The organism is Hymenobacter rubripertinctus, from assembly GCF_003583925.1.
GTDB lineage: Bacteria > Bacteroidota > Bacteroidia > Cytophagales > Hymenobacteraceae > Hymenobacter > Hymenobacter rubripertinctus.
This window is the reverse complement of sequence record NZ_QYCN01000005.1, coordinates 1-57,671: the sequence shown is the minus strand read 5'-3', so window position 1 is coordinate 57,671 and position 57,671 is coordinate 1. Positions and strand designations below refer to the sequence as shown.

Here is a 57,671-nt window from a genome sequence, read left to right as displayed (position 1 = left end):
ACCGGTCCCGGTCGGCCTCGTTCACGTTCTGAATGATGAGCAGCAGCTTGTTGCCCGTCAGCACGCCCGGGGTGTGGTCCTGGCCCTCGGCGTCGAAGATGGAGAAGTCGGTGATGACGGGGCGGCTGGCCTCGGGGTTGAGCACTTCCATGCTCTTGTACTTCCAGGTGGAGTCGGTGGGGTAGTCGGCGAAGGTTTTGCTCTCGCCGTTGCGCTCCATCACGTACTGGTAGCGGGCCTGCTCGCGGGGTTTCATCAGCTGGCCAATGTCGTTGCCGACTTTGTAGGGCAGGAAATCGAAGTAGGGCAGGTGGCCCAGCGCCCGCACCCCGATGCCGATGGCCACGGCCGAGGCAAACGTGATGTACATCACGCCCACCGTGCCGCGGGCAAACACCCGGCGCAGGTAGCGCTGGTTGAAAAACACCACGGCCCAGAGGCCCAGCAGCACCATATCTTTGGCAAACGAGGTCCAGGGCGTGAGCTTGATGAAGTCGCCGAAGCAGCCGCAGTCGGTTACCTTATTGAAAGCGGCCGAGTAGAAGGTGAGAAAGCCGAAGAACACGAGCAGGCCCAGCAGCACCCACAGCGTTTGGCGCAGCATCCAGCGCAGCAGCACGGCCACGCCCAGCACCACCTCCAAAGAGCTCAGAAACAGGCTGATGAAGCGGGAATACGGAACGAAAAACCGAAAAAACGAGCCGAAGTCCCGGGAAAAGACCTCGAAATATTCCTCCAGCTTGAGCGCCGTCCCGATGGGGTCGTTCAGCTTGACGAGGCCCGAGAAAATGAATACCACGCCCAGCAGCAGCCAGCAGATTCGGGTGAATTGTTTCATGTGAGGGTTCGGGGGCTTAGGGTCCTGGGGCTTGGATGCAGCCTTGTACGCAAAGATGCGGCTTTGGCTGGGAACGACGTAGGGGCGGGGCTTGCCCCCGCCCGCCGCCAGAACGGAGTCCCCGTCCGTAGCCGGCCGAAATTATTCAATAGGACGTGGGGTACGCTCGTTTAATGGCGGGCGGGGACAAGCCCCGCCCCTACGTCGTTCACTCCAACTCCTGCGGTGCGCCAAACCCCATCTTAATCAGCACGAAGGCGGCGTAGTTGAGCATGTCGCGGTAATTGGCTTCCACGCCTTCCGATACCTTGGTCAGGCCGCCGAGGTCCTCAATCTGCTTGGTGCGGTGCAGCTTCATGAGGATGATGTCGGTGATGCTCTCGATGCGCATCTGCCGCCAGGCCTCGCCGTAATCGTGGTTTTTGGCAAACAGCAGCTTTCGGTTTTCCGCCACCTGCTCGTCGTAGGCGCGGGCCACGGCAGCGGGCTCCAGGTCCAGGGGCGCATCGGCGGGCAGGCGCTGCTGCATGAGGGCGATAACGCAGTAGTTGATGATGGCCACGAACTCCTCCTCCACCCCATCGGCCACCAGCTGCACGCCCTTCTCCTGAATGCTGCGGATGCGCTGGGCCTTGATGTAAAGCTGGTCGGTGATGCTGGGCAGGCGCAGGATGCGCCAGGCCGTGCCGTAGTCGTGGGTTTTGGCCAGAAACAGCGTCCGGCACCGCGCTACCACCCGGTCGTATTCATGCTGGGTTTGATTCTCCAAGTTTTTGAGGCTATTTTGTTGGGGGCTGAGCGTTTTACCCGACCAGTGCCCGGCGCCCCGAAGCAGAGGCCAGACACTGCTTTTGCTTCCCCCAAGACCTTATGAAAACGCAAGATACGTGCTTTTCCCCGACGCAAACCCTGCGCTGCCCCGGGGGGCGGGTGCTCGATTTACGCCGGCCCCGGGTGATGGGCATCCTCAACCTGACGCCCGATTCGTTCTACGAAGGCAGCCGCGTAGCCGCCGCCGATGACCTGCTGCGCCGGGCCGACCAGATGCTGCGCGACGGGGCCGCCGTACTCGACCTGGGCGGCTACTCCACTAGGCCCGGGGCCGGACACATCAGCGCCGACGAGGAGAAGCGCCGCCTGCTGCCCGCCGTGGAAGCCCTGCGCCGGGAGTTTCCGGCGGCCTTCCTGTCGGTGGATACGTTTCGGGGCGCGGTGGCCGCCGAGGCCGTGGCCGCCGGGGCCGACATCCTCAACGACATCAGCGGCGGCACCCTGGATGCCGATATGCTGCCCACCGCCGGCCGCCTGGGCGTACCCTACATCCTGATGCACCTACGCGGCACGCCCCAGACCATGACCCAGCACACCCACTACGAGCACGATTTGGTGCTGGAGCTGGTGCGCTACTTCCGCGAGAAGCTCACCGCGCTGCGCCGCCTGGGCGTGACTGATGTGGTGCTCGACCCCGGCTTCGGGTTTGCCAAAACGCCGGCCCAGAGCCACGAGCTGCTGCGGCGCCTGCCCGAGCTGCACGTGCTGGGCCTGCCGGTGCTGGCCGGCCTCTCGCGCAAAAGCATGGTGTATAAGCCCCTGGGCCTCACCCCCGACGCGGCCCTGGCCGGTACCATCAGCCTCAACGCCCTGGCCGTACTCAACGGCGCCCGCTTACTGCGCGTACACGACGTGGCCGAAGCCGTTCAAACTATCCAACTCGTATCGAACACTTACTCTCCGATTTCCCCGTGATTGGCTCCTTCTCCATCGGCTTCCTGCGCATTGGCTGGATCGACGTCGTGGACGTGCTGCTGGTCACGGCCCTGTTCTACCAGCTCTACAAGCTGCTGACGGGCAGCGTGGCGCTCAAGGTGTTCCTGGGCTTCATGTCGCTCTACCTGTTTTACCTGGTGGTGAAGGCGGCCGGCATGGAGCTGCTCACCAGCATTCTGGGGCAGTTTATGAGCGTGGGCGTGCTGGCCGGCATCATCCTGTTTCAGCAGGAAATCCGGCGGTTTCTGCTCAACGTGGGCAAGGCCACCAGCTTCGGCAGCCGCCTGCGGGTGTTTCCGTGGCGGCGCGAAGCCGGGGCCGACCGCATGAACGTGACGCCCTTTATTGAGGCGGCCAAAAGCCTGGCCGGCAAGCAAACCGGGGCCCTGATTGCCTTCAGCCTGGCCTCCGACCTCAAGTTTTTCGCCGACTCCGGCGACCTAATTGACGCCGCCGTGAGCAAGCGCCTGCTCATGAGCATCTTCAACAAAACCAGCCCCCTGCACGACGGCGCGGTTATCATCACCAACGGCCGCATCAAGGCCGCGCGCTGCATTCTGCCGGTGAGCGAAAACCCCGACGTGCCCGCCTCCATGGGCCTGCGCCACCGCGCCGCCATCGGCCTGACGGAAGTAACCGACGCCGTGGTGCTGGTGGTGAGCGAGGAAACCGGCCAGATTTCATTGGTGCGCGGGGGCGAAGTGTTCCGCAACCTGGCCCCCGCCGACCTGCGCGCCCGCCTCAACGAGTTTCTGTTCGACGCCGAGCCCAAACCGGCGGCGGCGGGCACCAAGGCGGCGGAAGTAGCGGTTTAGCGAGCCGCCTACCCGCTGCCCAACCGCAGGGGATGGTGCCGGCGTTCAGGCCCGGCAGCAGGTTGCCCACGCAGCCCGGGGCCAGTCACTGGGCCAGAACAACCGATACCCCCGCCCGCGCGCCCTGCGCCGGATTCTGGCGGGCGGTACTATCAGAACATGCCGTTGCCGCTCTTATCGTCGGTGGGCACCACTTGCAGCACGTCCCAGTGCTCCACTATTTTGCCTTCGTCATCGAAACGGAAAATGTCGATGCCGGCGTAGTCATGGTCGTGGGGCCAGTGCTGGTGGCAGTGCAACACTACCTGGTTGTCCTCGGCCAGGGCACGCTTCACCGTCACGTGCTTGCCGGGGTACTCCCGCTGCATCCGTTCGAAGTACTCGATGAAGCCCTGCTTGCCGCTGGCCACGTGGGGGTTGTGCTGGATGTACTCGGCCCCCACGTAGCGCCGGATGGCCTCGGTGGGCCGGCAGTCGTTGAACATTAGCTCGTAGAAGGCAATGGCGGTTTGTTTGTTTTGGGCGGGCGTGGTCATGGGCGCAGGGAGTTTGGTGTGGTGTTGGCGCAGGGCCAAAGGCTGTTGGGAAATATAAGCAGACTCTGCCGGGAAACACGCGGTTGCAGGGGATGGCCCGGGGCCGGCCGGCGGGCAGGCCCCGCCCAATACGCTGGCCCGCCCGCACCCGCCAACCCGCCGCGCGGGACTATCTTCGGGCCATGACAACGCATTTTTTTGCCCGGCAGATTAGCGGGCTGGTTCGCGCCCTGCTCGTGGTTGGTTTGCTGGCGGCCCGGCTGGCCCCGGCTCAGGCCCAGAGCCTCCACATAAAGGACCCGCAGTGGGGGTCGTGGCTGATTACCACTGCCGTGCTGCCCGGCGGCCCCCGGGGCTGGGGGGGCTACGCCGAGGTGCAGACCCGCACCAACGGAGTACTGCGCCAGTTCTTCTACACCGAGCTCAAGGCCGGCGTGAGCTACGGGGTAGCCAAAAACTTCAACCTGCTGCTGGGCGGCGGGCGCTACTCCACAGCCAACTACCGCGACCTGAAGGCCGGCGCCCTCAATGTGGAGCGGCGGCTGTGGCAGCAGCTGGTCCTCACGCAGTTCACGGCCCGCCTCAAGCTCGAACACCGCTACCGCATTGAGCAGCGCTGGTTCCGCTTCCGCGATGATGTGGTACCGGCCGGCGCGTTTGTCTACCGCAACCGGCTGCGCTACCGCTTCAACGCCTTTCTGCCCCTCAACCACCAGACGTTCACCGACAAAACGGTTTTCCTGTCGGCCTACAACGAGGTGTTTTTCAATCCCCGAGGACCCTTTTTCGAGCGCAACCGCCTGTATGCCGGCGCGGGCTACCAGTTCGATCAGCACTGGACGGCCCAGGCCGGCTGGGTGAACCAGGCCAACTACACGGCCGCCCGCAACGGCCCGGCCGGCTTCGTTCCGCAAACCAACGTGGCCAAAAACAACCTCGTGCTATCGGTGCTTTACCGCATCAGCCGGCCCGACAAGCCGGCCCGCCAGCACGTGCCCTCCCAGCAGGACTAACGCTTTGTAAGCTGTCAGCCAGTAGTTGTTGGCTGATAGCTGATAGCTTCTGTTCGGGTGGCTATTGAGTAGTTGCACTTACTGGGCGGCAATGGCGACAATATTACCCTTTCCCCAGGCCCACCCAGCCGCGCTGCATGGCGTAGTAGAGGGCCGTGCCCACGGTGAGACCCACGAGGTAGCCGTAGGGCAGACCGGCGCAGAGGATGCCGGTGAGCAGGGCCAGCAGCAGGTGAGCCCTGGCGTTGCTGATGTCGCGCAGCAGGGCGGCCAGGCTGAGGGCCTCGAAGAAGAGCAGCACGCCCAGGATGGGCAGCGGGAAGATCTGAACGATTTGCTGGAAGCCTTGGCTGAAGAACAACCCCAGCCCCAGAAACAGCCCGCCGTAAATGACCACCGAGCCGCCCGTGCGGCCCCCAAACGTGTAGTGGCCCACCATGCCGCCCGAGCCGTGGCAGACCGGAAAGCCGCCCAGAAACGGGTTCACGAGATTCATGAGGGCGTAGGTGAAGCTGATTTTGCGCACCGTGAGGGGCCGTTCGGGAAAATAGTCCTGCACTACCTGCCGGGTGGCCAGCACCGAGTTGCCGAGCGAGAGCGGAATCTGGGGCAGCGCCAGCAGCACGGCCCCGGTCAGGATGTCGGGCCACTGCGGGATGCGTGGGGTGGGCAGGTGCAGGCCGATGGCGCGCTGGGCAGTGGCGAAGTCGAGCTTGAAGAGCAGGCCGTAGCTCACGCCCAACGCCAGCACGACCAGCGCGGCGGGCCAGCGCCGGTTGCCCAGCAGCACCACCGTTACCAGGAACGCCGCCGCCGCCAGCGCGTAGCCGGGCAGGCCGTCGGCGGGCACGTACTGCTTGAGGGCCAGGGTGGAGAGCTGCAGGGCCAGCCCGAACTGAATGCCCCGGATAACGGGCTTGGGCACCAGGCGGGCCAGCCCATCGATGAGGCCCGTTACGGAGAGCAGCAGCATGCCCACGCCCACCGCCAGCCCGCCCCCGAAAATGATGCGGCCCGGAATTTTCTGGGCGATAACCAGGGCCGCGAAGGCCTTGAGAGGCTGCACCGGCATGGGCATGCCGTACCAGAGGCCCGAAAAGAGCTGCATCAGCCCGAACATAATCAGCACCCCGGCACTATCCAGCCCCGAAGCGGCAATGACGCCGATGAGCAAAGGCAGATCGGTGCCCAAATCCCCAAAGGCCCCGGCCAACTCGTTGCGGTCGAAACGAAGACGGGGACGGGCGGCAGGCGGAGCGGTAAGGGGCATGGTGGGAGTGAGGGGGTGAGGGGGGGATAGGGTGATGAGGGAAGGAGGTGACAGGGGAAAATACCCTGTCATCCTGAGCGGAGCGAAGGACCTTATCACGTTAGGACGACCATCGTATCAACGACTCGTTCCAGCGTAATTAGGTCCTTCGCTCCGCTCAGGATGACAGTACCTCCCTCACGCCGCGTCCTCCCAGGCGACCATACCGCCCGTCAGGTTCAGCAGGTTCACCAGCCCGAACTCGGTTTGCAGGCGCTCCACGGCCTGGGCACTGCGGCGGCCCGAGTGGCAGTACACCACCATCGGGTGCTGGTGGGGCAGGCCGGCCACGCCTTTGGCCAGTTCGCCCAGGGGCAGCAGCACGGCCCCCGGCAGGTGGCCGTTGGCGTACTCGTGGGCCTCACGCACATCGAGCAAAAAAGGCGGGTGGGCCGAGTTGAGCAGCGCCGCCAACTCGGCAGCTGTCACCGATGCCACATCCGCCCCGCAGGCCTCAGCATAGTCGGCCGCGGGGGCCGTGCCCAAGTGCAGGGCGGCCTGCTCGGGGCGGCGGGCAAATTTGAGGGTGCGGGTGGCGAAGGTGAGGGCATCGAAGAGCCAGAGCCGGCCCGAAAGTACCTCCCCGATGCCCAGCAGCACCTTGAGCGTTTCGGTGGCCTGGGCCGTGCCCACGAGGCCGGGCAGCACGCCCAGCACCCCGGTAGCGTCGCAGTTGGGGGCCTCGGCGGCAGTGGGCGGCTGCGGAAACAGGCAGCGGTAGGTGGGGCCGCCCGCGTAATTGAACACCGACACCTGCCCCTCGAACTTGTAAATGGCCCCCGACACGAGGGGCTTGCCCAGCAGCACGCAGGCGTCGTTGAGCAGGTAGCGGGTCGGGAAGTTGTCGGAGCCGTCCACCACCACGTCGTAGTCCTCCACCAGTTCACGTACGTTGGCCGGCACGGCCCGGCAGCGGTGCACCCGCACCTGCACCAGCGGGTTGAGGCGCTGCACGGCCCGGGCGGCAGCCTCGGCCTTGGGCTGGCCCAGGTCGGCGGGGCCGAACAGAATCTGGCGGTGCAGGTTGCTGCGCTCCACCACGTCGGCATCCACGATGCCGAGCGTGCCCACCCCGGCGGCGGCCAGGTATTGCAGCACCGGGCAGCCCAGCCCGCCCGCGCCCACCACCAGCACCCGGGCCGCTTTCAGCCGCTCCTGCCCCGCCTCCCCAATTTCGGGCAGTTGCAGGTGGCGGCGGTAGGTCTGGCGTTCTTCGGGGCTGAGCATGGGGTGGGGAGTTGAAAAGTGCCGGGGAGAAATGAGTGCCGCAACCGGTGAAACTTGCGGGGGCTGGTAAAGTTAAACGGTAGTTAGCCCAAGCTGCGCATCAGGAGCTAGCTTTAGTTCTTGCTTCTAAGACCACGCAACCTGGTCCCCCCCTTTTCCACTGTTACTATTCCACTCCCTTTTGAAAGCCTTCCTGCCGCCGACCAGCTACGAGTACGTGACCGTGCACAAGGTGCAGGGCGACGACGTGCGCGAGGCGTCCGACGTGCTGGCCGCCGAGGAGCCGCTCGAAATCCGGGTGGGCTACGGGCCGGTCGGGCAACGCGAGCACCGCACTATTTCCATCACGATGCGTACGCCGGGCCACGATTTCGAGCTGGTGGCCGGCTTCCTGCTCACCGAGGGAATCATCCGTTCCCGGGCCGATTTGCAGGGGGTTTTGTACTGCCCTGATGTGCAGAAAGAGGAGGAGCGCGAAAACGTGGTGCGGGCCGAGCTCAGCCCTGCCGCAGCCCTCGATTTGCCCCGGCTGGAGCGCCACTTCTACACCAGCAGCAGCTGCGGGGTCTGCGGCAAAACCAGCATCGAGGCCGTGCACGCCGCCGGCTGCCCCCGCCTGCCCCCGGGCGGGGTGCGGGTGCCGGCCAGCGTCATTCATCAGTTGCCCGAACGCCAGCGCGCGGCCCAGGAGCTGTTCGAGCAAACCGGCGGCCTGCACGCGGCAGCCCTGTTCTCACCCACCGGCGAGCTGCGCCTGCTGCGCGAAGACGTGGGCCGCCACAATGCCCTCGATAAAGCCATCGGCGCGGCCCTGTTCCAGGACCTGCTGCCCCTCCACGAGGCGGTGCTGCTGGTTAGCGGCCGGGCCTCGTTCGAGTTGGTGCAGAAGGCGGCCGTAGCCGGCATTCCGGTGATGGCGGCCGTGGGTGCCCCCTCCTCCCTGGCCGTCTCCGCCGCCCGCAACTTCGGCCTCACGCTCTGCGGTTTCGTGCGTCAGCAGCGCTTCAATATTTATTGCCACGAGTGGCGCATCAGCTAACACACCCAAGTTGCGAAGGGCCGCGTAGCGGCTTGCGGTTTGTATGGGTATTTTCAGTTTTTTAAAAATACCCATACAGTTTCGTTTTGATGTTGTATGGGTATTTTTAAAAAACTGAAAATACCCATACAACTTTTTGGCAGCTACGCCGGCAGCGCCTCGGGCCAGGGCAGAGCAGATACCTCATCTGCCAAAACGCTTTTTCTGCCTCTGTCCCCATCCCCCATTACCCTCCCCCTCCCATGAAGCTCCGTCTCGAAGACCATACGCTCCGCCTGCGCCTCGACCCGCCCGAGGTGACAGCTTTCCGGGCCGCCGGGCGGCTCGAAACGGTGGTGCCTTTAGGCCCCACGGCCGCCGAACAGCTCGTGTACTCGCTGGAGCGCGACCCGGCCGCACTGGTCCTGACGGTGCGCGCCACGGCAGGATGCATCCGGGTATTGGTGCCGGCCGCCGTGGCCGATGCCTGGGCTGGCTCGGAAGAGATTAGCCTGCGCGGGCAAATGGAAGTTGCTGAAAACCAATTGCTGCATATCTTGGTAGAGAAGGACCTGGGCTGCAAACACTGACCCCCGACCCCTCTGGTCCGGCTACCCGTTGTTCCACTGCTTTTTTCGCTCGTTTATCCATGGAAAATTCCCCCGCCGCCGACCCCGGCAAAGCCGGCAAGGCCCAGCAGCAGCAGGCCGAAAACGCCCCCCAAAGCGGTGAACGGCCCGACCAGGGCCAGGCGCCCGCCCCCGACCACTACAACCCCACCAACCAGCACCACGTGTCCGACCCGATCGAAGCCCCCGACGTAGCCAACGCCAAGTACAGGCACGACATCCTGGCCCAGCCCCCCGAGGCGCTGACCGGCCTACGCCTGGAACCGCGCCAGACGGTGGCGGCGGGCGTCACGGCCGTGCTCAAGAGTATGGAGTTCAGCTGGGCCGAGGGCGGCGTGAACCGGGGCACCCGGGGCCTGCTGAAGATGAACCAGAAGGACGGCTTCGACTGCTCCAGCTGCGCCTGGCCCGACCCCGACCATCACCGCTCGGTGGCCGAATTCTGCGAGAACGGGGCCAAAGCCACCGCCTCCGACGCCGACGACAAGTCCTGCGGGCCCGAGTTCTTTGCCCGCCACAGCCTGGCCCAACTCTCGCGCATGACCGACCGCGACCAGAACAATGCCGGCCGCCTCACCCACCCCATGGTGGTGCGCCCCGGCAGCAACCACTACCAGCCCATCGAGTGGGCCGAGGCGTTCCAGCTGATTGCCGATGAGCTGAACGCCCTGGATTCGCCCGACGAAGCCACGTTCTACACCTCGGGCAAGGTGCCCAACGAGCCGGCTTTCCTGTTCCAACTCTTCGTGCGCCAGTTCGGCACTAACAACCTGCCCGACTGCTCCAACATGTGCCACGAAAGCAGCGGTGCGGCCCTGAGTTCCACGCTCGGGCTGGGCAAGGGCTCGGTCACGCTCAACGACATCCACGAGGCCGAAGTCATCATGATTATCGGCCAGAACCCGGGCACCAACCACCCGCGGATGCTGAGCGCCTTGCAGGAGGCCAAGCGGAACGGAGCCAAAATCATCAGCGTCAACCCCCTGATTGAGGCCGGCCTCAACCACTTCAAAAACCCCCAGGACTTCATGAACCCATTCAGGGCGCTGGGCGCGTTGATGGGCAACGGCACCGTAATTACCGACGTGTACCTGCAGGTGCGGGTAGATGGCGACATGGCGCTGCTGCGCGGACTGATGAAGCACCTACTGGCCGCCGAGGAACTCAACCCCGGCCAGGTGTTCGACCACGCCTTCATCAACCAGTACACCGAAGGCTACGAGGCTGTGGTGGAAAACGTGCGCAACACGAGCTGGGAGGAGATTGAGGCGGTGAGCGGCATCTCGCGGGCCGACCTGCTGGAAGCGGCCAACCTGCTGGCTACCAAAAAGAAAATTATTGCCTGCTGGGCCATGGGCCTGACCCAGCAGCGTCAGGGCGTGCAAACGATTCAGGAGCTGGTGAACCTGCTGCTGCTCAAGGGCGCCATCGGCAAGCCTGGGGCCGGTACCTGCCCGGTGCGGGGCCACTCCAACGTGCAGGGCGACCGGACGATGGGCATCTGGGAGCAAACCCCCAAGCCTTTCCTCGACGCCCTGGGCAAGGAGTTCAACTTCACTTCGCCCACCGCGCACGGCTACGATACCGTCGACAGCATCAAGGCCATGCACCAGGGCAAGGTAAAGGTGTACTTCGGCCTGGGCGGCAACCTGCTGGCCGCCGGCCCCGACACCGAGTACATTGCCGAGGCCATGCGCAAGCAGAACCTGACCGTGTTCGTGGGCACCAAGCTCAACCGCGGCCACCTCACCACCGGCAAAACGGCCCTGCTCCTGCCCTGCTTCACCCACGCCGACGTGGACATGCAGCGCGGCGGCCACCAGATGACCTCCTGCGAAAACTCGATGGGTGTGGTCAGTCAGAACAAGGGCGTGCTCGTGCCCCTGCCCGGCCAGATGCTGAGCGAAGTGGCCATCCTGAGCGGCATCGCCATTGCCACGCTGGGCGAGAAAACCAACATCGCCGACTGGGTAGCCATGACGGAGAATTACGACGTCATCCGCGACCACATCAGCCGCGTGATTCCGGGCTTCGAAAACTTCAACGAGAAGCTGCGGCGGCCCGGGGGTTTCTACCTGCCCAACGGCCCCCGCGACCGTAACTTTACGACCGAAGACGGCAAGGCCCACTTCACCAAAACGGAGCTGGAGAAGTACGAGGTGGGTGCCGACGAGCTGATCCTGATGACCATCCGGAGCCACGACCAGTTCAACACTACCATCTACGACTACAACGACCGGTACCGCGGCATCCACAACGAGCGGCGCGTGCTGTTCATGAACGCGCTGGACATGGCCGACCGGGGCCTGCAAGCCAAGGACCTCATTGACATCACGAGCCACTTTAACGGCCAGGAGCGCACGGTGGAGAAGTTCGTGGCTGTGCCCTACGACATTCCGCGCGGCAACGTATCGGCCTACTTCCCCGAGGCCAACCCGCTCATCCCCATCGGCAGCGTGGCCAAGGGCAGCAACACGCCCACCTCGAAGTACGTCCGCGTAACGGTGGTACCTACCCGCAAAACCACGGGGGCACCAGTGGAGCTTCGGATGGGCGCGGAAGCGTAATTCTGAGCTGTTAGCTGAAAAACGAATAAGGCCCCGCACTCAGTTGAGTGCGGGGCCTTATTTTGTGTAAGAAAACAGGTCTTGTTGAACGGAAGCTAAAAGCTAACAGCTCTCAGCCAACAGCTTAGAACGGGTAGCCGATGCCGATGTTGAGCCGGTAGGCGCCAATGCCGGTGGGGCTCTCGTCGAAGGTGAACACCTTGCCCGGAGGGGCGGGGATGGTGGGGTCGACGGGGGGCTGAATGGCCGTGTTGGCGTAGGGGTAGCGGATGGGCACAGCCGCGTCGAGGCGGATAACGAAGAACTGCACGTCGATGCGGATGCCGACGCCCGCGCCCACGGCCAGTTCTTTGAAGAAGGAATTGAACTGGAACTGGCCGTTCAGGCCGTCGGGCTTGCCGCTGCTGTCGAAGGTGGCGCGGCTGGCGTCGGCGTTTACCAGCCAGATGTTACCGGCGTCGATGAACACGGCCCCTTTCACATACGGGAACAGGTCGTGGCGGTATTCCAGATTGCCTTCGAGCCGGATATCGCCCACCTGGTCGTAGAAGCCGCCGTTGGAATTTTCGTTGGGCACGCGGTAGGTGCCCGGCCCCACGCCCCGGGCGGCGAAGGCCCGCACGCTGTTGGGCCCGCCGATGCCGTACTGCTTGAAGTAGGGCAGCACCCGCGAGTTGAGGTAGGGCAGGCCGGCCCCGATGAGCAGGCGGCCCGCAATTTTGTTGCCGCTGGTGGGGTTGCTGCTGGTGCGGTAGTAGTTGCGCAGTTCCAGGTTCAGCTTCGAGTACTGCGAGAACTGCTGGTTGGCAATCTTGTACACCTGCTGCCCGTCTTCGGTAGTTTCCTTGGCGTCGCCGCCCAGGTTTTTGAGCAGGTAGGCCAGGTTGCCCGAGAGCTCCACGCCGCCGCTGAAGTAGATCTGGTTGCGGCGCTGCTCCAGCACCTGCTGGTTGTAAGTGTAGGTGTAGGAGGAGCCCAGAATGAACTGCTGACGGAAGCTCTGCCGGAGGAAGGGGCGCTCGTTGAGCAGGTTCTCGAACACCGGCTGAATGTTGCTCAGGCGCACGTATTGCAGGTCGATGGGCTGGAGGCGCTGCTCGTTGGTGAGCTTGGTTTTCCAGGTGTAGCCGTAGCCCGCATTAAACACCTGCTGGGTGAAATACTTGGTGCGGTCCACGTATTTCACGCCCAGCTCGAAGAAGGTGCGGGGCTGGAAGTCGGAGTTGCGCAGCCGGATATCAAAGGGTGGCGTAATCAGGCGCGGCACCAGCAGCTGGGCATCAATGCCGTACTGGGTAGACGTTACGCCCGAAAGAGCATCGCCCTGGCCGGTTTCCACCGAAGCCTTGGCATTGATGAGCAGCTGCTCGGCTCCGCGCAGCGCCGAGCGGTTACGGTACTGCACCACTACGCCCGGCCCCACAAACAGGTTCGACACGTTCATCTGCACCTCGGCCCGCAACGACTTCTTGGGCACCTGGGTCATGCGCACCACCGAGTTGAGGAAGCCGTACTGGAGCGAATCGGGCTTGTTGCGGGCGGGCCGGAACTGGATATCGACGAACCGGAACGTGCCCAGGCTCATCAGGCGGCTCAGGGTCTGGTCGGAGCGGCGGCGGCGGTAGAGGCTGTCGGGGTAGAGGAACGTGGCGTTGGCAATGGCCTTGGCCTTGAACATCGACTCGTCGGGATAGTAGCGGTAGCCCCGATACCGGATCGGGGTTTCGTTCATGGTCGTATCCTGAAGCGTGTAGTCGGTGTCGAGCGTCACGCGGTTGAGCACGTAGGGCTGGGCCGCCTTGGCCGGAATGCTGGCCTTCACTTTCAGGTACACGTTCACCTGATTGTCGAGGGTACTATCGACCTGAAACAGCAGGTAGTCGGGGGCGAAGTAATAGTAGCCCCGGTTCTTGAGAGCCGCATCAATCCGCAACCGCTCGTTCACGAAGGTTTGCAGGTTGTAAGGCTCCCCCACTTTCAGCAACGTACCGGCCTGGGTGGCCCGGATGTCGCGGTCGAGCAGCGTATCGCGCTCGGGGAAGAAGATTTCCTTGATCAGGTAGGGTCGGTTCACCCGGGCCTGATAATCGACGGAGGCCGTGCGCTCTTCCAGCTTAATGTTGCTGCGTACTTCGGGCTTGAAAAAGCCGTCGTTGTTGAGGCGGTTCAGCATCAGGCCGGCTACCCGGGCAGTATCCACGGCGCTGAAAAGCACCGGCGCCTCGCCGTACTTATTAGCCAGCCAATGACCCAGGCCCTTTTTCTTGCCCACGCCCATGTGCCAGAAATACAGCTTGGGCCGCATCCCGAGAATAGACGCATTGGGCTGGGGCGAAATCACATTCGTGAGCTCCGTCTGCACGGCCGCCTCGTTCGGAATCGGCGTATCAGTCGCCGATTTGAGCGTGACCGTGCTGCCGGTGTAGAGGCGGGCGTTGTCGGGGATGAATTTGAGGCCGCTGCACCCAGCCAACCCGGCCAGCAGCAGCCCCGCCGCCAGCCGGCGGCCGGCACGGGGGAAGCGGGAGAGGAAAGCGGGTATCGGTTGAGGTTCTGGCACGGATTGTTCTGTTTTGTTTCTTATAAGAGCGTCAGTGAGGAAGAACGTCATGCAGAGCATAGCTGTGCATGACGTTCTTCTTCACTGACATCTACTTGCTGCCGCTAGTAGGCCGCTGCGCCACCCGCGCCGAGTCGCGGCGGGGTGGTACGGTCGTAGTGGTTTTCACCGAATCATCGGCGGCCTTCTCCTGCTCCTTCTGGCGCTTGCGGATGTCTTTGTTTTCCTGCTTCACGTCCTTGTCGATGCCCTTGAACAGGTCGGCAAAGTTCTTATAGTCGCGCTGGTAGATCAGCGAGGCCCCGTTGCGCACGTACTGCCCGTCGATGTCGCCGTAGGCGTTGTTGCGGTAAGCGCGCAGGCGCAGGCGGCCGTTGGCCAGAATGTCGTACTCGATGCTCACGTCGCCGGCAAAGTTGCTCACGCTCTGCTGGCCGCCACTGGCCTGGTTGCCGCCGGCCAGCGGCACGTCGGTACCCAGGCGTACGGTTACCCGGTCGTTGAAGAGCTGGCGGCGCACGGCCACGTTCAGGTCGGTGCGGGTTTTCTCGGTGCCCGAAGAGTAGTCGGCCTGGGAATTCACGCCCAGCTCCACGCCCAGATTGGAGAGGTAAGAGCCCGTCAGGTTCTGGAGCTGCTGGGTGAGCACCTGGCTGGCACTGCCCCGTAGCTGGTCGGCCACTATGCTGCCCCCGCTGCTCTCGAACGGATTTTCGGCCAGGAAGCGGTTGAGTACCAGCAGCGAGAACACCTGCTTGTTGAGCTCATCGGTCTGGCTGGGCTGGCGCAGCTGGGCCAGGCGGTTCTCGATCTGGGTACGCAAATCGGAGCGCGTGTCCTCGGGCAGCTTGATATCGAAGCTGATTTCGGGCTTGAGCAACTCCCCGTCCACGTTCAGATACACGTTGAAAGGCAGCGTATTGCGGGCCGTCGACTTCAGCGTTTCGTCGCTCACGCCCTGGCCCGAGAGCAACTCGGCCGGCGCGGCCTTGGCCACATAAATGGCCGATACATCGGCAATGCCGTTGTACGGGTCGCCCGACCAGGTAATGGTGCTGCCCTCAGCAATCAGGAAGTCGCGCTCCGTGAGTTCGTAGAGCGACATGTGGTAGCTGCCGCTCTTCACGGCCAGCCGGCCGCTGAGCGTGATGTTGCCCACCGGGTCGATGGCCGTATTAAGCGTGCCGTTGGCCCGCACCTTCAGGTTGTCGCCCGAGGCCTCATCAATGATGATGGTAAACGGCGTGTCGTCGGTGACCGTGATGGTGGCCGCGATGTCGTAGCCGGCCGCCGTTTTGGCCGAATCCTGCTTGGCCAGCTGCCGCAGCAGCATGGTGTCGATAGGCGCACTCTTGTCGATGAACTCCACGATGCCAGCCGAGCTGACCTTATCGGCCTCATCGTTGGGCACGGCCGCGTAGAAGTCGGAGCCATCCACGATGGTAGCCGTCGTACGGACGCGCATCAGGTTCAGGTCGCCGGTAATGCGCGAGTCCGAATCCACGATGAGCTTGCCCCAGAACAGCGCATTGTCGCGGCGGGTGCTCTGCACGGCAATGAAATTGTCGGTCACGGCCCGCAGCTGGAAACCGTAGTCGATGAAGTTCTTGGTCAGCACGTGCCCATTCACCACGCCCTTGTTGCCCAGCGAGTCGAGAATCACGAAGTCATCAAACAGAATGCCTTTGTCATCGAACACCAGATCCTCCTGGGGCAGCCTGAAGGGGGCCCCGAGCTGGGTCAGGGTAAAGCCGGCGTTATTGGTCGTGAGCTTACCGCGCACCTGCGGGGCCGAGGCGGTGCCCCTGATGGCGAGCAACCCGCTCAGGAAGCCGCTGGTTTCCCGGATTTCGCCCAGGGCAAACGGCTCGATGATACCCAGCCCGAAGCGCGTGACGTTGGCCTGCATATCGAGAGCACCGCTGGCCAGATAGTCGCCCGTCAGGCGCACATCATGGTTTTGGGGGCCGCCGGTCAGGCGCAGGTCCAGGTTGTAGCGGTCGGCGGCGGGGTTGCCCGCCTGCAGCGTAATGTCGCCGATGACGGCCTTGTTATAGGCCAGCCCCATCAGGCCGGCGTTGGCCGTAAACGCCATGCGCGGCTGGCCCAGGGCCTTGATGATGGCCTGACCATTGAGCGTGCCGCCCACCAGCGAATCCTGGAGGCCGCCGGCCGTAGCCAACTGGTTGAGGTTGAGGTTGCTGAACTGGGCCTGCAGCGGGTAATCGGCCCCGGCCAGCGTTTGCAGGGCAATGCTCTGGTCGCCCTGACTCAGGCGGACGTTTTCGGCCCGTATGGCCCCGGTGTTGGTATCGTAGCGCAACGAGTTAGCGGGCTGCACGGCCCACTGCTGGTTGTTGAGCACCAGCTTGGGGTCGAAGCTGAACGAGTAGGCCGCGCCCTCGTTGAGTACGTCGAGCGTGCCGGCCAAATCGAGGTTCGTGGTACTGTCGTTTTCGGCAATGCGCAGGTGCGTGCCCACCTTGTTGTTGGCGATACTGCCCGTCAGGCTGGGATTGGGCAGGTTGAGCGTGGTATCCTGCCGAATGTGGTTGAGCTTGAGCGCGTAGTCCAGCGCCTGCGGGTCCGACGATACCTTGAGCCGCAACGAATCGAGCTGGTAGCCCATGTATTTGATGCGGGCAATGCGGGTGCTCAGGCGCAGGTCGGCCTCCCGGCTGTCGAAGCCGCCGGTAAGCCGGAAGGGCGAAATCTGCTGCAGATCGGGCACGAACTGCCGGATAATTTTGGGGTCCTTCACGTTGGCCTCGAACGTGAACTGCTGGTTGGCATTGTTGGGCCGGTAGCGGATACCGGGCAAATCGAAGTACCGGTCGATGTGCTGCTGCAAAGCCGTGGCAATGTCGCCGAGGCGGGTGTTGCCGCGCAGCGTGAGGTCAGCCACCGAGCTGGCAAAGTCCACCTCGGTGCGGCCGGTGCGCTGCACAATCCGCCCGCTCACCGAGTCGAGCACGAACGGCTGGCCGTCGCTGACGATGGCAATGCGGCTGCCCGAGAACGTGCCGTTAATCGTGTTCAGGTCGGAGCCACTCAGGCTGGCCTTCAGGTCGCCCTGAATGCTCAGGTTGCCGCCGGTGTAAAAGCCCAGGGCCGTGAGGTTCACGCCCCGCAGGTTCAGCCGGTCGACGGTATAAGTGGGGTTCGAGGCGTTGCGCAGGTCGATGGTGGCCAGCAGGTCGAGGTTGAGGTTGGGGTCGTCCTTGCTGCTGGCGTCCACTACGTAGCGGTTGCGGTCGATATCCACCTTGGCCGTGATGCCCTTGTAGGTGTAGCCGTTGTAAGTAGCCTGCTGCACCTTGGCGTTCAGTTGGCCGCGCAGCAGATTGGGGTCGAGGCCGCCGCGGCCGTTGAGCGTGCCGCTGGCCGTGACGGTACCAATGGTGGGGTCGCCGATGAGCTTGCCCACGTTGAGCTGCTGGGTACTGAATACAGCCTTTACCGGCTCCTGGCCCACGGGGCCCGCGCCCACGTTTACTTTCGCGGCCAGGTTGCCGTAGGTGGTGCTGGCCTTTAGGTCGGTATCGAATACCAGCGCCGTGGGGCGGCCCTTAAACGTGCCGCGCACCGTCATGAGGGGCGGCAGCGAATAGCCGGCCGGAATCGTGCCCTTCGGGGCCAGGCTCCGGATATCGGCGTTGGTGGTCACGAGCTTCTGAATGTCGAGGTCGACGTAGAGGCGACGGTCGGTTTCGGGTAGGCCCTGAATCCGGCCGCTGGCCAGCAGCTGGGTGTTGCGCAGGCCCACCACTTCCAGGCCCTTGATGCGCAGGTCGCCCACCCGGCCATCAACTTTGCCACTGATGAGCACCGACTGGTTGGGACCGGTGGTGAAGGGCGGTGTGTTGGCCAGATCGGGCGAGAGGTACAGAATGTCGCGGAAGCCGAGGCGGGAATCGCGCAGATCGGCTTCGAGGCGCAGGTTGGCCAGGTCGTCGGCAATGGCGTCGAGGCTCTCGTACTGCATGGCCAGCGTGCGCCGGATGCGGGTGTGAGGCGTTACGAGGTCGAGGTTGTCGAGGCGGGTTTCGGTCGAGTCGAACACCACGTCGGCCTGGGCCCGGGTTACGGCGAACCCGCTCTGCTCCTGCCCCGAAAGCTGCGTAATGCGGCCGGTAGTGCTGTTTTCGGAGTAGCGCAGGTTCTCGGTATTGAGCGTGAGGTTCGTGAACTTGAGGTGGTTGTAATCCATGCCCCGCACCCTGGTTTTCTGGCGCGGCTCGTTGAAGTTATCGAAGGCCACTTCCACCCCGCTGATGTCGGACTCCTTCAGGCTCACCGCCCAGCTCGACTCCTGGCCGGTGGCGTTTTTCACCGAGGCGTCGAGGTCGCGCACCACTTTGGCCGGGTTCACTACCCGCTGCTCCACCGGCACGTCCTCGTTCTGAGCGTAGGCGAAGGTGGTGTTGCGCAGCATGAGCTTATTGAGGGCCACGCGACTATTGATCAGGTCGATGTTGTCGGCCGTCACCTCGCCCTCGCCGATGCGGGTGCTGATGAACTGGGCCGAGGGCTTGTTGCGGTACGTCAGGGCCACATTGTCGAGGCGGACTCTGTTGATGCCGAAGGTCAGGGCCAGGGCCGACGTATCGGTGGGGCTGGGCGGGGGCACTTTGGTCTGGGTGATGCGGATGCTGGCATTCTTAAGTGCCGCCTGATCCACCTTATAGATAGCGGCATCCACGTCTACCTCGTCCATGTTCACGGCCAGGTCGCCCACTTTGGCCCGCACGTTCATGCCGTCCACGGCATCGTTGTACGTGAGCAGGATGTTGGTCAGCCGGGCGTCGCCGATTTCGTAGGTAAAGCCCGCGCCAGTGGTATCGGCCGGGGCGGCGGCCACGGTAGCCGTGTCGCCGCTGGCGAATGCGTTGAGGATAAAATCGTAGTTGGAGATGCTGTCGGGCGCGGTGCGGCTGATGGCGATGCGGCCGTTGTCGAGCTCCAGGCTGCTGACGTTGATTTTCGACTTGAGCAGCGCGAAAATATCAATGTTGATGCCCAGATGGCCCACCGACACGAGCGTGTCGCCTTTCTGGTCTTCCAGGTACACGTCGTCGAAGCTGATGGCGTTGCGGAAATCGGAGCGGAACTTGCCGATGCGCACCTCCGTCTGCAGCTTGTCGCGCAGGTACTTCTGGGCCTGGTTGGCCACAAAGTCCTGGCCCGAAGGCGTCTGAACATAAAAAAACAGCCCGGCCGCCACCAGCAGCACAAGCGCAACCAGCCCCAGCAGGGCGTACAAAATACGACGCAGATAAACCGGCAAAGGAAGGGGAGTAGAAATGAGACTCTTTTCGCCAAACGGGAAAAAGCCCAGGCAGGTTAACTTATTCTGTTTTAGCCGATGGTTCAGTTTAACTCAATGGCGGAAGGCTCCCTTTCACCGATGAGAGTTGACGCATGGGCAAAAGAGAGGTAAATTTCTTCGGTTTTCAATTTAATCCAAGTCCAATCCGGTTGTGGGGGGCGTACCTGTCCGGGCTCTGCCCTTTCCTCGTGTCTTCCCTGCCGGCTGCCAGCACTTCGACCGTTTATGCGCCTGTTTTTTACTGCCGCCCCGCTTACCTGGGGTTGTCGGCGCAACTGGCAGTGACAGCTGTTGGGCGGGCGGCCCAGCCTTTTACCGGAGCCGTGTTCAGCCAGCAGGGGCTGCCGCTGCCGGGGGCTACCGTGACGGTGGCCGGGCCGCGCCAGGTGCCGGTTATTGTCAATGCCGAGGGTTTTTTTCTGCTGCAACTGCCAGCGGGCCTGCCGGTTCAGCTGGTGGTGGCCTACCCGGGCTTCGCGTCCCAGCAAATTACCCTGCGGGCCCCCGAAGCCGAGAAAAACCTGGTGGTAACGCTGGTTCCGGTTGCGCCCGATCCGGGCCAGGCCAGTTGGTCGCGCCGGGGGCGGCAGCGGCGCGGATAGCCGGGGCACCGGCCCGCTTGAAAGCCGGTTGCTGAGGGCTCCCTCCGAGGGAGGCGGGGCTTCATCAATCTAGCATCAAATGCCCGTCAATCAGGCATTAGCGCAGCCTGTGAGCCGAAAATTCTCTTCTGATTCCGGGTGTTAACCCCCGGGGGCGGGCTTCGGTTGAGCACATTAACCGCTATCTTTGGAGCCCAATTTCTATCCGAGCAGCTCCCGATGATTCTACGCTTTACGCTCCCCTTCCGCACGGCCTGGGGTCAGCGGCTGGTGGTATGCGGCTCCCTGCCCAGCCTGGGCCAGTGGAACCTCGACCAGGCCCTGAGCCTGCATTACCACGCCGACTCCGGTTTCTGGACCCAGGAAATCAGCGTGCCCGACGAGCAGCTGGCGGGCGTGGCGTATAAATACGCGCTGCTGGATGAGGGCGACGGCGGCCAGCATTGGGAATGGGGCGCGAACCGCACCCTGGGGCCGGTGGCCGATCTGTTTACCCGCGTGGTGCTGGCCGATTTCTGGCGCGCCCCCGCCCTGGCCGAAAACGAGCTGCACACCGCCGCCTTCACCGAGGCGCTCATGCGCCGCCCCGCCCCGGCCGCTCCCGCCCCCACGTTGCCCACGGCCGCCAGCGGCTTGGTGGTGCGCTTCCAGCTCGCGGCCCCGCGCGTGGATTCCCAGCACCAGCTCTGCGTGCTCGGCTCCGATGCCGCCCTCGGGGCCTGGGACGCCAGTCGGGCCGTGGTGCTCTCCGACGCCGACTTCCCCACCTGGTCGGCCGTCGTGTCCCTGGCGACGCCCGGGCAGGAAACCCGCTACAAGTACGGCATCTGGGACCCGCGTGAGCAGCGTATCCTCCAGCTCGAAACCGGCGACGACCGCCTGATTCCGGCCGCTTCGGCCCCGCGCACCCTGCACGTGCTCGCCGACGACCAGTTCCGGTACGGAACCGGCAACTGGCGCGGGGCCGGTGTGGCCCTGCCCGTATTCGCCCTGCGCAGCCATAAAGGCTTGGGCGTGGGCGAGTTTCCCGACCTGAAGCTACTCGTGGACTGGGCGGTAGCTACCGGCCTCAAACTGGTCCAGATTCTGCCCATTAACGATACTGTGGCCACCCACACCTGGGTCGATAGCTACCCCTACGCGGCTATTTCGGTGTTTGCCCTGCACCCCCAGTACCTCCACCTCGACGGTATTGCCGAGTTGCGGGACCCGGCCGGCCGCCAGGAGCTGGCCCGCCGGCGGGAGGAGCTCAACGCCCGGGATTTCGTGGACTATGAGCCGGTGATGGCCGCCAAGTGGCAGTTCATTCGCCAGCTCTACCATCAGGAGAAGGCCACCCTGCTGGCCAACCCCGATTTCCAGCGGTTCCGTGAGCAGCAGCAGGCGTGGCTGCTGCCCTACGCGGCCTTCTGCGGCCTGCGCGACCGGTTTGGCACCGCCGACTTCAGCCAGTGGCCCGCCGAGTTCCGCACTCCGGCCCGGGTGGCCGAGCTCACCCGCGAGGATACCCCCGACTTCGACGAGTTCGGTCTCCACTTTTTCACCCAGTTTCACCTCGATCAGCAGCTGCGCGAGGCCGTGGCCTATGCCCGCCAGCACGGCGTGGTGGTAAAGGGCGACCTGCCCATCGGTATCTACCGCCATTCCGTGGACGCCTGGACCCAGCCCGAGCTCTACCACCTGCACCAGCAGGCCGGCGCCCCGCCCGACGATTTTTCGGTGACGGGCCAGAACTGGCGCTTCCCGACCTACAACTGGGAGCGGATGGCCGAGGACGGCTACCAGTGGTGGCAGCAGCGCATGGGCCATCTGGCCCGCTACTTCGATGCCTTGCGCATCGACCACATTCTGGGCTTCTTCCGCATCTGGGAAATTCCGGGACACTCGGTAGAGGGCCTGCTGGGCCACTTCTCGCCCGCCCTGCCTTTGCACCGCCACGAGATTGAGCAGCGCATGGGCTGGTTCGACTACGGCCGCCTCTGCGAGCCTTACATCCGCTGGTCCGTACTCGAAACCGTCTTCCACGCCCAGGCCCCGGCCGTGTTCGAGGAGTTCATGGAGGACGCCGGCTACGGGGCCATCCGGCTGAAGGAGCACGTGCGCAGCCAGCGCCAGCTGGAGGCCGTCATCAACGGCAAAATCAGCCAGGACCCGGCCAACGCCGAGCACTACCGCTGGCTGCGCACCGGCTTGTTCGGGCTGGTAAACGAGGTGCTGTTCGTGCCCGACGACCAGCAGCCCGACTGCTACCACCCCCGCATCACGCTGCACCTGAGCCGCTCGTTCCAGGAGCTTGATGAGTACACCCGCCCGCGCCTGCTGGCCCTCTACCACGACTTCTTCTACCAGCGCCACGAGGCGTTCTGGCGGCGGCAGGGCCTCACCAAGCTGCCGGCCGTGCGCTGGGCCACCGATATGCTCATCTGCGGCGAAGACCTGGGCATGGTGCCCGCCTCGGTGCCGGGCGTGATGAAGGCCCTGGGTATCCTGGGCCTCCACATCCAGCGCATGCCCGCCAACCCCGAAAACGAGTTCGGCCACCCCGACCACGCCCCCTACCTGAGCGTAGTGAGCCCCGGCTCCCACGACATGAGCACCTTACGCGGCTGGTGGGAGGAAGACCGCGAGCAGACCCAGCGCTTCTTTGAAACCATCCTGGGCCATTGGCACGAGCAGGCCCCGGCCTTTTGCGAGCCCTGGGTGGCCCGCGAAATCACAGTGCAGCACCTGCACTCGCCCGCCATGTGGGCCATTTTCCCCCTCCAGGACCTGGTGGCCCTGGCCCCGCACCTGCGCCGCGAGGATGCGCTGGCGGAGCAGATCAACGTGCCGGCCAATCCCATCCATTTCTGGAAATACCGCTTCCACATTCCGCTGGAAGACCTGGGTGCGGAGGCCGGCTTTACGGCCGAACTGCGGCAGCTGGTGAACCAGAGCGGGCGGAACCAAGTGTACTAAGTGTTCCGGTTGCGGTGCTATAAGGCAGCTGTTAATGGTGAGGGGGCATTTATCACTTTTTTGTGATAAATGCCCCCTCACCCCTGGAATTCTTGTGCTACCTTTGCGCTCGACAGTATAGTTTGCGCCGTTGTGCCAGAAACTTAAAAAGCTGACTGACACGCAGGATCAAATTGTTGCGCACTCAATCCGCTGCCCTTCCCACTACGTAAAACAACCGCGCTGCTACGTCGGGTAGCAATACAAGGTTCAATTTGAGCCGGCCAAACATTGATTTTGACCGGGTGAATCTTACAGTTGACCGAAAAGAAAATTTCCTCTTCCGTACGCGAAGTAAGTTTGATAGCCCTCAACAGTGAGCCCGTCATCCTTCCTTCTGCTTCATCCTTCCTTCTTCTGCTTTGTCAGGTAACTCTACTCATACAGGTTTCATGAAAACACCCTTACGCCTATTGGGGGAATCAGCCCGCTGGCTAGCGCTTAGCCTGCCCCTGATTTCCGGTAGTGTGCAGGCCCAACAGGTTGCGGTAAGCCGTACTGGCCCCACGTCGTCGCTGGTGAAGCCGGCGGCGGAGCAACAGGCCCGCTCCAACGATGCCGGCAGCTCGTCTCTGCTCATGGTGCCCATGGCCGACGCGCTGCGTCCGGCCAGCTTCCAGGGTTCGACTCCCGCCAAATCTGGTCTAGTAGCCCGCCCAGCGGCCGCCCCGGTTGTAACCAACATCACCGGTACCCGGCTGATTAAAAACAACAATACCCTCCAGCGATTTAATGAGGGTCTTTCAGGTACGGATGCCGATGGCGACCTGAACCGGTTTGTGTTCGTCACGATACCAACCGACGGTACGCTGTACGTGGCGGATGCCAACCTGCAGTTTTTTACGCCCGTTACCGCCGGCCAACCAGTATTTGCCGATCAGGCGCGGTTTCTGGCCTTTCAAACTGCTGGCGCAGTTGGTCCCCGTAGCTTTACCTTCCGTGCAGTTGATGCTCAGGGCTCTCAGTCAAACACAGGAACCTATTCGTTCCAGGTAGTCAACAATTTCTCTCCCGTCGCCTACGACTTTACCAACGCCACCCTGATCAGCAACAACCTGCGGCAGCCGTTGCGGGACCTGGCGGCCTGGGGTTTCACGGATGCCGACGGAACTATCAGCACTTTCCGCTTCACGCAGCTGCCTACGGCCTCCACGGGCACGCTGTTTGTGAACAATGCGCCCGCCGTAGCCAATCAGGATTACGCGGTGGCCAATTCGGCCCTGCTCTCCTTCCAGCCCGCTGCCGGCTACTCCGGCACGTCGGCTATTGCCTCGTTTACGGCCAAAGACAACCTGGGTGCGACGTCCAACGTCGCGCAGCTGGGCATCCCGGTCAACAAAGCGACCTGCGGCCAGGCTTCGGTCTTCGACTTTACGCTTCGCCCCGACGGGGAGAACTGGAAAACTGAGCGTACGGTAACTGTTCCTAACAGCTCGGTTACCATCAACAACGCCAACTACTCGTCTTCGGCCGCCGCCGCCGAAACGTCCTTCATCACGGACCGCCGCGCTGGCAGCCCGGGCTATGCCCTGGACTGGTTCACCGACTACACCAGCACGGCCAATGTCACCAGCACGGCCAACTTCTACTTCAACCGCCCGCTGAAGAACTTCAGCTTCACGATGGGTGACCTGGACAAGGGCACCGTTGCCGATGGCAGTGCGTTCGTGGATGACGTGACGTTCAACGGGTACCGGGCCGATGGGTCCATCGTGCAGCTGGATGCCGGCGACATTTCGCTGGCCCCCAACGGCAACAACTTCTTCAACGGCAACAACCGCATCACCGGCCAGACCAACCCCGCCACGGGCTCGGGCAGCACCGTGGGTCCCGATGGCAACGTGACCATCACCTACACTGATGCCATCGTGCGCCTGGAGCTGGTGTACAAAAACATCCAGACAGAAATAGCAGACCCCGGCACCCAGGCCGTGTACATCTCGGCCTTCACCTGGTGTGAGGAAGCCAACGTGGCCACCACCGTTACCGGCCCGACCTCCGCTAACCCGAACACCAACGTGACCTACACCGTCACGACGACCAACAACAACGGCCTCGATGTAGCCACCAACGTGCGGCCCACCATCCAGCTGGCCACCGGCCTGACGAACGTGACGGTTTCTAATGGTGGTACCTACAGCTCGGGTACCGGCCTGGTTACCTTCGCTACCACCCCCCAGCTCACCAGCGGGCAGTCGGTAACCAACACGGTTACCTTCCGCATGCCAAACGCAACGGTAAACGGCACGGCCCGCAACTCGGCCGATACCTCCGACCCCGCGCCGGGCAACAACAACGGCACCGACCCTTCGGCGCAGATTACGACAGTGGTCAACGCGGCTCCTACGGCCGTTAACGTGACGACAGCGGCTGTACCTAACACGAATACGGCCAATAATATTGAGCCCCTGTTCGCCACCGACCCACAAGGCAATGAGACGGTAGCAAGCTACACGCTCGTCACCCTGCCAACTCGGGGGCGGCTACTGCTGAACGGCGTGGCCATCACGGCAACCAACACCGTCATAACTGCCGCTCAACTCAGCCAGCTCACCTACAATCCTACCCTAAATTCAGCGGTGCCCGCAGCGGGCGGTAATCAGACCTTCACGTTCCGCGCTACTGACAACCTGGGTTTGGTTTCCGCGAACACTGCTACCTACACGATTCCGGTAGCGGCTACCAATGCACCTACTTCCGACCTAAGCGTTACGCAACAGCCGACGCTCGGCCCATACCGTGTAGGGCAAACAGTTACCTACACTGTGGTAGCTTCTGCTTCAGCCACTAGCGCTGGCGTTACCGTAGATTACGCCCTGCCCTCGGGTTTGACATTCGTAAGCGCTAACCCACCTGTTGGAACTACTTACAACAGCGGAACAGGCCTTTGGACCATTGGTGCAATGGCCGCCGGTAGTTCACAGACACTTACGGTAACAGCCCGCGTAGCCCGCACCGGCGACCTGACCACTACCGCCAACATTCGCTCTACAATTACTCCTGACAGCAATACCGGCAATAACACGGCCGTACAAACTATCAACGCGGCGAACAACGATGTTTATACCGAAGACTTCGAGGGCCGGATCATTGATTACTGCGCTACTCCAGGTGGTTTCGACATTGCCGATTCACGCGCTTTGTCTGGCCGGGCGCTGTTTTCCGCAACGCTAAACAATGGAGCTACCGCTTCTTACACCACTCCATTATTGGGCGTGACGGGCGGTACAATTTCGTTTGATATTCAGCAGCCTGTGGTTAACACCGCAAGTAATGCTGGGGCTTTTGACAGGGTTCGTTATCGGGTGCGTTTGCTTGATGATGCTAACGCAACAGTATTCAATACTGGTCAAGTAAATATCATCGGTACCACCGCGCAGACTATCAGTGTTCCATACACGGTAGTGGGCAATGCTAAAATGCAAATTACGGTATACAACCAACTGGCCGGAACCACAATCACGACGTTCTCGCTGGACAACATTCAGGTAACCGGCGCTATTTCAACGGTTACCGCCGCGAAGGATGGTTCGAACTGCTCGGCCAATGTAGCGCCGACGGTAGCTGATGTAACGAACCCACGCCTGTCGGACAAGGCGGGAGCTACCACCATCTCGGGCCTATCGGGTACCGATTCGGATGGCACCATCTTCTCCTACTTGATTACCAGCATCCCGGATGCTGCTACCCAGGGCGTGCTCACGCTCAACAATGTGGCCGTAACGGCGGGCCAGGAAATCACTGCGGCCCAGGGAGCCCAGCTCCAATTCAACCCGGTAGTAGGTAGCAGTGGCAACACGACCTTCACCTACCAGGCCTACGACAACTCCGGGGCCATCAGTTTCAACTCGGCCACCTTCACGATTCCGGTCGTGGTGACCACCGATATTGCGGGTGTCGTGTTTGATGATGTGAACTACGGTGGTGGTGCCGGTCGGCCCTTCGCCGCCGCCAACTCGGCCGCCACAGCTTCGGGCTTTGCCAGCAACGCCATTGGTCGCAGCGGGGTCCGGGTAGAGCTCTACGACGGCAACGGTGCCTTCGTCGCTACTACCACGACCACCACTGGTGGAGCCTACAACTTCGCCCAGCAGTTCCCCGGCGCTTACACGGTGCGGGTAGTGAACAGCACGGTTACTTCCGTGCGGGCACTGAATGGTGCGGCTACCGGCCTGATTCCGGTGCAGACCTACATTACGGAAGACGTAAACCGGGTAGGCGGTGAAAACCCCCGCCTGGTGGATGCCGCCGCCAACACCGGCACCCAGGCGTTGAGCGCCCTGACGACCGGCACGGCTACTCCTCAGTCCATCACGGCGCTGCAAGTGCTCAACCGCCCCGTGGGCACCTCCGCCTACGAGTTCGGCTTCAACTTCGACGCTGTTACGAACACCAACCCCACGGGGCAGGGGTCGCTGCGGCAGTTCATCATCAACGCCAACGGGCTGGCTAATACCAACCTTCAGCAGGAAGGCCTGACGGCCGGCCGCGAGACGAGCATCTTCATGATTGCTGACGGCCGCACGAGCAACGTACCGGCCGGTATGCGCAGCGGGGTAAGCGGCGGGGCCAGCAACGGCCAGGCCACCATTACCCTGACGGCCGCTTCGGGCGCGCTGCCCACCGTAACGGATGCGGGCACGACCATCGACGGCAACCAGCAGACGCTGCGCACCGGCGACACCAACCCGGCCGTAGCCGAGTCGACTACCGGCCCGGAGGTAACGGTTAACTTCAATGGCCAGGGAGCCAACGGGGGCGGCCTGTTCGTAACGGGCGGCAACTTCACGCTCAACGGCATGGGCCTGACGGGCGCTACCGCTGGCACGGATCAGGGCTTGCGTCTGAGTGGTGCCGGTGCAACCGGAGCAGTCATTCAGAACAGCACGATTTACAGCAACGGGGCCAACATCGGGTTGAACAACCTGAGTGGGGTAACCATCTCCAACAACGTGATTCGCAACTCCACCCGCGCTACGGCCGATGGTATTGAGTTCACGGGGGCCTCGAGCGTCACGGTCAGCAACAACCAGATCGTGAACAACGCGGCCATGGGCATCGACTTCATCAGCGGCGCCAACAACAACAATACCATCACGAGCAACCTGATCAAAGGCAACGGTACGCTCAACGGCGTAGAAAAGGCTGGTCTGGCTATCCGTTCGGTTAGCACGGGGAACGTCATCAGCCTGAACACGTTCACCAACAATGCCGGCGACGGGATTGTCGCCACGGCGGGTTCCAACAACACGTTCTCGCAGAACAGCTTCAGCAACAACGGTGACCTGGCCATTGACCTGGCCAACGGTGGCACGGCGGATGGCAACGGCGTAACGAAGAACGCCAGCGGCAAAACAGCGGCCAGCGGCGCGAACGGGTTGCTCAACTTCCCGGTTGTAACGCAGTCGCGCATCAGCGGCGGCATCCTGCGCCTGACGGGCTATGCGCCGGCCGGCGCCCGGGTAGAGTTCTACATCGCGGCCGTTGACCCTACCAAGTTCGGGGAAGGCCAGAGCTACCTCACGTTCCGCACCGAAGGCAGCTCCGATGATACGGACGCCAGAACGGCCTCCTACAACGTGCTCATCAACGGAATTGACCAGGGCACGGAGTCCAACGCCAACCGGTTCCTGTTCACCATCCCATTGTCCTCGCTGACGGCTGCTCAGCAGACGGCCCTGAACGGTGGTAGTGCCTTCGTAACGGCTATTTCTACGGTAACCGGCACGGGTACTTCGGAATTCTCGGGCGTAGCACCGGTAACCAACGGGCCGCTGCCCGTTACGCTGACCAGCTTCGCGGCCAAAGCCGCCGGAGCCGATGCCAAGCTGAACTGGGCTACGGCCCAGGAGCTCAACAACGACCACTTCGTGGTAGAGCGCAGCTTCGATGGCAGCAGCTTCGTAGCGGTGGCGGAAGTGAAAGGTCAGGGCACCACGTCCTCGGCCACGAACTACGCCTTCACCGATGTGCAGGCGGCTGCCAAGGCCCAGGGCCGCGTGGCCTACTACCGCCTGAGCCAGGTAGACACGGATGGCACCAGCACCTTCAGCTCGGTCCAGACGGTCACCTTCAGCACTTCGGCCCGCACCAGCGTTGCCGTGTACCCCAACCCGGCCTCGAACCTGACCGATACGCGGTTGGATCTGTCGGGCACCCCGGAGGGCACCTACCAGGTGAGCATCGTGGACCTGACCGGCCGCGTGCTGCGCAGCTTCCCGCAGGCCGGTGGCCGCAATGAGGCGCTGGACGTAACCAGCCTGCCCGCCGGCACCTACCTGGTGCAGGTGAAAGGCAACGGCGAATCGTTCGTGCAGCGTCTGATTAAGGAATAGCCTTTGGGTTATTTAAACCAGTAACCGAATGCCCCTCGCCGACCGGCGAGGGGCATTCGGCGTTTTGGCCGGTTCTGGTTCAGTGCGGCGGCCAACCAGCCGGCGGCTTTGACGGTATAGGCCTTTTGAACGGCGTTCCGGTGCCGCACCGCCCGATGTGTTTCTCCTCCTTTAACTCTTACACCTCATGCCTGCCTGCCCCCACGTACCCGGCCGCGTTGAAACCGATAGCGATGTGGCCATCATCGGGGCCGGCAGCGCCGGCCTGAGCGCCGCGCTGGTGCTGGGCCGTTGCCTGCGCCGGGTGCTGGTGCTCGATGGCGGTCCGCCCCGCAACGCCCCCTCGCCCGCCGTGCAGGGCTTCCTAACCCGCGACGGCACCCGGCCCGCCCACCTGCTGGAACTGGGCCGCGCGCAGCTGGCGGCCTATGCCTCCGTGGAAATTAAAGAGGCCCGGGTGGTGGCCGTGCAGGTCTGCGGCAAGCACTTCGAGCTGACCCTGGAAGGCCCCACCGGCCGCCGGAGCACGCGCACGGCCCGCAAGGTGCTACTGGCAACCGGCGTGGAGGACGAGCTGCCGCCCCTTGACGGGGTGCGCGAGCTGTGGGGCCGGGGCGTGCTGCACTGCCCCTACTGCCACGGCTGGGAAGTGCGCGACCAGCCGGTGGCCGTGTACGGCCGGGCCAAGCTGGTAACCGGCCTGGCCCTGCTGGTAAGCCGCTGGAGCCCCGATGTGGTGGTGTGCGTGGAAGACCCCGCCAACCTGACCCGGCATGCCCGCCGCCGCCTGCGCCGCCAGGGCATTGCGGTGCGCGAAGAACCCGTGGTGCGGCTGGAAGGTACCCGCGGCGGGGAGTTGCGCCACATCGTGTTCGAGACGGGGGAGAAGCTGGCCCGCACGGCCCTGTTCATTCATGCCCACCAGCATCAGCGCAGCCCCTTGGCTGAGGAGCTAGGGTGCCGCCTCACCAGCAAGGGAGCCATTTGGGTGAGCAAGCAGCAGCAAACCACCGTGCCGGGCCTCTACGCGGCCGGCGACAATACGCCCGGCACCCAGCAGGCCATTCTGGCCGCCGCCGAGGGCAGCCGGGCCGCCATCTGCATCAACGAAACCCTGACCCGGGAAGAATGTCCGAAATAAGCCGCCCGCCCCGGAACTTACCGGAGCCGGCTGGCTTTTTCCCCCGGACGGCGGTATCTTACTGCACGTAGCTTCCCCTCCTCCTGCCCGCGCCTTTTTTTACCCCGTATGCGTCTTGCTTATCCGCTGTGCCTGCTGTTGTTCGTGCTGACTATTCCGGCGGGCTGGGCACAACGCATGACCTTCAGCGGCCGCGTAACGGAAGCCAGCGGTAAGCCCGTGCCCTTCGCCTCGGTGTTTGTGCGCGGCACCAGCCAGGGAGCCACGGCCGACGAAAACGGCCGCTACCAGCTCACCCTCACCGGCCCCGTAGACACGCTTACGGCCTCGGCCATCGGCTTCTCGGCCATCAAAAAGGCCGTTACCACTGCCAAGGCCCAGCAAACCGTCAACTTCGCCCTCGGGGCCGGGGCCGTATCGTTGGGCGAGGTGATTGTGCGACCCTACGAAAACCCGGCTTACCGCATCCTGCGCCGGGTGCAGCAAAACCGCACCCGCAACCAGAAAACTGAGCTGGAAGCCTACGAGTACGACAGCTACGCCCGCAATGAGCTCCTGCTCAATAACCTGCCCGACCAGGTGAGCCGCCGTAAGCTGCTGCGCCAGATTACGGCCGTGGCCGATACCCTGGGCCTGGCCCGCGACGCCAACGGCCGGCCGGTGGTGCCCATTTTCGCCTCCGAAGTCCTCTCCCACTACTACCAGAACAACAACCCGCTGCGCCAGCGCGAGGAAGTCAGCAAAACCCAGATGCACGGCGCCGTGCCCCGCGAAGGCTCGGTGGTGTCCCAGATTATGGGTTCCTCGTTTCAGGACTGGGACTTCTACCGCAACTGGCTGCGCATCGTGGGCAAAGACTTCATTTCGCCCATTGCCGAGGGCTGGAAGTTTTCCTACGAGTATGAGTTGCAGGACTCCCTGATGGTGGGCGACGACTACTGCTACAAACTCAAGGTGACGCCCCGCCGGCCCCAGGACCTGGCCTTTAAGGGCACCATCTGGATTACCACCGACACCTACGCCCTGCGCCAGCTCGATCTGGTGGTGAGCACCCAGGCCAACCTCAACTTCATCGACCAGATTGCCGTGCGCCAGGAGCTGACGCCCACCGCGGCCGGCCCCTGGCTGCCCACCCGCACCGGATTCGTTATCGGCATCAAGCCCAGCAAGGGCAGTACCGGCGTGCTGGCCCGCATCACCACGGTGTACTCCAACTTCGTGGTGAATCAGGTGAAGCCCCTGCCCTTCTACGACAAGCCCCTGGAGGTGGCCGCCGACGCCTACGAGGTGCCCGCCGGCTTCTTCGCGGCCAACCGGCCCGATTCGCTCAGCCGCCAGGAGCAGCTCACCCTCACCGTGCTCGATACCGTGCGCCAGCTGCCGGCCGTGCGCTCGATGCTGGAGCTGGCCGACATTGCGGTGAACGGCTACTATCCGCTGGGTAAAATCGATCTGGGGCCGATTCTGGCCACGCTCGGCTACAACAACATTGAGGGCCTGCGCCTGCGCCTGGGCTTCCGGACTTCCACCGAGTGGAACCGCGACTGGCAGCTGCGGCCCTACGTGGCCTACGGCACCCAGGACGGCCGCTTCAAATACGGCCTGCGGGTGCAGCGCGTCCTCGACCGGCGGCACTGGACGGTGGCCAACTTCGAGCATCGCCACGACATCGACCAGGTGGCCCTGCTCGACAACGACTACGCCCTCGATAACCCGTTGGCCGAAGCGGCGGCCCGGCTGGGCAACATCAGCAACAGCCGCCCCCTGCTGCGCGACCTGACCAGCGTGGCCGTGCAGTCGGATTTGTTCCGGGGCTTTACCCAGCGCGTGATGCTACGCCGCCAGCAGTTCCGGCCCCTTTATCCGTTTGCCTACTACACCCAGGAGCCCCGGCCGGGCAGCCCCACCAACTCCAACTTCGCCCTCTCGGAAGTGGTGGTGGAGTCGCGCTACGCCCGCGACGAGGTGCTGGTGGCCAACAACCAGAACCGCCGCACCGCCGTGGGCCTCAAGCGCTGGCCGGTGTTCACGGTGCGCTACACGCTGGGCCTGAACAAGCTGCTGGGCTCCGATTTCCGCTACCACAAGTTCAACCTGCTCATCGACCACAGCTTGCGCTTGGGCCAGCTGGGCCGCACCACCTACCGCCTCGACGCGGGCTTCATCCCGAGCACGGTGCCCTACCCCATCCTCAAGAGCCACCTCGGCAACCAGTCGTTCTTCTACAACGCCGGGGCCTACAACCTGATGCGCTACTTCGAGTTCGTGAGCGACCGGTACGCGGGCCTGCAAGTGGAGCACCAGTTTGGGGGCTTCCTGTTCAACTCCCTGCCCGCCATCAAGCAGCTCAACTGGCGGCTGGTGGCCACCGGCAACCTGCTCTACGGCAGCGTGAGCGCGGCCAACCGCCAAATCATCCCCACCACCGACCCCGGTACCGGTGAGGTACTGCCCACCTTCCAGTCGTTGGGTCGGGTGCCCTATGTCGAAGTAGGCTACGGAGTCGAGAACATTTTTAAAATCGTGCGGGTTGACTTCCTGCACCGCCTCACCTACCGAACCGTGCCCGACGCCCGTACCTTTGGGGTGAAAGTGAGTTTGAAGTTCAGCCTGTAATTAATACGTCCGAATGGGCGGAATGTGGAAAACGTGTTTTCCCTGTTTTTCACCCGTCCTACATTCGTCACATTCGCCCCACTCCGCACATCCGAAAAGACATGCCTAAGTACGAAGTTGACAACCTGAGTCTGGCCGAGGCCACCCGCCACGCGCCCTTTATTGATTACGCCCGCTGCGTAGATGCCGCCCAGCGCCCCTACAACCACGCCGGCGACTGGCCCCGGCAGGGCCAGCTCTACCCCGTACGCACCGTGGATTCGCGCACTGAGGGCATCCCCCTCGTCCACGTGCTCGGCTTTGAGGGCGAGGCTCCCTACTACAACGCCTTTGCCCCCCACCGCTTCGAAATCCTGCTCACGGTGTGGTTGAATTAGGCGCGTAGGACGGGCTGAAGGCCCGGAAGGACGGTCATCCCGAGTATGTCGCTTGATGCGCGACATACTCGGGATGACCGTTTTTTTACCCAACACCCCAACACCCCAACACTCTATGACCTCTCTATGGGCCCAGGAGCCTACGCTCCCAACGCATACAGCACCGGCTTGCTGGGGCTGGCGTCGAGTTCGAGGCTGGTAATCTGGAGGTTGAGCAGGTAGAGGCCGTCTTCCACGGCATCGGGCACGAAGATGAGCTCGGTGATGGTGGCCGCCTGGCGGGTGGCGTGCGGGTACTGCCAGAACGCGTGGTGGGCCAGCAGCTCGCCGCCGTCTTCCTCCCGGTCCACGCTGGGCAGGTCCAGGAGCAGGTGCTCGATGTGCTGCTGGGCCAGATAGTCGGCCAGGGCGGGCTCCAGGTAGGTGGGGTTGGTGCCGGAGTAGTGGCGGGTACGCTTGGTGCGGTGGTTGGGCAGGGTGCGCAGCACCAGGGCCTCGGGGCGCACGGCTGCGTCGGGGCCGCCTTCCAGTTCCCGGCGCACATCGGCCAGCAGCACCACTTGGTCGCCGTTGGGCTGGGGCCGGGGCTGCACCGACACCAGCCGGGCCACGAACAGGAACCGCCGCAGGCAGCGGTTGAGCGTGGCCCCCGCCTCGGCCGAAATGTGGCCGTAGCACTCGGTGTGCGTGCCGTTGCCGTGGGGCGTAACATGCACGCGCTGGTAGTTGGTGCTGCCCCCGGCGGCCACGCTGCCCACAAAATCGCCCACCCGAATCACGTCGAACTGCACCGGCTCGGCCCAGAAGCAGTTCACCTGGTCTTCGCCCGGGGCCAGGGGCAGGGAAATATCCAGCGGCGCGTGGGGGTTGAAACTGAACGTGCGGCCGTGGTGGGGGTAAGTGGCAAGCATGGGATTTGGATGATGGAATGACGTTCTTTTACTTACCGTATCACTCCTCACCTTCCGCCGCCACCTCATTGAGAATCCGGGCAATTTCGGGGGCGTGGCTGACGACCATGAAGTGGCCGCCGCCGGGGATGAGGTAGTCTACGGGCGTGGGGCCGGGCGGAAACACGCGGTCCTGGGTGCCCAGAATCTGGATGCTGCGGCCCACGGGGGTGCTATCCCAGTGCAGCAGGCGGGCAATGGCCCACCGGGTATAACGCGGCTCCATATCGCGCAGAATGCGCTTGAACAGCCGGTACTCGGCCCCGCCTTTCACTCCAAAATACCATTGGCCGGCCCTCGGAAACAGTTTCAGCCCCTGGGGGGGAAACAGCTTGTAGAGGCGGGTAGTGCGCACCAGTTTCAGCAGCGGCGGCAGGCAGCTGGCATCGGGAATGCTGCTGATGAGCACCGTGCGCAGCCCCGGCCGCAGGCGGTTTATCTCCAGCGCCACCACTCCACCGAACGACACGCCCACCAGCAACCCCGTGGCCCCCTCCGGAATAGCCTCCGCCATCCGGGCCGCGTAGTGGGGCAGCGTTTCTTCCTCCGATTCGGGGGGGAGCCAGGGTAGCAGTTCCGTTTCGCCGTGCAGCTGAGGTGCCAGTTGCCGGAACACCCGCTCATCCGCCCCCAAACCCGGAATCAGGTAGAACATTTTAATTATGAATTATGAATTATGAATTATGAATTATGAATTATGAATTATGAATTGGAGCTTCCTGAATGCCTGGAATGAAACGGTTTTGCCAGGCCGCAGCCCCGCTTTTGAAGCTGAAAGAAACTCAAAATAGCCGTTTTCAATAAAAATGGGGCGAAAAGAAAATTGAAAGCAGAGGCTGTCGAGTGCAACCTACTTCGGCGGCCAGCATTATGCCTTTAATTCATAATTCACTGCTGTTACGCAGTAGCCGTTGAAGCATTCGTTGCTCGTTGCTCGTTTTTCGGGGCTGACTCACCTTCATTCACCAATCAGCCCCGAAAAACGAGCAACGAAAAACGACCTGCCATCGCAGCTACCGGAAGCGACCTGCGTAATAGCAGTAATTCAAATAATCACGGCTCGACGCGCAGGAACACGTCTTCGAGGTAGAAGATGTTGTGGGGCTGGCTGGATTCGTACTCGTCGGCGTCCTCGCTGTCGGCGTTCATGCTGATGTCGAAGGAATCATCCTCGGTTTCGTCGCCATCTTCGTCGCCGAACAACTCGTCGGCGGGGTAGGTGCAGGAGAGCTTGAGGGCCACGTTGGGCAGGGGCACGGGCGGGTCGGCCTCGGTGCTGTATTCGAGCAGGCAGGGCCACTCGCGCACGGTGGCCAGGGCGTCGGCCACGTCTTCCTGGAGGGCTTCGGCCCGGGCGCCGGCTAGGCGCAGCAGCAAATCGAGCTGCTGGAAGGTCAGGCCCAGGTGAAAGAAGTGGGCGTCCTGGTCGAAGTACGTGGTCGCCCAGATGGTCACGTCGTCGGAGTTGTCGAACACGATGGCCGTGAGTTGCACCTGCTCGATGAAAAAGTCCGTGTCGTCGGCCAGGGCGTCAATCAGTCGTCTCATAGTTAGGGGGTTGACCGGCCCGGGGCAGGCGCACCACGGAGCTGGCGGCGGCAAACACGCCGCCGACCGGCCCCATGGCTCTTCCAAAGAAAAGATAAAACCCGAAAAGCACGGCCTATCGCCCAAAAAAACTGCGCTCCGGCCAGCCCGGCCAGCTGCATTCCGGGCCGGCCGGCCGGGCAGCTCCGGGGCCAGCTACCCGCGCCTCAGGCCTCCTGAAACAGCTCCAGCGTGATGTGGTCGGCCAGCAGCTTGCCGGCATCGGTGAGGCGCAGCCAGCCGCTGTCCAGCGTGGCCAGGCCGGTGGCTTGCAGGTGGGCGAGGTAGGCGGCGCGGGTGGTGGGCAAATCCACGCCCAACTCGTCGCGGAGGCGGTCCAGGTCGCAGCCGTGGGCGGTGCGCAGGCTGGTCATCAGGTACTCGTTGGCCTGGTCGCGGGGGCTCAGGATTTCCTCGGTGGCGGGCACGAGGCCCTCCTCCAGCACGGCCGCCACGTAGCGCGGGTTGTTGGCCACGGCGTACTGGCGGCTGCGGCCGTTGAAGGAGTGGGCACTCGGGCCCAGGCCCAGGTAGGGCACGCCGCCCCAGTAGGCCGAGTTGTGGCGCGACTCGCGGCCGGGCCGGCAGAAATTACTGATTTCGTACTGCTGGTAGCCGTGGCGGGTCATTTCGGTGAGCAGCCGCTCGAACTGCCGGGCCACGAACTCGTCGGGCGGGGCCAGAAACCGGCCCTTGCGCAGCTGGCGGCCAAACACCGTATCGGGCTCGATGGTGAGGGCGTAGCACGAGAGGTGCGGGACGTTCAGGGCGAAGGCGGCGGCCATATCCCGCTCCCAGATGCCGTGGTCGGGCGCGGGCACGCCGTAAATCAAATCCACCGAAATGTTCTCGAAACCCGCGTCCTGGGCCAGCCGCACCGCCGTGCTCGACTCGTCGGCCGAGTGAGCCCGGTTCATCAGCCGCAAATGCGGCTCGTGGAAGCTCTGGAGGCCGATGCTGAGCCGGTTGACGGGCGAAGCCGCCAGCTCCCGCACCTTGGCCGGCGTGAGGTCGTCGGGGTTGGCTTCGAGAGTAATTTCCACGTCCGGGGCCACCGCAAACCGCCGGTAAATGGCCGTCAGCAGCGTATCCAGCTCGGCAGCCGTGAGCAGCGAGGGGGTGCCGCCGCCGAAGTAGATGGTGTTCACCGTGGCGCCGGGGGCCAGGTAGCCGGCCCGCAGGTCCATTTCCTTCACCAGGGCTTCCACCAGCCGGTCTTTCAGGCCCATGCTGGTGCTGAAGTGGAAGTCGCAGTAGTGGCAGGCCTGCTTGCAGAAAGGGATGTGGAGGTAGATGCCGGACAAGGGAGGTACTTTGATTAACTGCTGTTACGCAGTAGCCGTGGAAGCATTCGTTTTTCGTTGCTCGTTGCTCGTTTTTCGGGGCTGACTCACCTTCATTCACCAATCAGCCCCGAAAAACGAGCAATGAGCAACGACCTGCCACCGCAGCTACCGGAAGCGACCTGCGTAACAGCAGTGATTAAAGTCAGAACGTAGCTCCCCTCCTTTTCCAGGAGGGGAGCTACGTTCTGACTCCAGTCCTGATCTTCCCGCTCACCCCTTCGTCGTCCCAAAAAGTATCTTCGGGGAAATTAAACGCGGCGTTTCGCGTTGCACAGGCACAAATGTACGTCCGCTTCCTCGTTTTCTGGTGGTTGCTGCTGAGTGCGGCCACGGTGGCTGCTGCCCAGGGCCGCCCGCCGCTCCGCCCGGCCGCCGTAGCCCTGCCGCCCGATTCGGCCCGAAAACCCGCGCCCGCCCCGCCCCGCCCGGGGCGGCCGGTGGTGCTGCGCCTCGAAACGGCGGAAGCCGATGCCGCCCTGCTGCGTCCCTACCGCTTCCGCCGGCAGCTGCCCGATTCGCTGGCCGCCCTGCGCGAAGTGCGCCAGCTGGTGCTGGCCCTGCAAGCCGACGCCTACCTCACGGCCTCGGCCGATGGCCTGCGCTGGACCCATGACACGCTGCGGGTGCGCCTGTACGTGGGCGAGCAGTTCCACTGGGCCCGGCTGCGCAACGGCAACCTCGGCGACGCCCTGCTGACGAGGGCCGGCTTCCGCGAAAAGCTCTACCAGCAGCAGCCCCTGCGCCCCCGGGAATGGGTGAAATTTCAAGAGAACGTGCTGCACGAGGCCGAAAACCAGGGCTACCCTTTCGCCACCATTGGCCTCGACTCGCTCACGCTCACCGGTACCGAAATCGGGGGCCGGGTGGTGCTGCGCCGGGGGCCGGTGGTGGTGTTCGATTCCATCCAGATCATTGGCAAAACCAAAACCAAGGCCCAGTTTCTGACCCGCTACCTCCAGATTGAGCCCAACCAGCCTTTCAGCCAGCAGCGCATCCGGGAGGCCGACCGGCGGTTGCGCCAACTGCCCTATTTGCAGGTGAAGGCCGCGCCCGAGGTGCGCTTTTCCCAGGGCCGGGCGCGGGTGTACTTCCTGCTCGACGACCGCACGGCCAACCAGTTCGATGCCATCGTGGGTGTGTTGCCGAACCCCAACCCCGGCCCGGGTCAGAAGAAAGTGCAGATTACGGGCGACGTGACCCTGAACCTGCGCAACATCGGGGGCGGCGGCAAGGGCCTGGGCGTGCAGTGGCGCAAGCTCGATGCCACCTCCCAGCTACTCGACGCCCAGTACCTGCACCCCACGTTTTTTGGTACTCCGCTCGAAGTCAGCGCCTCGTTCAACCTGCTCAAGCAGAATGATTTGTTTCTGACCACCCGCCCGCGCCTGCAGGTGGCCTACCCCACGGCCCAGGCGGGTCGGTTGGCCGTGTTCGTGGAGCAGCGCAACTCCCGCCTGCTCAACCAGGACTCGGCCCTGCAACGCGCCACCAGCCTGCCCGACAACATCGACTCGCAGTTCAGCTCCTACGGCCTCGACTACACCTGGAACACCCTCGACGACCCGTATTTTCCGCGCCGCGGGCTGCTGTTGAGCGGCCAGGCGGCCATCGGCACCAAGCGCATCAGTAAAAACGGCGACGTAAAGCCCGAACTCTATGAAGGACTCGCGCTGCGCAGCCGCCAGATCAGCCTGGGGCTACGGGCCGAGCGGTATTTTCGCGTTGGGCGGGCCGGGGTACTCGTGACGCGCCTGCGGGGCGAGGCCCTGCTCAACGACCGGCTCTTCCTCAACGACCTGTTCCGGCTGGGCGGGCTGGCCACGCTGCGGGGCTTCAACGAGCTCAACTTCTACGCCAGCCAGTATGCCGTGGGCACCGCCGAATTCCGCCAGTTCATCGGCCCCGACGCCTACGTGTTCCTCTTCGCCGACCAGGCCTACCTGCGCCGCGACCTGCCCCAGGACCCCTTCCCCCGCGACACGCCCACCGGCCTGGGCGCGGGCCTGAGCTTCCGTACCGGGGCCGGCCAGTTCCAGTTCGTGTACGCCCTGGGCCGCAGCCAGCAGCAGCGCTTCGGGCTGAGCTCGGGCAAAATCCACTTCGGCATTACCAGCCGGTTTTAACGAACCGGGAGGCCGGAAATAGCCGGGCCGCCGGTAACTCTGCGGGGTTTTATAGATGATGGATGGGAATAAGCAACCAATTTCCCGTGCGTCTACTCGCCCATTTCGGGCCATTTGCCCCGAAATTATGGCTCGATACTCGTTTTCAGGGTCCCTTTGAAAAATTTTTACCGCTGATAATCAACCGGAACGACCCTGGCACCCGGACTTTTGGCCTCAGTATCTCGCATTCTTAAAAAACCCTGCTACATTTGTATTACCAAACAGTGCGGGGTGGAGCAGTTGGTAGCTCGTTGGGCTCATAACCCAAAGGTCACTGGTTCGAGTCCAGTCCCCGCTACCTAAAAGGGCGTTTCCATCGCGGAAACGCCCTTTGTTTGTTTTAGGGGTACGTACAGGGGTACACACTATGAGAGTCCTTCTTAATTCCGAATAAGTAAATTATATTTTATCAATAAAATTTTTAATCTAGACACGATCATGATTAAACTATATACAATTGATAGTTGGCCTCGCTACGATTGGTTTCAGACAAAGGGTACCCGCAGTAAGTTTACTTGCGAAAATCCTGAGACTGGCCAACGATATTACTTCAAAGAGTCTCTTAACAAAAAGGAAACAAAGACATCGCAAGCGCGCTCTTATCCCACTGAGTTTTGGTCAGAAATAATTGCTAGTAAAGTTGGTCAGTTATTAGGCTTCCATATGCTAGACTATAATGTAGCGTATTCGCTAGGTAGTATTGGGTGTATTTGTGAAGACATGCTAACAGCTAAGCAGACCTTGTTGGAAGGCTTCCCGTTCCTAACAGCTGTTGAAAGAGACTTTCTACCTGATAGTGATAACACCAGCAAGAAACTCTATGATTTTCAGCTAATTGAACGTGCATTAAAAGCCCATGGATTAGAACGCTTCCTTCCTAACCTTGTTGACGTAGTTGTATTTGATGCAATTATTGGCAACTCTGATCGTCACCAAGAGAACTGGGGCTTTATCTTTCAAAGGGATGAGCTGAATCGCCAGTTCAATAGTCAACAGGTAAGAAAGTTAGAGTCTGCAGCCGTCATGCCTATCCCGTCTCCCAATTGGCGGAACCAACTTATGGGTAACCTCAAAGATGATAGCATGGGATTTAAGAAGCTGATTAATAGAATCAGAAGTGTAATGCTGGGAAGTATTCAAGTGAGCATTGCTGCTAATGATCATGTGGCCACTTCTTTAGCAAATCCGCCTCCTACTTTTTTTACCCCCATCTTTGACAGCGGCTCTAGCCTTGGAAGAGAATTGCCTAATGACAAGATAGAGCAGATGCTGCGAGACAGTATGCAGTTTGACAGCTACATTCGGCGCGGAAAGTCCGAAATCCATTGGTCAAATAGAAAAATTTCTCACGGAGCACTTATAGCAGAGTTGGTATCATTATATGGTGATACTATTCGCAACAGAGTGAGTTCCGTACAAGAGTTGTACAAACCTGATCAAATCGCTTCGTTGCTTGCATCCACTGACGAATTCATTCCGCACGGGAAGGAATTTGATCACTACAGGTTGACTAATGCACGTCAAGAGTTCATGCTGAGGATTATCAGCACTAGAATGGATTCATTGTTCAAAGACTTTTCAAGAATAAGAATATGATTGTCCGCAAAATATTTCTGAGTTGGCGGCCAAGTCCTGGTAGCAAAAGGTACATAGTTGGCAGGCTGTATCGCAAAGCGAATAAAACCATTACCTTCAAATATTACCCCGAAAATGTGGAAGAAGCCAAGAAGGTAGGCTTCATATCCTATACTGAGTTCCCAGATATTAATACTCTATACACGGATGGCGTTCTGGAAATATTCGCCCGACGTCTTACTAGAAACGAGAGGAACGATCGAAGTAATATGCTGGAATTCTGGTCTGCAGAAGGCAAAGGCTATGATGCCTTCGATATGCTAGCAATGACTCAGGGTTGGCTTACGACTGATAACTTTGAATTTTTAGCAGATTTTTACCCTAAGCGTCATTTTCAATTTGTTACTGATTTAGCATACACTAGATCATTGGAATTACCACGAGGCACTATAGCTGAGGGAGACAAATTGCAGTTCAAGTTTGATCGAAAAAACGAAGTAGATTGTAAGGCAATTAGAGTATTTAAGGATGAACTTTTTATTGGATTTATCAAGCAGAAACATTGTAATTTTTTTCACCACCTTAAGCGTTCGTGGACTACTAACTTACAAGTGAAAGCAGTAGATCAAAATGGAGTAATCCGCCAAGTTTTTATTACAGTAGGTGATATGTAATGGGTTTCTCAAGCAATTGATAAAAGTTTGATTTCGCAAACATTATAGCACTCGCACGGCATGTAGTTGGCAGCTTTGCTTACAGTTAAGCCCCCGTACACCTCAATTGAGAGGTGCGGGGGCTTTTAATTTGTCAGCCAGTGAGTTATGATCGAAAAATGGCCAGAATGCTGGGTGCTATTTCACGGCTTTTGGCTAACGCCCGGATCGCGGCCAGATGCCAGCGTGTCGGTTTGCCAGCATAATGCGTCTTACGATACGGTTTAGCTAAGGCCCTTTTCGCTTTGATATTTTGCTTAACTAACGGCACCACGGCACCACGGCACCAAAAGCCCCAGCTACATATTGCGTCTCATACTTTACCCCCAGCGCGGCCCGGTGGGCGAAATACGGGCTACCTGAACAACTATATAAGGCTCTTGCCCGTCGCCCTGACAGTGGGCACTTAAACAGGTAATACGTGCCCCGCCCCAGGTTGGAATTGACCGCTTCTAATTCAATACAGTAATCGTAGGGCGTTCCGTTAATAGAGTAGCGAAGCCGTAGCCGCCCGCCGTTTTCTGTCATTGTCAGCTCACAAGCTAGCTGGCCGTTCGGTTTGCCGGTGTAGAGGTTGGGTAGCGTTATGCTGAATGCTAACGGCCCGGCCGCGAAGTACCCCTTTGGCTGCAAGTCGGCTAGCTGAATCTTTTGGGTGAAGTCAGTAGTAGGTGGGTCGGTTCGGGGGCGGGGCATGGTGAAGCATTTAGGAATCCGAAATAAATAGGGAAGGTTAATTGTCCCAACTAGGCGGATAACCGGGCCACTCAGTTAGTAACACGTCGGCTAGATCTAAGCCGGCGGCCCGTTCGTCGGCCGTAGCCAACGTTTCCAGCTTGTCCGATACTTCTACCGTGAACCCTAAGCCCCGTAGTTCGGTGGCCTTTACCTGCCAAGCGGCTAGTGCTCCCGCGTCGGGAAACAGTACGATACGGCGGCCCTTGAGTGGTGAGACACGTGCCGGGGTCAAGTAGCTAAGCCCACCCGTTGCCAGCCAAACATACTGGGGAAAGTAAGGTGTTGCCAGAATAGCCGTTTTTGCGCTTTCAACTAAGGCCACGGCTTGCCCGGCGGGCGCGGCGGTTAGTTGGGGCAAGCCAAACAAACAGGGGCTTTTCTGGCCGTGCTGCTGATAGTCCGACAGCCAAGCCGGTAACGGGGTGCCCCGGCGGCGGTGGGTAGCAGCTAAGGCCGTGTGTGCCCACCGGGTGAAGCGGTAAGACGTACCATCCGGCTTCTGCTGCTTTGCGGTGTGGCCTGTTTCATCATACAGTACAACTTGCCCGCCCCGCACCCGGCCGCGTTCATCAATTAGCCAAAACACGCAAGCCCCCGGCCAGTATGCCGATGTACCTACTTGAAAGCGGGTCAGCAGTTCATCAGCTATTCCCCAGCCAAAGTGTTGCCGTAGCAGTGTGGCTAGGCTGTTTTGTTCGTAACCAGTTAGCGAGGCCCTGAATACGTCGGCCGGTATGGTCAACACCTGTTTGCGAGGGACTACGGCCGGCGGGCGGTTGGCCGGCGGGCGGGCGGTGGGCCGCTCATTGCGCCGAACCGCCGCCGCGTAGCTCAACCCGCCGCTGGCCGGGCGGGCGTAGGGGGTTAGGGAGTAACCGCAATTCGTTTCCCGGTCGCACCGGCCGTATTCATCGGGTAGTAGTTCGCCGCTTTCTGTATCTAAGTAGCGGGTGAAACAGCGCGGCTTGTCGCATATTGGGCACGTGGTACGCGATTTTGGGCCGGTGTAGGGAGCCAAGGCGTAGCGGTGGGTAGTCAGGGTAGACATAAAAAAGATGTTTTTAGCCCTGCATCTTTTACACCTTCTACACCGGCGGGCCAAAACTAGCCGGCGGCTGGATGTAGAAGATGTAAAAGGTGTAGGCCAGAAAAGAAGATTTTTTTAGAGGGGTCGGCTCAAATGCAGCACCATCCCCGTTTTTATGCGGGTCTGAGCAATACCCGCAGCTTTTAGCCGACCCACGAACTTCTGACGCCCTACGGGGTGGCTCCCAAAATCCGCGCAGAATTGCCGGTACCCTCTGTACACGCCATCAGTAGCCTCATACACTTCGGGGCTGGCCGTGTACTCAAATTCATCTAAAAAGAGGCGCACGGTATCAGATTGGAGCCTGTACAATTCGAGCTGTTGGCGGGCCGCTTCGCAATCGGTGAAGCCCTGCTGACTGAGCACCCGCCCTAGGCCGGCTAATATCCAATTGAACACCCCGGCCAGTTCCTCCCGAATAATGCCCCCGGCTAGCGTTTTATCTTGCTCCGCTTCGGGAATCGTAACGTTAAACGGAATTATCAGAAACCGCCGGAAAAAAGCGTGGGTCTGTTCTACTTCCGTTGGCAGCTCATTACAATTGAATATCAGCTTCGCATAGTCTGTCAGAATGAAGGGCTGACCGTAGGGTAGCCGGGCTTCTACGGGTTCACCCGAAGCCAACTGTTTGAACGCATCAGCTTCTAATTTCCCGTGCAACTCACTGGCATAATTCACCAGTTTGGTAGCTAGGTGGGCACGGCAATACGCCGGCTCACTGGTCAGGGCTTTTAGTGAGTAGCTGCTGACGTTTTCAGGCCCCAGTAAGGCCGTAACAACTTCAAAGAATACGGATTTACCATTAGCTCCCGTACCGTATAATAGCAACACCTTTTCCAGCTTCAACCGGGCCGGGGCAATGAATACGTACCCCAGGTATTCGGCTAGTACCTGCTGACTGGCCGGGTTCGGCACAACCCGATTCAGGAAGGTTTGCCAGCGGGGCGCGGTGGCCCCAGGCTCATAGGCAAAGGGTAGCTGGTGAGTGAGAAAGTCAGCCGGGTCAGTCGGCCGTAGCTGTTGGGTCTGGCCTATCTCAAAAGTGCCGTTTTGCAAGTTCACCAGTACGGCGGCGCGGGTTGTAGCGGCGGGCGCGGGTAAAGAGGCCAGTTCAAGAAACTGCTTATACAATTGCTCACTAAAGCCGTGGTGCCGAGCTTTCATAGCCGGTACCCCTTGCCGTTCGGCTACTTGCCGTAGGAATGTGCGAAGTGTTGGTTCTTCTATCTGTTTCCAATAGGCCCCGTTGTAGGCATACAGAAACCCTTGCCGCCTACATAAGCCCCAGCTATTTTGTTGGGCCAACTGCAATACTTGCTCAATAACTAGCACTACATAATGCGAGGTATGCAGCTTATCCTTTTCATCATCGAGGCGGGCCAACTCCCGAAAATTCACGGGTTGTACCTGCTCAAGTAGGTCAGCAAAAAGTTGTTCGTGAGAGACAACAGCAGGCGGGGCGGCTAGGCGTTCGGCGTCAGCTAGTAGTTCAGCTTTGAGGTTGCGCCCCTTTTTGCTAGCTGCTTTTTCTTCGAGCTGGCCTCCCGCCAACTCCGAAGATTGTAGGTCTTTAGCCTGCTGCATCAGACTAACGACCTTTTTTCGTGGTGCGCTGGTGCCCTTGCAGCGCGGACAGTACGTCGGCCCGCTTCAAATAGGTGCGCTGGCCAAGCTTATGATACTTGAGCAAGCCCCGCCGCTTCCATTCGTGTACTGTCTGTTGGGTAACGTCTAGCAGGGCGGCGGCTTCGCGCACGGTCAGCAGCTCATCAACGGGCGTGGCCTCAGTAGCAGTTGCGGTGGCGCGGTTGGTTAGTTCGTGCCGAACAACGGCCCGTACATCTTCGAGTAATTGGGCGTACTCAACGCCTACGGGAATAACAGCTTGCATTAGTAACAGGGCCGCCGGGAAGGTTAGCCGGCCAGCTCTGCTACAAAGAGCGGGGTTACACATTCCGGAATCGTGCCTACGGAAGGATGCGGAGGAATACGGAAAACGTTGCTGGTGAACCTGTCAGCCTAGAATCTTTAGCGTAGTATCTCGGAAGCGTTCTGCTTCGCTCCTATTCTTGCCTAGCCCTTTATTTAAGGCGCTTTCACTAACGACCGCGCCGAATATTTCAACCAACGCCTGACGGGCTGCCCGCTTGTTGTTTCGCAGGCGGGGCGGGGCTGCCTCCATCAAACCGTACACTACTCCAATCCATGCCCCAGGGCTAGCCGCTGGGGTGGCTTTTCCGGTGTTAGGATCGATTAGTCCTAACTCTTTCAGCAACGCGGTCAGTTCGGCCAAAGAGTAGTTGAGCAATAATGGCGCAAAAGGGCAAGCCGGTGGCGGATTCGGCGCGGGTGTGGCTGAACTAGACACAACCCCCGCAACTACGGCGGCGGCGGGCGCTGGCCGCTCCGCTTCGTGAAAGTCTGTCAGAGCTTGCCGGAAGTGGGTCAGGTTGGCCTCTGTCTTGCCTACCGTAGAAGGGTCTAGAACTTTGCCGGCCAGGGCCGCTGCTAGCGCGTGCTCAAGCTCAAATTTTTCTTCGACAAACACACCCTGCATTCCCAAGTAGCGCGTTTCAACATACTGACTCAACATACGGCTGGCCGTTCTGAGCCGGCCAGCCAGAAATTGCCGACGGTCGGGCGTGGTGCTGGCCTGAACATCTGAGTTGCCCAACGCCCCGCCCCACATTTCTAGCATAATTTCATACTCGCGCTGCTTATATCCGGCCAGCGTATAGTTGGGCTTCTGTAAGTCTGTGAACTGGAAACGAGAGCCCCACGGCCCACCGTAGTTACGGGGAGCCGCCCAATTTAAGGGCTGGCCTTTTGCCCGTAGTGCATTGATAGCGCCCCGGTGCCAACGGGCTTTTTGCACTGCAAGTACCCGCCCCCAGTCTACCGATTCGAGGCGCACCAATAGCGGCAGCACGAACCTATCATATTCTGCTACTTCGCGCCAATGGCTATTTGCCAAGGTGCTCAATTCACCCGTTAGTTGTGTGCTTTTCACGGCTTGCCAGCTCTAAAATGTACCGATTTATTACGTTGCCTAGTCGGGCATTTCGTGGAACCGGGCAAATTCTTCGGCTACCCGTTGCGGGGTCAGGTTCACATACCGCTGAAAGGATTTGTACGACGTGTGCCCGGTCAGCTTCATTACGAACTCGGCACTCATTCCCTTGCCCAGGTTAAGGGTTACGAACGTGCGGCGGGCCGTGTGAACTGTCAGCTTTTCGTACTTGGGACACGTTGTTACGTCGGCAACTCCGCCCCGGTACCGGATAACTTCAACTGGGGAATCTATACCGGCCAGCTCTCCTAGCTCTTTTAGGAATCGGTTGAGCACAGGGTTCGTTATCGGTTGATCCTTCACCGTTGCCAGCTCCCCAGCAAGTAGCCGGTTCACGATTGCCAGGGCTAGGGCGCTTAGGGGCACGTTCACCACGGCGCGGGTTTTCTTCGCGGTCAGTCGTAAGTGGGCGGGGAGTTTGTCAGTAGCCGGCCGTAGGTGCTGGGGCTGAATGCTCACTAGGTCGGAATACCGTAGGCCAGTGTAGCAAGCCAGCAGGAACCAGGCGCGGGCTTTGTCGAGGCGGGAGCCGGCGGCCAGCGGCAACGATTCTAGGGCGGCCAGTTCGGCGGCGGCCAGAGCTATAACGTCCGGCTCCCGCCGTGCCCAGCTTACTTGGGCTAGGGCGGTATTCGTGGTGTAGCCCCGTTTGGCGGCCCACTTCATAAATGCTTTGAGCCGCCCTAAGTGCTTGTTGATGGTGTTATCTGTAAGCCGGACCGTGTTCAGCAGATAAGTGGCCCAACGGTCCCCCACGGTGGGGGTCAGGGTATCAAAGTCGAGGGCGTAGCCGCTGGCCGCTGCAAACTCTCGTAGGTGCCGGCCGGCGGTGGCGTGGGCCTGAGCCGTGCGGCCGGTGCCGGCGGCGTGGGTGTAGCTTACCCATTCCTCGTACCGTTGCCAGAACTGACCAACGGGAACCGCTACAGGTTCGGCTAGGCGTTCCGGGGCCGCCGCCTCTTTCAGGGCCGCCGCCGTGGGCACGGTGCCGGCGGCCAGGTGGGTAGCGTAGGCGGCCAGTAGCCGGTCGTTGATACCGGCCAGCGCGTCGTTCAAGTGCCCGTTCAATTCGTTGCCCTTACCGCGTACTTGCGCCCGTTGGTCAGCCTTACCCCACTTGCTGGGGTGTATGCTCTGGCCGGAATAGACTTTGATGCGAGTGCGCCGGTCGATAGTCAGCAGCGCGTAGATAGCCGTAGGGCGGTCAGCCTTTGGCTCCTTCAAGTGAAAGGAAACAGTTGCCATAGTGTCGTTGTAGTTGCCGCACCAAAGCTACTGAATATTCTTTTACGGGGTACACACAGGGGTACACACTTGCAGGTATTGACCGTATTTATTCATATACATACCGACACTCACAAAGGCAGAAAGCGGTTTAAAGCAAGTAAGGGGCTATATTTGGGGGTGCAACGTGTAAGGGTACAATAGCGGGTTGCAATCCAGTCCCCGCTACCTAAAGCGTCCCGGTTGCCAACAGGCAGCCGGGACGCTTCTTTTTTGTCCTATCTGGTCGTTCACGTTGCCGCATTTCCCCGCGAGTGGTCCGATGACTTCCGTCGCGCATCTGCGGCGCAACGCCTACTTCGTTAGCACCTGATAGCCGTAGGCTGGCAGTGTTACCTGGGTGCCCACCGTGGCGGGGCCGTCCAGCAGGGCATCGGTCCAGGTGGTGTTGGCGAGGGCGGCGGGCACGGGGTACTGCACGGTGGCATTGCGCACGTTTACCAGCACCAGCGCCTGGCTGGAGCCGGCCGGTTTGGTGAAGGCGCATACGTCGTTGGAGCTGTAGGCCGTGGGCGTGCCGGCGCGCAAGGCCGGGCTGGCGGCGCGGGCCCGCAGCACCCGCTTGTACTCCTTGGTGATTTCGGGGCGGGTATCGAAGCGGACTTTCACGCTCGTGAAAGGAAAGGGGATGACAAGCCGCTCCCCAGGCCCCCCCTTGCGTAAAGGCAGCCTCGGCGCCCCCAATACCAGGCAGTGGTAATCAAGGGCATGAATGAGTGACAGAACTCACCTGTTCGGCCAGGTACTCATTCACCTTAGAACCACTTGGCGGCCAGCTGCATGAGCTGCTCCAGGAACTGCTGGTCGGTGGTGTCGAAGTCGTTGAGCTGGTCGCTGTCAACATCGAGGACGGCCACGACCTGGTCGTTTTTGAAGATGGGAACCACGATTTCGGATTTGGAATCGGAGCTGCACGCAATGTGGCCGGGAAACGCCTCCACATCGGGTACGAGCAGGGTGGTGGCCTGGTCCCAGCTGCTGCCGCACACGCCCTTGCCCCGCCGGATGCGGGTGCAGGCAATCGGCCCTTGAAACGGGCCCAGCACCAACTCATCGCCCTGCACGAGGTAGAAGCCCACCCAGAAAAATCCGAATGCCTGCCGGAGCGCGGCGGCAGTATTGGCCAGATTCGCTACCCGGTCGGGCTCACCGGCGGTCAGGGCTTCGAGCTGGGGCAGCAGTTGGCGGTATTGCTCAGCCTTGCTGAGGGTGGTGTCGAGGAGCAGTTCTTCGGCCATGCGTAGGGAAGGGGGAAATAGCGGCCGGTCCTGGCAGGGCCGGCCCCGGCCGCAAAGGTAGGCCCCGCCCGGCAGCTAACCATTGCCAATGCCCGGCCCGGTCCCGGTTTTCGGCTTTAAGCCATTGACCTGCGCGGATATGAAACGAAAGATAGTGTATTTTGCTGCTGCGCTTCCGCCCAGCTGGTCAGCCTCTTACCGTCTGCTCAGGTGGTTGATCCGGGTTTTGCCGCTGGGTTTTCGCAGCCCGCCGGCGCTTGCCTTCGTACCAGTTACTGTCGCCGGCCCGTGGCCGGAGTACCGCTCTTTGCTCTGTTGTTCCCTACCCACAACCAATTCCCCACCCCCCATGCGTAAAGTTGTCCTCTACATTGCCACCAGCCTCGACGGGTACATTGCCTCGCCCGACGGCTCGGTGGAATGGCTCCCCACGCCCCCACCGGGCGAAGATTATGGCTACGCCGATTTTCTGGCCAATGCCGATGCCACCCTGCTCGGCCGCGCCACCTACGAGCAAGTCGTCGAGTCGGGCGAATGGCCGTATCCCAGCTTCACGAACTACGTTTTCAGCCGCCAGCCGCCCCGCCAGCTTCCCCACGAGTCGGTGCGCTTCATCAGCACCGATCCGGCTGCTTTCGTGCGCGAGTTGCGCGAGCAGCCCGGCCGCACCATCTGGCTCATTGGCGGCAGCACCCTGGCCTCGCCCCTGCTCACGGCCGGCCTGGTAGACGAGTTGATGCTGTTTGTGGTACCCCGCTTGCTGGGGGCCGGCATTCCACTCTGGCGCCATCAGGACCATGCCCAGCCGTTGCACCTACTGCGCACCCAAACCTGGCCCGATGGCATGACCCTGCTTCATTACCAGCTGCCGCCCGAAACGGTAGCCTGATAGCCACTTAAACCAGCAGCGGCGGCTCCCAAGTCGGGAGCCGCCGCTATTTTAACCGGGTTGCCAGGAGGCTAGAACAAGCTGGGGGGCGGGGTTTTGAGCTGGGCGATGATGGTCTGCCCGCCCTTTACCTTCTCCCCGATCTGTACTTTTACCTCCGTGTCCAGGGGCACGAAAATATCGACCCGGGAGCCGAATTTGATGAAGCCGAACTCCTCGCCCTGGCTCACTTCGTCGCCCTCGTTCACGTACCACACAATGCGGCGGGCCATGGCCCCGGCAATCTGGCGGAAGAGCACCAATGGCCCGGCTTCCGACTCGACGACCACTGTAGTGCGCTCGTTCTTGGTGCTGCTTTTAGGGTGCCAGGCTACCAGGTAGTTGCCCGGATGATACTTGAAGTAACGCACGATACCCGAAATCGGGTTGCGGGTGATGTGCACGTTGATCGGCGACATGAAAATGCTGATCTGCTTGCGCTCGTCATTGAAATACTCCGGTTCCTGTACGTTTTCAATCACCACTACCTTGCCATCAGCGGGCGCGATGATGAGGTCTTCGTGGGTGAAGAGGCGGCGGGCCGGGCTGCGGAAAAATTGCAGCAGAATCAGGAACATAATCACCGAGATGGCGGCGAAAACCTTGTTGAAGCCCCCGTTTTCGGCGTTGTAACGGAACAGCAGCAGGTTAGCGGCCAACAGGGCCAGCAGGGTAAAAAACAGAATCCGTCGTCCTTCTTTGTGGATCTTCATGAATCGCAGATGATGCAGATGGTGCAGATGTCGCAGATGTCGCAGATGCAGGCGACTTCTAATGGTAAGCGTTGGGCAAGCGGCGCAGAATCAGATGGGAGGTCTTACGTCAAACAAGCCAAAGACGGCGGGCCACCAGGCAGCAAACCAGCCAAATATTACACGAAGATAGCCCGAACCAACGGCTCGGGCTATCGGAAAGCAAATATAAGAGCGCAGACTACATGTCGGCCCCGACCAGGGGAGCCCGTTGCCGTCGGCTAAACTATCCGGCGGCCTGATGTCTGCATCTGCGGCATCAGCGCCATCTGCATCATCTGCGGATCTAGAAGCCCCCGCGGAACTTATAGGTCTGGGCGACCTTATCGATGGCTACCACGTAGGCGGCGATGCGCATGGGCACGTTGTACTTCTGGCTGGTGGCGTACACTTTCTCGAAGGCGTCGTTCATGATGCGGTCGGCGCGCTCGGTCACCATTTTCTCGCTCCATTTGAAGCCCTGGCGGTTCTGCACCCACTCAAAGTAGGAAACCGTTACGCCGCCCGAGTTGGCCAGAATATCGGGTACCACCATAATGCCCTTCTCGTTGATGATGGAGTCGGCGGAGGCCGAAGTCGGGCCGTTGGCGCCTTCCACAATCAGCTTGGCCTTGATCTGGTGCGCATTGTGCTCCGTGATGACGTCCTCCACGGCGGCGGGCACCAGCACGTCTACGTCCAGGGTCAGCAGCTCGTCGGCGTTGTCCATGAGTGCCGCGCCCGTGAAGCCGTCGAGGCGGCCGGCGTGCATGTTTTTGTAGGCCACGGCCTCATCGATATCGATGCCGTCGGCATTCCAGTACGCCCCGCTCACGTCGGAAATGCACTTGATTTTTACGCCCTTCTCGCTGAGCAATTTGGCGGCCCAAGAGCCCACGTTGCCAAAGCCCTGCACGGCGGCCGATACATCCTTGGGGTCCAGGTTCAGCTTTTTGAGGGCGGCCAGGGCCGACACCATCACGCCGCGGCCGGTGGCCTCGGTGCGGCCCAGCGAGCCGCCCATTACCAGGGGCTTGCCCGTTACCACGGCGGGCGAGGTAGCGCCCACGGTTTTCGAGAACTCATCCATCAGCCAGGCCATTTCGCGCGGGCCGGTACCCATGTCGGGGGCCGGAATGTCGCGGTCGGGGCCGAATACGTCCTTCATGGCCAGGGTGTAGCCGCGGGTGAGGCGCTCCAGCTCACCGGCGCTCATGCTGGTGGGCTCGCAGATGATGCCGCCCTTGGCTCCGCCGTAGGGAATGTCGACCACGGCGCACTTCCACGTCATCCAGGCGGCCAGGGCCTTTACCTCATCGAGGTGCACGTTTTTGTCGTAGCGGATGCCGCCTTTGCTCGGGCCCAGAATGGTGTTGTGAATCACGCGGTAACCCTCGAACACGCGCACCTTGCCGTTGTCCATGGTTACGGGAATGTGCACAATCACCTGCTTGTCGGCGGCTTTGAGCACCTCGTAGGTTTCCTCATCGAGGCCCAGGATTTCGGCTGCTACATTGAAGCGCGACATCATGGATTCGAGCGGGTTTTCGGCATCAACGCGCGGGGCCGGCTCTTTGTACTTGTAGACCGTGGTGGCAGCCATACGGGTGGGGGGTTGGGTGGGTGAGGATGAAAAAGCAGCGGTCCGGGGGAGGATTCCGCACCGCCTTTAGGGAATTTGGGTGGCCAAAGGTACGGGGTTTACGGGGAGTTACGGGCCGGTAACAGCCCCTCATTTCCGACCGGTGGTTTGGGTAGCACCTCCGGAGGCCCGGGCCGCCGCCCGGCCTCTCAAAGACCCCGCCAGGGTAGTGGTCTTTGAATTTTTACATCAAAAAAAGCCAACGCGGCGGGCATTGGCTTTTTCCAGATGAACAGCCGGCGGCCCTAGCCCCAGAGCAACTGCAACACGGCCAGCACGGGCAGAATGAACAGGAACGCGTCGAACCGGTCGAGCAGGCCGCCATGCCCGGGCATAACGCGCCCCGAGTCCTTGACGCCCACGCTGCGCTTGAGCATGGACTCGGCCAAATCGCCCAGGGGGCCGAAGACGGCCACCGTGCCGGCCACTATCAGGCGGTAGGTCAGCGAGAGTTCGGGCAGCAAGTAGCCCAGCAGGTAGCCCACCAGCAGCGTGAGCAGCACCCCGCCCACGGCGCCTTCCCAGGTTTTGCCGGGCGAAATTTTGGGGGCCAGCTTGTGCTTGCCCAGCGTTTTGCCCGCCGCGTAGGCCCCGATATCGGAGGACCAGACCAGGAACAGCAGGGCAAAAACGCGGCGGTAGTCGTAGCCGCTGCCGCTGAAGGCCAGCAGGCTCAGCAGGCTCATGGGCAGGCTCACGTAGAGCAGTCCCAGCAGGGCCACGCCCACGTTGGCGAAGGGCGAAAACGGCTGATTCGCGCGGGGCCAGGCGTACATCTCGCGCAGAATGAGAATAACGGGCAGCAGCACGATGAGGCCGACGGCCAGCAGCCGCAGCTGTTGCAGGTCGCTGACCGTAGCCGGGAGCGTGTCGTTGGCCAGGTGGCGGAACTCGGTGAGGGCGGCCACGCTGGCAAACAGCAGCACACTGATGCTGCTGCCCAGCACGGCGGCGGGCTTGTAGCCGGCCTGGCGCATCATGCGGTAAAATTCGAGCAGCATCTTCACCTGCACCACCGCAAAAAACAGCGCGAACGTCCAGGCACTGTACCACACGCTGCCCAGGAGCACCGCAGCCCCCAGCAGCCCAAAAATAAGGCGCTGGCTCAGGTTGGACATCGGGGGTTTATCGGCCGGGGGCGTGGCCGACGGAGCAGAAGCGGGAGAGGTAGACAAACGGTTTTGGGGCTGGTAGCTGGTAGCGGTTGGCTGATAGCTTTTGGGGGGGGGAGGAAAGTCGGTGCCCGGATTGTTTTCAGGCCCCGGACAAAGCTAACAGCTAATAGCCATCAGCGAACAGCTGAAACTCAGGCGCGGGTGGCATCCACGCCATCGTGGCTGAGGGTGCGGGCGGGCGGGCGCACCTCATCGGGCCGGTGCACGGCTACGCCCCGGCCGCCGAGCGTGTGCATTTCGGTGGGCAGCTCATCGGGGCGGGGCGTTTGGGTGAGCCGGTAGAGGTAGCGCAGCAGCAACCCGCCCAGCACGAAGGAGGCCAGCACCAGGTACCAGGGCAGGGCCTCGGTCGAATCGGGGTCGAACTCGGCCGACGACCAGTCGCGCTGCTGGGCATAGAGCCAGAGCAGCTGAAAGGCATTCTGAGTGAAGTGGGCCGCCATGGGCACCAGGATGTTGCCGCTCCACTCGTATAAATAGCCCAGCCCCAGGCCCAGCACGAAGCGCGGAAAAAAGCCGAAGAACTGCATGTGAATAGCGCTGAAAATGGCCGCCGCCACCCAGATGCCCACGTGCCGCGAGTTAAACCACTGCACTAAGTTGCGCTGAAGCACGCCCCGGAAAAACAGCTCCTCGCTCAGGGCTGGTATCACGGCCACCACCACCAGCGCCACCACCAGCCGCCACGGCGACGAAAACCGGGTGAGGTAGCTCGTAATGACCCGGGCCCGGTCCTCCGCCTGCCGTGCCCACTGCTCCCAGTCGGCCAGAAAGTCGGGCAGGTGCAGCTGGGCATTCCAGGCAATGAGCACCGACATGGCCGGCACGCTCAGAATGATGAGGGCGGCCGCCAGCAGCAGCCACCCCACCGACACCGGCCGGCGGGGAGCAAAATAGTCGGCCAGGGTGTGGCCCGTAAGCTGCACGAAGGCCGTTGCCGCGCCCCCCAGCATCACGAGCAGCGTAATGCCCTGGGCCAGCATCATCACGCCCCAGCCCTGGGGGTAGTCCTGCGGGTGGCGGTTGACGTTGCCCAGCTCCTGAAAGCCGATACCGAAGAAGAGCTGGCTCAGGGCCATGGTAAAGAAGCCCGCCACGCACAGCGCCGCCAGCAGCAGCACCAGCAGCAGGGCCAGGTTGGCGGCCGGGTGCAGCCGGCTGGAAACGAAACCTTTCATGGTGGGGGGTGGGTTGGTGGGAAGCGTAGGGCTGGGGGCCTGATGCGGCTCCGGGCTGTTTGGGCAGCCAAGCCCCTAACTAATCGTAAATTTGCGCAAAATACCAGTGCCAGTCCCAACCGGTGGTTTCCGGCCTGGTGCTTTTCCTCAACAAAAAGCTGGCAGCTAACCGCTGACGGCTATCAGCTCAAAAAACAAGTGGTTTATATCCGCAACATTGCCCTGCCCGATTTCCCGCTGCTGCTCGCCCCCATGGAGGACGTGTCGGACCCGCCGTTCCGGGCCGTGTGCAAGCAGGGCGGGGCTGATCTGATGTACACCGAGTTCATCTCGTCGGAGGGCCTGATCCGGGCCGCCGCCAAGAGCCGCCAGAAGCTCGACGTGTTCGACTACGAGCGGCCCATCGGCATCCAGCTGTTCGGCTCCGATGTGGATACGATGGGCGAGTGCGCCCGCCTGAGCACCGAAGCCGGCCCCGACCTGATCGACATCAATTACGGCTGCCCCGTGAAGCAGGTGGCCTGCCGGGGCGCGGGCGCCGCCCTGCTGCGCGACATTCCCAAAATGGTGGACATGACCGCCGCCGTGGTGCGGGCCACGCATTTGCCGGTGACCGTGAAAACCCGCCTGGGCTGGGATGAGGACACCAAAAACGTGGAGGAAGTGGCCGAACGGCTCCAGGACGTGGGCATTGAGGCCCTCACCATCCACGGCCGCACCCGGGTGCAGATGTACAAGGGCGAGGCCGACTGGCGGCTGATTGCGGCCATCAAGAACAACCCGCGCATCAAAATCCCCATCTTCGGCAACGGCGACATCGACTCGGCCCAGAAAGCGGTGGAGTACAAGAACCGCTACGGCGTGGATGGCATCATGATTGGCCGCGCGGCCATCGGTTACCCCTGGATTTTCCGGGAGGTGAAGCATTACGTGGCCACCGGCCAGCTGCTGGCCCCGCCCACCGTGGAGGAGCGCGTGCAGGCCTGCCGCATGCACTTCGAGAAGAGCCTGGAGTGGAAAGGCCCCCGGGCCGGCGTGTTCGAAATGCGCCGCCACTACGCCCAGTATTTTCGGGGCCTCGAAGGTGCCCGCCAGTGGCGCAGCCGCCTCGTGGACACCAACGACCCGCTGGAAATATTCGCCATCATGGACGAAATAACCGCCGCCGAGCCGATGCTGGTGGGGTAGGTAGAAAACCTGTTATCCTGAGCTTGCGAAGGACCTCATCACGTGCATGCGATTCAACGTGATAAGGTCCTTCACAAGCTCAGGATGACAGGTTTTTGGCCAGTTCTGCGCTGATACCACAACGATTCTTAATCCGCTCAATGCCCTCCGCTCCCGCTCCTGTTATCACTTCCGCTCCTACTCCCACAACACTGACGCCGCCGGCTCCTACGGCTACGGCCTGGGTGCTGCTGCTGGTACTGGCCGCCATCTGGGGCACCTCGTTTATCCTGATGAAGAAAGGGCTGGTGGTGTTTTCGGCCCTGGAGCTGGGGGCGGCGCGGGTGAGCGTGGCGGCGCTGCTGCTGCTGCCATTTGCCCTGCGCCACCTGGGGCGGGTGAACCGCGGGAAGCTCAGGTGGCTGCTGCTGAGCGGGGTGGTGGGCACGCTGCTGCCGGCCTTTCTGTTTGCCTACGCCGAAACCCGGCTGGCCTCGGGCTTGGCGGGCGTGCTCAACGCCCTCACGGCCGTGTTTACGCTGGTGGTGGGCGCGGCTTTTTTCGGGCAGCGGCTCACCGGTTTGCGGGTTCTGGGCATCGTGCTGGGGCTGGCGGGCACGCTGGTGCTCATTCTGCTGGGCGGCAGCGCGGCGGCCGGCACCTCGCCCGCGGGCGAGGGCAACGCTTGGTACGGCCTGTTCATTGTGGCCGCCACGCTGGGCTATGGCATCAGCGTAAACGTGATTAAGCGCCACCTGAGCGACATTCCGGCCCTGGCCGTGACGGGGCTACTGCTGCTGTTTATCGGCGGTCCGGCGCTGGCCTTTCTGCTGCTCGGCACCGGGTTTCTGCACAAGCTGGCCGTGGTGCCCGGGGCCTGGACGGCCTTCGGCTACATTGCCCTGCTGGCCACCATGAGCACGGCCGTAGCCATGGTGCTATTCAATAAGCTCATCCAGACCTCCACCGCCCTGTTCGCCGCCTCCAACACCTACCTCATCCCGGTAGTCGCCCTGGCCTGGGGGATGCTCGATGGCGAACAGTTCAACCTGTGGCATCTGCTGGGTATGGTCATCATCCTGGTCAGCGTCGCCATCATCCACCGGGCACGCTAGGCCGGATGCTCAGTCCTCAACTGGCTGTCGAATTTCCACGGAGTTGAAAAACCGCAGCCGTTCTGCTTCTTTGAAGTCACCGGATTGGCGTAGTGGCAGAAAGTGCAGTTGATACACCGTTTTCCCAACTGTGAGGTTGCGAATGTATTTGATTACTAATAGGGCTACCGCACCAAATAGGGTGATTTTGGCTGGGATGGTACCTTCGTCAGATGAACTTGCACCACCATTTTGCCGACGTCCAGGACTTTCGCGTAGCGGGTCGCTGCTCCCACGCCCTGAGCGACATTTTGCTTATCGTCCTGC

General features: G+C 61.7%; 40 protein-coding genes and 1 tRNA gene (1 of these 41 running past the window's edge). 19 read left to right on the top strand and 22 right to left on the bottom strand.

What is annotated here, in order from left to right:
- Together D0T11_RS05065 and D0T11_RS05060 are read right to left on the bottom strand one after the other, a co-directional pair.
- Window positions 1–838, bottom strand: the 5' portion of a protein-coding gene (locus D0T11_RS05065; RefSeq protein ID WP_119654698.1) for a BT_3928 family protein. The gene continues 269 nt to the left of window position 1, outside the view; only the first 838 of its 1,107 coding nucleotides appear in the window; it begins with the start codon at window positions 836–838; its stop codon lies off the left edge, out of view.
- Window positions 839–1,046: 208 nt separating this feature from the next.
- Window positions 1,047–1,607, bottom strand: a complete 561-nt coding sequence (locus tag D0T11_RS05060) for a DUF1599 domain-containing protein (RefSeq protein WP_119654697.1) — start codon at window positions 1,605–1,607, stop codon at window positions 1,047–1,049.
- Window positions 1,608–1,708: 101 nt separating this feature from the next.
- On the opposite strand from D0T11_RS05060, the gene folP reads away from it, so the two are divergent.
- Window positions 1,709–2,584, top strand: coding sequence for a dihydropteroate synthase (gene folP / locus D0T11_RS05055; protein WP_119654696.1), 876 nt, complete (start codon window positions 1,709–1,711; stop codon window positions 2,582–2,584).
- Window positions 2,581–3,420 carry a diadenylate cyclase CdaA gene (gene cdaA / locus D0T11_RS05050; protein ID WP_119654695.1) on the top strand — a complete coding sequence of 280 codons (840 nt, stop codon included), beginning with the start codon at window positions 2,581–2,583 and terminating at the stop codon, window positions 3,418–3,420. The genes folP and cdaA overlap by 4 nt, the downstream gene beginning before the upstream one ends.
- A 152-nt stretch (window positions 3,421–3,572) precedes the next feature.
- Here cdaA and D0T11_RS05045 read toward each other — a convergent pair whose 3' ends face one another.
- Entirely contained in the window at window positions 3,573–3,995 is a 423-nt protein-coding gene (locus tag D0T11_RS05045) for a nuclear transport factor 2 family protein (RefSeq protein ID WP_317127250.1), read from the bottom strand.
- Window positions 3,996–4,138: 143 nt separating this feature from the next.
- Here D0T11_RS05045 and D0T11_RS05040 point away from each other — a divergent pair, with 143 nt between their 5' ends.
- A complete protein-coding gene (locus tag D0T11_RS05040) occupies window positions 4,139–4,969 on the top strand; it encodes a DUF2490 domain-containing protein (RefSeq protein ID WP_119654694.1) in 831 nt (276 codons plus the stop codon).
- A 103-nt stretch (window positions 4,970–5,072) separates the two neighbouring features.
- Here the strand turns inward: D0T11_RS05040 and D0T11_RS05035 are convergent, their stop codons facing one another.
- Together D0T11_RS05035 and moeB are read right to left on the bottom strand one after the other, a co-directional pair.
- The gene (locus D0T11_RS05035) at window positions 5,073–6,239 is read right to left on the bottom strand and encodes a putative sulfate/molybdate transporter (RefSeq protein WP_182888246.1); all 1,167 of its coding nucleotides are present in this window, start codon (window positions 6,237–6,239) and stop codon (window positions 5,073–5,075) included.
- 177 nt (window positions 6,240–6,416) lie between these two features.
- Complete coding sequence (gene moeB / locus D0T11_RS05030) at window positions 6,417–7,505, bottom strand: molybdopterin-synthase adenylyltransferase MoeB (RefSeq protein ID WP_119654692.1); 1,089 nt, start codon at window positions 7,503–7,505, stop codon at window positions 6,417–6,419.
- Between the two features lie 181 nt (window positions 7,506–7,686).
- On the opposite strand from moeB, the gene fdhD reads away from it, so the two are divergent.
- The 3 genes from fdhD to D0T11_RS05015 all read left to right on the top strand — a co-directional run bounded on the left by fdhD (window position 7,687) and on the right by D0T11_RS05015 (window position 11,719).
- Complete coding sequence (gene fdhD / locus D0T11_RS05025) at window positions 7,687–8,544, top strand: formate dehydrogenase accessory sulfurtransferase FdhD (protein WP_119654691.1); 858 nt, start codon at window positions 7,687–7,689, stop codon at window positions 8,542–8,544.
- 242 nt (window positions 8,545–8,786) lie between these two features.
- Window positions 8,787–9,113: a DUF7009 family protein gene (locus D0T11_RS05020; protein ID WP_119654690.1), complete on the top strand. Its 327-nt coding sequence runs from the start codon at window positions 8,787–8,789 to the stop codon at window positions 9,111–9,113.
- Window positions 9,114–9,172: 59 nt separating this feature from the next.
- Entirely contained in the window at window positions 9,173–11,719 is a 2,547-nt protein-coding gene (locus D0T11_RS05015; protein ID WP_119654689.1) for an FdhF/YdeP family oxidoreductase, read from the top strand.
- Between the two features lie 124 nt (window positions 11,720–11,843).
- Here the strand turns inward: D0T11_RS05015 and tamL are convergent, their stop codons facing one another.
- Window positions 11,844–14,279 (bottom strand): translocation and assembly module lipoprotein TamL, encoded by a 2,436-nt coding sequence (gene tamL, locus D0T11_RS05010; protein WP_182888245.1) that lies wholly within the window; start codon window positions 14,277–14,279, stop codon window positions 11,844–11,846.
- A gap of 91 nt (window positions 14,280–14,370) precedes the next feature.
- The gene (locus D0T11_RS05005; protein ID WP_147374527.1) at window positions 14,371–19,566 is read right to left on the bottom strand and encodes a translocation/assembly module TamB domain-containing protein; all 5,196 of its coding nucleotides are present in this window, start codon (window positions 19,564–19,566) and stop codon (window positions 14,371–14,373) included.
- 230 nt (window positions 19,567–19,796) lie between these two features.
- Between D0T11_RS05005 and D0T11_RS05000 the strand changes: the two genes are divergently transcribed.
- From D0T11_RS05000 to D0T11_RS04975, 6 genes are all read left to right on the top strand, one after another.
- A complete protein-coding gene (locus D0T11_RS05000) occupies window positions 19,797–20,210 on the top strand; it encodes a carboxypeptidase-like regulatory domain-containing protein (protein WP_182888244.1) in 414 nt (137 codons plus the stop codon).
- 219 nt (window positions 20,211–20,429) lie between these two features.
- Window positions 20,430–23,168: a 4-alpha-glucanotransferase gene (locus D0T11_RS04995; protein WP_119654685.1), complete on the top strand. Its 2,739-nt coding sequence runs from the start codon at window positions 20,430–20,432 to the stop codon at window positions 23,166–23,168.
- A 431-nt stretch (window positions 23,169–23,599) separates the two neighbouring features.
- Window positions 23,600–29,542, top strand: coding sequence for a NosD domain-containing protein (locus D0T11_RS04990; protein ID WP_119654684.1), 5,943 nt, complete (start codon window positions 23,600–23,602; stop codon window positions 29,540–29,542).
- 187 nt (window positions 29,543–29,729) lie between these two features.
- Window positions 29,730–30,683, top strand: coding sequence for an NAD(P)/FAD-dependent oxidoreductase (locus D0T11_RS04985; RefSeq protein ID WP_119654683.1), 954 nt, complete (start codon window positions 29,730–29,732; stop codon window positions 30,681–30,683).
- Between the two features lie 108 nt (window positions 30,684–30,791).
- Window positions 30,792–33,299: a DUF5686 and carboxypeptidase-like regulatory domain-containing protein gene (locus tag D0T11_RS04980; protein WP_119654682.1), complete on the top strand. Its 2,508-nt coding sequence runs from the start codon at window positions 30,792–30,794 to the stop codon at window positions 33,297–33,299.
- Between the two features lie 101 nt (window positions 33,300–33,400).
- Complete coding sequence (locus tag D0T11_RS04975) at window positions 33,401–33,676, top strand: hypothetical protein (RefSeq protein WP_119654681.1); 276 nt, start codon at window positions 33,401–33,403, stop codon at window positions 33,674–33,676.
- A gap of 140 nt (window positions 33,677–33,816) precedes the next feature.
- On the opposite strand, the gene D0T11_RS04970 is transcribed toward D0T11_RS04975, so the two are convergent.
- From D0T11_RS04970 to hemW, 4 genes are all read right to left on the bottom strand, one after another.
- Window positions 33,817–34,587, bottom strand: a complete 771-nt coding sequence (locus tag D0T11_RS04970; RefSeq protein WP_119654680.1) for a cyclase family protein — start codon at window positions 34,585–34,587, stop codon at window positions 33,817–33,819.
- A gap of 40 nt (window positions 34,588–34,627) precedes the next feature.
- Complete coding sequence (locus tag D0T11_RS04965; protein ID WP_119654679.1) at window positions 34,628–35,281, bottom strand: alpha/beta fold hydrolase; 654 nt, start codon at window positions 35,279–35,281, stop codon at window positions 34,628–34,630.
- A gap of 398 nt (window positions 35,282–35,679) precedes the next feature.
- Entirely contained in the window at window positions 35,680–36,174 is a 495-nt protein-coding gene (locus D0T11_RS04960; RefSeq protein WP_119654678.1) for a hypothetical protein, read from the bottom strand.
- A gap of 206 nt (window positions 36,175–36,380) precedes the next feature.
- Window positions 36,381–37,517 carry a radical SAM family heme chaperone HemW gene (gene hemW, locus D0T11_RS04955; RefSeq protein ID WP_119654677.1) on the bottom strand — a complete coding sequence of 379 codons (1,137 nt, stop codon included), beginning with the start codon at window positions 37,515–37,517 and terminating at the stop codon, window positions 36,381–36,383.
- Window positions 37,518–37,840: 323 nt separating this feature from the next.
- On the opposite strand from hemW, the gene D0T11_RS04950 reads away from it, so the two are divergent.
- From D0T11_RS04950 to D0T11_RS04935, 4 genes are all read left to right on the top strand, one after another.
- A complete protein-coding gene (locus D0T11_RS04950) occupies window positions 37,841–39,682 on the top strand; it encodes a BamA/TamA family outer membrane protein (protein WP_119654676.1) in 1,842 nt (613 codons plus the stop codon).
- Between the two features lie 267 nt (window positions 39,683–39,949).
- Window positions 39,950–40,022 (top strand) — tRNA-Met (locus D0T11_RS04945).
- Window positions 40,023–40,162: 140 nt separating this feature from the next.
- Window positions 40,163–41,320: a HipA domain-containing protein gene (locus D0T11_RS04940; protein ID WP_147374526.1), complete on the top strand. Its 1,158-nt coding sequence runs from the start codon at window positions 40,163–40,165 to the stop codon at window positions 41,318–41,320.
- Window positions 41,321–41,436: 116 nt separating this feature from the next.
- Window positions 41,437–41,973, top strand: a complete 537-nt coding sequence (locus D0T11_RS04935) for a hypothetical protein (RefSeq protein WP_147374525.1) — start codon at window positions 41,437–41,439, stop codon at window positions 41,971–41,973.
- A 772-nt stretch (window positions 41,974–42,745) separates the two neighbouring features.
- Here the strand turns inward: D0T11_RS04935 and D0T11_RS23530 are convergent.
- From D0T11_RS23530 to D0T11_RS04900, 7 genes are all read right to left on the bottom strand, one after another.
- Window positions 42,746–43,798 (bottom strand): DUF6371 domain-containing protein, encoded by a 1,053-nt coding sequence (locus D0T11_RS23530; protein ID WP_220473698.1) that lies wholly within the window; start codon window positions 43,796–43,798, stop codon window positions 42,746–42,748.
- Between the two features lie 114 nt (window positions 43,799–43,912).
- Complete coding sequence (locus D0T11_RS04925) at window positions 43,913–45,421, bottom strand: DNA primase family protein (RefSeq protein WP_119654672.1); 1,509 nt, start codon at window positions 45,419–45,421, stop codon at window positions 43,913–43,915.
- Between the two features lie 4 nt (window positions 45,422–45,425).
- The gene (locus D0T11_RS04920; RefSeq protein WP_182888243.1) at window positions 45,426–45,728 is read right to left on the bottom strand and encodes a helix-turn-helix domain-containing protein; all 303 of its coding nucleotides are present in this window, start codon (window positions 45,726–45,728) and stop codon (window positions 45,426–45,428) included.
- A gap of 123 nt (window positions 45,729–45,851) precedes the next feature.
- Window positions 45,852–46,847, bottom strand: coding sequence for a hypothetical protein (locus tag D0T11_RS04915; RefSeq protein ID WP_147374524.1), 996 nt, complete (start codon window positions 46,845–46,847; stop codon window positions 45,852–45,854).
- A gap of 39 nt (window positions 46,848–46,886) precedes the next feature.
- The gene (locus tag D0T11_RS04910) at window positions 46,887–48,152 is read right to left on the bottom strand and encodes a site-specific integrase (protein WP_119654669.1); all 1,266 of its coding nucleotides are present in this window, start codon (window positions 48,150–48,152) and stop codon (window positions 46,887–46,889) included.
- A gap of 333 nt (window positions 48,153–48,485) precedes the next feature.
- Window positions 48,486–48,800 (bottom strand): hypothetical protein, encoded by a 315-nt coding sequence (locus tag D0T11_RS04905; RefSeq protein WP_182888242.1) that lies wholly within the window; start codon window positions 48,798–48,800, stop codon window positions 48,486–48,488.
- A 146-nt stretch (window positions 48,801–48,946) separates the two neighbouring features.
- Complete coding sequence (locus D0T11_RS04900) at window positions 48,947–49,429, bottom strand: GAF domain-containing protein (protein WP_119654668.1); 483 nt, start codon at window positions 49,427–49,429, stop codon at window positions 48,947–48,949.
- Window positions 49,430–49,778: 349 nt separating this feature from the next.
- Here D0T11_RS04900 and D0T11_RS04895 point away from each other — a divergent pair, with 349 nt between their 5' ends.
- On the top strand, window positions 49,779–50,318 hold the full coding sequence (locus D0T11_RS04895; RefSeq protein ID WP_182888241.1) for a dihydrofolate reductase family protein: 540 nt from the start codon (window positions 49,779–49,781) through the stop codon (window positions 50,316–50,318).
- A gap of 71 nt (window positions 50,319–50,389) precedes the next feature.
- Here the strand turns inward: D0T11_RS04895 and D0T11_RS04890 are convergent, their stop codons facing one another.
- The 4 genes from D0T11_RS04890 to D0T11_RS04875 all read right to left on the bottom strand — a co-directional run bounded on the left by D0T11_RS04890 (window position 50,390) and on the right by D0T11_RS04875 (window position 55,083).
- The gene (locus D0T11_RS04890; RefSeq protein WP_119654666.1) at window positions 50,390–51,070 is read right to left on the bottom strand and encodes a phosphatidylserine decarboxylase family protein; all 681 of its coding nucleotides are present in this window, start codon (window positions 51,068–51,070) and stop codon (window positions 50,390–50,392) included.
- 325 nt (window positions 51,071–51,395) lie between these two features.
- A complete protein-coding gene (locus D0T11_RS04885; protein ID WP_119654665.1) occupies window positions 51,396–52,691 on the bottom strand; it encodes a Glu/Leu/Phe/Val family dehydrogenase in 1,296 nt (431 codons plus the stop codon).
- 284 nt (window positions 52,692–52,975) lie between these two features.
- Entirely contained in the window at window positions 52,976–53,905 is a 930-nt protein-coding gene (locus D0T11_RS04880; RefSeq protein ID WP_147374523.1) for a phosphatidate cytidylyltransferase, read from the bottom strand.
- Window positions 53,906–54,036: 131 nt separating this feature from the next.
- A complete protein-coding gene (locus D0T11_RS04875) occupies window positions 54,037–55,083 on the bottom strand; it encodes a CPBP family intramembrane glutamic endopeptidase (protein WP_119654663.1) in 1,047 nt (348 codons plus the stop codon).
- A gap of 198 nt (window positions 55,084–55,281) precedes the next feature.
- On the opposite strand from D0T11_RS04875, the gene dusB reads away from it, so the two are divergent.
- Window positions 55,282–56,271, top strand: coding sequence for a tRNA dihydrouridine synthase DusB (gene dusB / locus D0T11_RS04870; protein WP_119654662.1), 990 nt, complete (start codon window positions 55,282–55,284; stop codon window positions 56,269–56,271).
- A 140-nt stretch (window positions 56,272–56,411) separates the two neighbouring features.
- Window positions 56,412–57,365, top strand: a complete 954-nt coding sequence (locus D0T11_RS04865) for a DMT family transporter (RefSeq protein WP_119654661.1) — start codon at window positions 56,412–56,414, stop codon at window positions 57,363–57,365.
- Window positions 57,366–57,671: the final 306 nt, after the last annotated feature.

Coding starts and splice junctions, on each gene's coding strand:
- D0T11_RS04985 (WP_119654683.1), top strand. CDS start 29,730: ATGCCTGCCTGCCCCCACGTACCCGGCCGCGTTGAAACCGATAGCGAT.
- D0T11_RS04890 (WP_119654666.1), bottom strand. CDS start 51,070: ATGAAGATCCACAAAGAAGGACGACGGATTCTGTTTTTTACCCTGCTG.
- D0T11_RS04920 (WP_182888243.1), bottom strand. CDS start 45,728: ATGCAAGCTGTTATTCCCGTAGGCGTTGAGTACGCCCAATTACTCGAA.
- D0T11_RS05040 (WP_119654694.1), top strand. CDS start 4,139: ATGACAACGCATTTTTTTGCCCGGCAGATTAGCGGGCTGGTTCGCGCC.
- moeB (WP_119654692.1), bottom strand. CDS start 7,505: ATGCTCAGCCCCGAAGAACGCCAGACCTACCGCCGCCACCTGCAACTG.
- D0T11_RS04980 (WP_119654682.1), top strand. CDS start 30,792: ATGCGTCTTGCTTATCCGCTGTGCCTGCTGTTGTTCGTGCTGACTATT.
- folP (WP_119654696.1), top strand. CDS start 1,709: ATGAAAACGCAAGATACGTGCTTTTCCCCGACGCAAACCCTGCGCTGC.
- D0T11_RS23530 (WP_220473698.1), bottom strand. CDS start 43,798: ATGTCTACCCTGACTACCCACCGCTACGCCTTGGCTCCCTACACCGGC.
- D0T11_RS04875 (WP_119654663.1), bottom strand. CDS start 55,083: ATGAAAGGTTTCGTTTCCAGCCGGCTGCACCCGGCCGCCAACCTGGCC.
- D0T11_RS05015 (WP_119654689.1), top strand. CDS start 9,173: ATGGAAAATTCCCCCGCCGCCGACCCCGGCAAAGCCGGCAAGGCCCAG.
- D0T11_RS04865 (WP_119654661.1), top strand. CDS start 56,412: ATGCCCTCCGCTCCCGCTCCTGTTATCACTTCCGCTCCTACTCCCACA.
- D0T11_RS04900 (WP_119654668.1), bottom strand. CDS start 49,429: ATGGCCGAAGAACTGCTCCTCGACACCACCCTCAGCAAGGCTGAGCAA.
- D0T11_RS05020 (WP_119654690.1), top strand. CDS start 8,787: ATGAAGCTCCGTCTCGAAGACCATACGCTCCGCCTGCGCCTCGACCCG.
- D0T11_RS04895 (WP_182888241.1), top strand. CDS start 49,779: ATGCGTAAAGTTGTCCTCTACATTGCCACCAGCCTCGACGGGTACATT.
- D0T11_RS04925 (WP_119654672.1), bottom strand. CDS start 45,421: ATGCAGCAGGCTAAAGACCTACAATCTTCGGAGTTGGCGGGAGGCCAG.
- D0T11_RS04960 (WP_119654678.1), bottom strand. CDS start 36,174: ATGAGACGACTGATTGACGCCCTGGCCGACGACACGGACTTTTTCATC.
- D0T11_RS04940 (WP_147374526.1), top strand. CDS start 40,163: ATGATTAAACTATATACAATTGATAGTTGGCCTCGCTACGATTGGTTT.
- D0T11_RS05035 (WP_182888246.1), bottom strand. CDS start 6,239: ATGCCCCTTACCGCTCCGCCTGCCGCCCGTCCCCGTCTTCGTTTCGAC.
- D0T11_RS04990 (WP_119654684.1), top strand. CDS start 23,600: ATGAAAACACCCTTACGCCTATTGGGGGAATCAGCCCGCTGGCTAGCG.
- D0T11_RS04970 (WP_119654680.1), bottom strand. CDS start 34,587: ATGCTTGCCACTTACCCCCACCACGGCCGCACGTTCAGTTTCAACCCC.
- D0T11_RS04995 (WP_119654685.1), top strand. CDS start 20,430: ATGATTCTACGCTTTACGCTCCCCTTCCGCACGGCCTGGGGTCAGCGG.
- D0T11_RS04965 (WP_119654679.1), bottom strand. CDS start 35,281: ATGTTCTACCTGATTCCGGGTTTGGGGGCGGATGAGCGGGTGTTCCGG.
- D0T11_RS04975 (WP_119654681.1), top strand. CDS start 33,401: ATGCCTAAGTACGAAGTTGACAACCTGAGTCTGGCCGAGGCCACCCGC.
- D0T11_RS04950 (WP_119654676.1), top strand. CDS start 37,841: ATGTACGTCCGCTTCCTCGTTTTCTGGTGGTTGCTGCTGAGTGCGGCC.
- D0T11_RS04910 (WP_119654669.1), bottom strand. CDS start 48,152: ATGGCAACTGTTTCCTTTCACTTGAAGGAGCCAAAGGCTGACCGCCCT.
- D0T11_RS04885 (WP_119654665.1), bottom strand. CDS start 52,691: ATGGCTGCCACCACGGTCTACAAGTACAAAGAGCCGGCCCCGCGCGTT.